This is a genomic window from Algoriella sp. (assembly GCF_036647415.1).
In the GTDB taxonomy this organism is placed as follows: domain Bacteria; phylum Bacteroidota; class Bacteroidia; order Flavobacteriales; family Weeksellaceae; genus Empedobacter.
Genome location: NZ_JAVXKG010000007.1, coordinates 2,569 through 57,456, shown reverse-complemented (window position 1 = coordinate 57,456; position 54,888 = coordinate 2,569). Strand labels below are relative to the sequence as shown.

Annotated in this window: 53 protein-coding genes, 1 tRNA gene and 1 pseudogene; 26 read left to right on the top strand and 29 right to left on the bottom strand. The window is 30.7% G+C overall.

Annotation, left to right across the window (positions count from 1 at the left end; genetic code table 11):
- The 5 genes and pseudogenes from RSC72_RS04630 to RSC72_RS04610 form a co-directional block, all read right to left on the bottom strand.
- A pseudogene (locus RSC72_RS04630) lies at positions 1-179 on the bottom strand (TolC family protein); the annotation flags it as partial.
- A gap of 2 nt (positions 180-181) precedes the next feature.
- Positions 182-3,337, bottom strand: a complete 3,156-nt coding sequence (locus RSC72_RS04625; protein WP_332544924.1) for an efflux RND transporter permease subunit — start codon at positions 3,335-3,337, stop codon at positions 182-184.
- Positions 3,338-3,349: 12 nt separating this feature from the next.
- The gene (locus RSC72_RS04620) at positions 3,350-4,588 is read right to left on the bottom strand and encodes an efflux RND transporter periplasmic adaptor subunit (protein ID WP_332544923.1); all 1,239 of its coding nucleotides are present in this window, start codon (positions 4,586-4,588) and stop codon (positions 3,350-3,352) included.
- 1 nt (position 4,589) lies between these two features.
- The gene (locus tag RSC72_RS04615; protein WP_332544922.1) at positions 4,590-5,084 is read right to left on the bottom strand and encodes a hypothetical protein; all 495 of its coding nucleotides are present in this window, start codon (positions 5,082-5,084) and stop codon (positions 4,590-4,592) included.
- 243 nt (positions 5,085-5,327) lie between these two features.
- Positions 5,328-5,897: a hypothetical protein gene (locus tag RSC72_RS04610; RefSeq protein ID WP_332544920.1), complete on the bottom strand. Its 570-nt coding sequence runs from the start codon at positions 5,895-5,897 to the stop codon at positions 5,328-5,330.
- A 118-nt stretch (positions 5,898-6,015) separates the two neighbouring features.
- Here RSC72_RS04610 and RSC72_RS04605 point away from each other — a divergent pair, with 118 nt between their 5' ends.
- Complete coding sequence (locus RSC72_RS04605) at positions 6,016-6,621, top strand: hypothetical protein (protein ID WP_332544918.1); 606 nt, start codon at positions 6,016-6,018, stop codon at positions 6,619-6,621.
- 82 nt (positions 6,622-6,703) lie between these two features.
- Positions 6,704-7,150: a KTSC domain-containing protein gene (locus RSC72_RS04600; RefSeq protein ID WP_332544916.1), complete on the top strand. Its 447-nt coding sequence runs from the start codon at positions 6,704-6,706 to the stop codon at positions 7,148-7,150.
- 51 nt (positions 7,151-7,201) lie between these two features.
- Here the strand turns inward: RSC72_RS04600 and RSC72_RS04595 are convergent, their stop codons facing one another.
- The 3 genes from RSC72_RS04595 to RSC72_RS04585 form a co-directional block, all read right to left on the bottom strand.
- Positions 7,202-8,626, bottom strand: coding sequence for a hypothetical protein (locus tag RSC72_RS04595; RefSeq protein WP_332578424.1), 1,425 nt, complete (start codon positions 8,624-8,626; stop codon positions 7,202-7,204).
- A 101-nt stretch (positions 8,627-8,727) separates the two neighbouring features.
- A complete protein-coding gene (locus RSC72_RS04590) occupies positions 8,728-9,702 on the bottom strand; it encodes a deoxyhypusine synthase family protein (RefSeq protein WP_332578423.1) in 975 nt (324 codons plus the stop codon).
- A gap of 27 nt (positions 9,703-9,729) precedes the next feature.
- Complete coding sequence (locus RSC72_RS04585) at positions 9,730-11,115, bottom strand: arginine decarboxylase (RefSeq protein WP_332546591.1); 1,386 nt, start codon at positions 11,113-11,115, stop codon at positions 9,730-9,732.
- Positions 11,116-11,524: 409 nt separating this feature from the next.
- On the opposite strand from RSC72_RS04585, the gene RSC72_RS04580 reads away from it, so the two are divergent.
- Both RSC72_RS04580 and RSC72_RS04575 read left to right on the top strand, forming a co-directional pair.
- Positions 11,525-12,544 carry an LLM class flavin-dependent oxidoreductase gene (locus RSC72_RS04580; protein WP_332546590.1) on the top strand — a complete coding sequence of 340 codons (1,020 nt, stop codon included), beginning with the start codon at positions 11,525-11,527 and terminating at the stop codon, positions 12,542-12,544.
- An 11-nt stretch (positions 12,545-12,555) separates the two neighbouring features.
- Positions 12,556-13,647, top strand: coding sequence for an NAD(P)-binding domain-containing protein (locus RSC72_RS04575; protein WP_332546588.1), 1,092 nt, complete (start codon positions 12,556-12,558; stop codon positions 13,645-13,647).
- A gap of 61 nt (positions 13,648-13,708) precedes the next feature.
- Here the strand turns inward: RSC72_RS04575 and RSC72_RS04570 are convergent, their stop codons facing one another.
- Entirely contained in the window at positions 13,709-14,752 is a 1,044-nt protein-coding gene (locus RSC72_RS04570) for an LLM class flavin-dependent oxidoreductase (RefSeq protein WP_332546586.1), read from the bottom strand.
- Between the two features lie 438 nt (positions 14,753-15,190).
- Here RSC72_RS04570 and RSC72_RS04565 point away from each other — a divergent pair, with 438 nt between their 5' ends.
- The 8 genes from RSC72_RS04565 (at position 15,191) to RSC72_RS04530 (ending at position 23,744) form a co-directional block, all read left to right on the top strand.
- The gene (locus tag RSC72_RS04565) at positions 15,191-15,964 is read left to right on the top strand and encodes a ParA family protein (RefSeq protein ID WP_332546584.1); all 774 of its coding nucleotides are present in this window, start codon (positions 15,191-15,193) and stop codon (positions 15,962-15,964) included.
- 4 nt (positions 15,965-15,968) lie between these two features.
- Positions 15,969-16,865, top strand: coding sequence for a ParB/RepB/Spo0J family partition protein (locus RSC72_RS04560; protein ID WP_332566089.1), 897 nt, complete (start codon positions 15,969-15,971; stop codon positions 16,863-16,865).
- Entirely contained in the window at positions 16,855-17,421 is a 567-nt protein-coding gene (locus RSC72_RS04555) for a DUF5683 domain-containing protein (protein ID WP_332566088.1), read from the top strand. The genes RSC72_RS04560 and RSC72_RS04555 overlap by 11 nt, the downstream gene beginning before the upstream one ends.
- A gap of 8 nt (positions 17,422-17,429) precedes the next feature.
- Positions 17,430-18,134, top strand: coding sequence for a 4-hydroxy-tetrahydrodipicolinate reductase (gene dapB / locus RSC72_RS04550; RefSeq protein WP_332545824.1), 705 nt, complete (start codon positions 17,430-17,432; stop codon positions 18,132-18,134).
- Positions 18,135-18,160: 26 nt separating this feature from the next.
- Positions 18,161-19,723, top strand: a complete 1,563-nt coding sequence (gene lepB / locus RSC72_RS04545; RefSeq protein WP_332545826.1) for a signal peptidase I — start codon at positions 18,161-18,163, stop codon at positions 19,721-19,723.
- A gap of 67 nt (positions 19,724-19,790) precedes the next feature.
- Entirely contained in the window at positions 19,791-20,396 is a 606-nt protein-coding gene (locus RSC72_RS04540) for a WbqC family protein (protein ID WP_332545827.1), read from the top strand.
- 4 nt (positions 20,397-20,400) lie between these two features.
- Positions 20,401-22,002: a S8 family serine peptidase gene (locus RSC72_RS04535; protein WP_332545829.1), complete on the top strand. Its 1,602-nt coding sequence runs from the start codon at positions 20,401-20,403 to the stop codon at positions 22,000-22,002.
- A 110-nt stretch (positions 22,003-22,112) separates the two neighbouring features.
- Positions 22,113-23,744, top strand: a complete 1,632-nt coding sequence (locus RSC72_RS04530; protein ID WP_332545831.1) for a S8 family serine peptidase — start codon at positions 22,113-22,115, stop codon at positions 23,742-23,744.
- A 53-nt stretch (positions 23,745-23,797) separates the two neighbouring features.
- Here the strand turns inward: RSC72_RS04530 and pepE are convergent, their stop codons facing one another.
- From pepE to RSC72_RS04510, 4 genes are all read right to left on the bottom strand, one after another.
- Positions 23,798-24,517 carry a dipeptidase PepE gene (gene pepE, locus RSC72_RS04525; RefSeq protein ID WP_332545832.1) on the bottom strand — a complete coding sequence of 240 codons (720 nt, stop codon included), beginning with the start codon at positions 24,515-24,517 and terminating at the stop codon, positions 23,798-23,800.
- Positions 24,518-24,589: 72 nt separating this feature from the next.
- The gene (locus RSC72_RS04520; RefSeq protein WP_332545833.1) at positions 24,590-25,909 is read right to left on the bottom strand and encodes an ABC transporter permease; all 1,320 of its coding nucleotides are present in this window, start codon (positions 25,907-25,909) and stop codon (positions 24,590-24,592) included.
- 11 nt (positions 25,910-25,920) lie between these two features.
- Entirely contained in the window at positions 25,921-26,853 is a 933-nt protein-coding gene (locus RSC72_RS04515) for an ABC transporter ATP-binding protein (protein WP_332545834.1), read from the bottom strand.
- 63 nt (positions 26,854-26,916) lie between these two features.
- Positions 26,917-27,249: an MGMT family protein gene (locus RSC72_RS04510; RefSeq protein ID WP_332545836.1), complete on the bottom strand. Its 333-nt coding sequence runs from the start codon at positions 27,247-27,249 to the stop codon at positions 26,917-26,919.
- Positions 27,250-27,290: 41 nt separating this feature from the next.
- On the opposite strand from RSC72_RS04510, the gene RSC72_RS04505 reads away from it, so the two are divergent.
- Positions 27,291-27,833 carry a hypothetical protein gene (locus RSC72_RS04505; protein ID WP_332545838.1) on the top strand — a complete coding sequence of 181 codons (543 nt, stop codon included), beginning with the start codon at positions 27,291-27,293 and terminating at the stop codon, positions 27,831-27,833.
- A gap of 57 nt (positions 27,834-27,890) precedes the next feature.
- On the opposite strand, the gene RSC72_RS04500 is transcribed toward RSC72_RS04505, so the two are convergent.
- A complete protein-coding gene (locus tag RSC72_RS04500; RefSeq protein WP_332545839.1) occupies positions 27,891-28,082 on the bottom strand; it encodes a cold-shock protein in 192 nt (63 codons plus the stop codon).
- Positions 28,083-28,204: 122 nt separating this feature from the next.
- Here RSC72_RS04500 and hemW point away from each other — a divergent pair, with 122 nt between their 5' ends.
- From hemW to RSC72_RS04480, 4 genes are all read left to right on the top strand, one after another.
- A complete protein-coding gene (gene hemW / locus RSC72_RS04495) occupies positions 28,205-29,353 on the top strand; it encodes a radical SAM family heme chaperone HemW (RefSeq protein WP_332545840.1) in 1,149 nt (382 codons plus the stop codon).
- Positions 29,354-29,370: 17 nt separating this feature from the next.
- Positions 29,371-30,174, top strand: coding sequence for a glutamate racemase (murI, locus tag RSC72_RS04490; protein ID WP_332545841.1), 804 nt, complete (start codon positions 29,371-29,373; stop codon positions 30,172-30,174).
- 75 nt (positions 30,175-30,249) lie between these two features.
- The gene (gene rocD / locus RSC72_RS04485; RefSeq protein WP_332545843.1) at positions 30,250-31,482 is read left to right on the top strand and encodes an ornithine--oxo-acid transaminase; all 1,233 of its coding nucleotides are present in this window, start codon (positions 30,250-30,252) and stop codon (positions 31,480-31,482) included.
- Positions 31,483-31,560: 78 nt separating this feature from the next.
- Positions 31,561-33,621, top strand: a complete 2,061-nt coding sequence (locus RSC72_RS04480) for a M48 family metallopeptidase (RefSeq protein ID WP_332578422.1) — start codon at positions 31,561-31,563, stop codon at positions 33,619-33,621.
- 15 nt (positions 33,622-33,636) lie between these two features.
- Here the strand turns inward: RSC72_RS04480 and pdxH are convergent, their stop codons facing one another.
- Complete coding sequence (pdxH, locus tag RSC72_RS04475; protein ID WP_332546921.1) at positions 33,637-34,284, bottom strand: pyridoxamine 5'-phosphate oxidase; 648 nt, start codon at positions 34,282-34,284, stop codon at positions 33,637-33,639.
- Positions 34,285-34,338: 54 nt separating this feature from the next.
- Here pdxH and RSC72_RS04470 point away from each other — a divergent pair, with 54 nt between their 5' ends.
- On the top strand, positions 34,339-34,890 hold the full coding sequence (locus RSC72_RS04470) for a YqgE/AlgH family protein (protein WP_332546919.1): 552 nt from the start codon (positions 34,339-34,341) through the stop codon (positions 34,888-34,890).
- Here the strand turns inward: RSC72_RS04470 and RSC72_RS04465 are convergent.
- On the bottom strand, positions 34,887-35,702 hold the full coding sequence (locus RSC72_RS04465; protein WP_332546918.1) for an aminotransferase class IV: 816 nt from the start codon (positions 35,700-35,702) through the stop codon (positions 34,887-34,889). The genes RSC72_RS04470 and RSC72_RS04465 overlap by 4 nt on opposite strands.
- A gap of 13 nt (positions 35,703-35,715) precedes the next feature.
- A complete protein-coding gene (locus RSC72_RS04460; protein ID WP_332546917.1) occupies positions 35,716-36,099 on the bottom strand; it encodes an START-like domain-containing protein in 384 nt (127 codons plus the stop codon).
- 114 nt (positions 36,100-36,213) lie between these two features.
- Between RSC72_RS04460 and RSC72_RS04455 the strand changes: the two genes are divergently transcribed.
- Positions 36,214-36,287 (top strand) — tRNA-Met (locus RSC72_RS04455).
- A gap of 64 nt (positions 36,288-36,351) precedes the next feature.
- Here RSC72_RS04455 and RSC72_RS04450 read toward each other — a convergent pair.
- Complete coding sequence (locus RSC72_RS04450; RefSeq protein ID WP_332546915.1) at positions 36,352-37,170, bottom strand: DUF6515 family protein; 819 nt, start codon at positions 37,168-37,170, stop codon at positions 36,352-36,354.
- A 221-nt stretch (positions 37,171-37,391) separates the two neighbouring features.
- Here RSC72_RS04450 and RSC72_RS04445 point away from each other — a divergent pair, with 221 nt between their 5' ends.
- Positions 37,392-38,441: a nucleoid-associated protein gene (locus tag RSC72_RS04445; protein WP_332546913.1), complete on the top strand. Its 1,050-nt coding sequence runs from the start codon at positions 37,392-37,394 to the stop codon at positions 38,439-38,441.
- 25 nt (positions 38,442-38,466) lie between these two features.
- On the opposite strand, the gene RSC72_RS04440 is transcribed toward RSC72_RS04445, so the two are convergent.
- From RSC72_RS04440 to RSC72_RS04425, 4 genes are all read right to left on the bottom strand, one after another.
- Positions 38,467-38,925, bottom strand: coding sequence for a GNAT family N-acetyltransferase (locus RSC72_RS04440; RefSeq protein ID WP_332566229.1), 459 nt, complete (start codon positions 38,923-38,925; stop codon positions 38,467-38,469).
- A 63-nt stretch (positions 38,926-38,988) separates the two neighbouring features.
- Complete coding sequence (locus RSC72_RS04435) at positions 38,989-39,501, bottom strand: hypothetical protein (protein WP_332544873.1); 513 nt, start codon at positions 39,499-39,501, stop codon at positions 38,989-38,991.
- Complete coding sequence (locus RSC72_RS04430) at positions 39,498-39,923, bottom strand: hypothetical protein (protein ID WP_332544872.1); 426 nt, start codon at positions 39,921-39,923, stop codon at positions 39,498-39,500. Before RSC72_RS04430 ends, RSC72_RS04435 begins: the two co-directional genes overlap by 4 nt.
- Before the next feature lie 8 nt (positions 39,924-39,931).
- Positions 39,932-41,101 carry a sigma-54-dependent transcriptional regulator gene (locus tag RSC72_RS04425; RefSeq protein WP_332544871.1) on the bottom strand — a complete coding sequence of 390 codons (1,170 nt, stop codon included), beginning with the start codon at positions 41,099-41,101 and terminating at the stop codon, positions 39,932-39,934.
- Positions 41,102-41,398: 297 nt separating this feature from the next.
- Here RSC72_RS04425 and RSC72_RS04420 point away from each other — a divergent pair, with 297 nt between their 5' ends.
- The 5 genes from RSC72_RS04420 to RSC72_RS04400 all read left to right on the top strand — a co-directional run bounded on the left by RSC72_RS04420 (position 41,399) and on the right by RSC72_RS04400 (position 45,007).
- On the top strand, positions 41,399-41,890 hold the full coding sequence (locus RSC72_RS04420) for a DinB family protein (RefSeq protein ID WP_332544870.1): 492 nt from the start codon (positions 41,399-41,401) through the stop codon (positions 41,888-41,890).
- A 182-nt stretch (positions 41,891-42,072) separates the two neighbouring features.
- On the top strand, positions 42,073-42,636 hold the full coding sequence (locus RSC72_RS04415) for an RNA polymerase sigma factor (RefSeq protein WP_332544869.1): 564 nt from the start codon (positions 42,073-42,075) through the stop codon (positions 42,634-42,636).
- Positions 42,629-43,453, top strand: coding sequence for a HEAT repeat domain-containing protein (locus RSC72_RS04410; RefSeq protein ID WP_332544868.1), 825 nt, complete (start codon positions 42,629-42,631; stop codon positions 43,451-43,453). Before RSC72_RS04415 ends, RSC72_RS04410 begins: the two co-directional genes overlap by 8 nt.
- A 25-nt stretch (positions 43,454-43,478) precedes the next feature.
- Complete coding sequence (locus tag RSC72_RS04405; protein ID WP_332544867.1) at positions 43,479-44,285, top strand: DUF4097 family beta strand repeat-containing protein; 807 nt, start codon at positions 43,479-43,481, stop codon at positions 44,283-44,285.
- Positions 44,282-45,007 (top strand): hypothetical protein, encoded by a 726-nt coding sequence (locus tag RSC72_RS04400; RefSeq protein ID WP_332566256.1) that lies wholly within the window; start codon positions 44,282-44,284, stop codon positions 45,005-45,007. The genes RSC72_RS04405 and RSC72_RS04400 overlap by 4 nt, the downstream gene beginning before the upstream one ends.
- Before the next feature lie 165 nt (positions 45,008-45,172).
- On the opposite strand, the gene RSC72_RS04395 is transcribed toward RSC72_RS04400, so the two are convergent.
- From RSC72_RS04395 to uvrA, 4 genes are read right to left on the bottom strand one after another with little or no spacing between them, the layout of a single operon-like run.
- On the bottom strand, positions 45,173-45,865 hold the full coding sequence (locus RSC72_RS04395; RefSeq protein WP_332544865.1) for a DUF4328 domain-containing protein: 693 nt from the start codon (positions 45,863-45,865) through the stop codon (positions 45,173-45,175).
- Positions 45,866-45,889: 24 nt separating this feature from the next.
- Positions 45,890-47,419, bottom strand: a complete 1,530-nt coding sequence (locus tag RSC72_RS04390; protein ID WP_332544864.1) for a SulP family inorganic anion transporter — start codon at positions 47,417-47,419, stop codon at positions 45,890-45,892.
- 59 nt (positions 47,420-47,478) lie between these two features.
- The gene (locus RSC72_RS04385; protein WP_332566257.1) at positions 47,479-48,069 is read right to left on the bottom strand and encodes a hypothetical protein; all 591 of its coding nucleotides are present in this window, start codon (positions 48,067-48,069) and stop codon (positions 47,479-47,481) included.
- A 33-nt stretch (positions 48,070-48,102) separates the two neighbouring features.
- The gene (gene uvrA / locus RSC72_RS04380; protein ID WP_332544862.1) at positions 48,103-50,904 is read right to left on the bottom strand and encodes an excinuclease ABC subunit UvrA; all 2,802 of its coding nucleotides are present in this window, start codon (positions 50,902-50,904) and stop codon (positions 48,103-48,105) included.
- A gap of 125 nt (positions 50,905-51,029) precedes the next feature.
- Between uvrA and RSC72_RS04375 the strand changes: the two genes are divergently transcribed.
- Entirely contained in the window at positions 51,030-52,067 is a 1,038-nt protein-coding gene (locus RSC72_RS04375) for a serine hydrolase domain-containing protein (protein WP_332544861.1), read from the top strand.
- 77 nt (positions 52,068-52,144) lie between these two features.
- Here the strand turns inward: RSC72_RS04375 and RSC72_RS04370 are convergent, their stop codons facing one another.
- From RSC72_RS04370 to RSC72_RS04360, 3 genes are read right to left on the bottom strand one after another with little or no spacing between them, the layout of a single operon-like run.
- Positions 52,145-52,927: a hypothetical protein gene (locus RSC72_RS04370; protein WP_332544860.1), complete on the bottom strand. Its 783-nt coding sequence runs from the start codon at positions 52,925-52,927 to the stop codon at positions 52,145-52,147.
- A gap of 2 nt (positions 52,928-52,929) precedes the next feature.
- Positions 52,930-53,739 carry a hypothetical protein gene (locus RSC72_RS04365; RefSeq protein WP_332578421.1) on the bottom strand — a complete coding sequence of 270 codons (810 nt, stop codon included), beginning with the start codon at positions 53,737-53,739 and terminating at the stop codon, positions 52,930-52,932.
- Positions 53,739-54,515: a hypothetical protein gene (locus RSC72_RS04360; protein ID WP_332544858.1), complete on the bottom strand. Its 777-nt coding sequence runs from the start codon at positions 54,513-54,515 to the stop codon at positions 53,739-53,741. Before RSC72_RS04360 ends, RSC72_RS04365 begins: the two co-directional genes overlap by 1 nt.
- Positions 54,516-54,888: the final 373 nt, after the last annotated feature.

Here is a 54,888-nt window from a genome sequence, read left to right as displayed (position 1 = left end):
ATTTGTTTGTAAGATACCGTTGCTACAGAAGTATTATCTTTTGAAATAACATCTGTTCTGAAATTTGCTTCATTTACAACAGCATCAGGACGTGTATAGTCTTTTGCTACAAAACAAGATTGAACAGCGATCAATCCAGCCGCAACTAAAGTAATGTTTAAAATTCTGTACTTTTTCATGATTAGATTGATTTATTATGTTCAATTTCTCCCTCTGGACGCTCAAACTTCATTGGTTTGATTTTTTCTTGAATTGTTTGGAAAACAACAAACAATACTGGAATAACAAATATTCCTAAAATAGTTCCGATTAATAATCCAAACGCTGCTCCTGTTGCAACTGAACGGTTACCTAAAGAAGAAACTCCTGTTGCGAATACCAATGGCATTAAACCTAAAATAAAAGCAAAAGATGTCATTAAGATAGGACGTAAACGTGCTTTTGCTCCATCAATAGCTGCTTGTACAATTGTCATTCCATGCATACGTCTTTGTAAAGCGAACTCTACAATCAGAATGGCATTCTTGGCCAATAAACCAACTAACATGACTAGGGCAATTTGGAAATAAATATTATTTTCTAACCCAGCTAACCATTGTGCTAAATAAGCTCCCATCATACCACAAGGAACTGAGAACAATACTGATAATGGTAATACATATGATTCGTATTGTGCTGATAAAATAAAATACACGAAAACGATACATAATGCAAAAATCATTGCTGTTTGTGATCCTGAGTTAATCTCTTCACGTGTTAAACCTGTAAAGTCTATTCCGTAAGAACTTGATAATGTTTGCTCAGAAACTTGGTTAATTGCAGTAATAGCATCTCCCGTAGAAAAACCTGGTTTTACTGCTCCTGTAATATTAGCCGATGTAAATAAATTGAAACGGTTTACAGAGTTAGGACCATAAACACGGTTTAATGTTACAAACTGAGAAACTGGTGTCATTGCTCCTGTAGAAGTCTTCACAAACATTTTGTTTAAACTCATTTCATTGATACGATCTTCTGGAGAAGATTGAATATATACACGGTATTGCTTACCAAAACGTGTAAAATCTGCCGCATATAAACCTCCAATATAACCTTGTAAAGTTGAGAAGATAGAACTTACAGAAACTCCTGCTTGTTTTGCTCTTTCTATATTTACATCAATTTCGTATTGAGGGAAATTTGTATTTAATGATGTTTGTGCATATTGTATTTCTGGACGTTGCATTAAAGCTCCAATGTATTCTTTTGCAACTTTATCAAAATCTGTAACATCTCCACCTGTTTTATCTAATAATTTCAATTCGAAACCAGAAGACATCCCGAAACCAGGAATTGATGGTGGTTGAAAGAAAATCATTTGAGCATCTGTAATTTGAGCTGCTGCACCAAATAATTGACCTGTAATAGATTGTACAGATAATTCTGGAGTTGTACGCTCTTCGAATGGTTTCAACTTAATGAACATCATTCCATAGTTAGAACCAGCACCAGAAATAATTGAGTTACCAGAAATAATTGTTGCTTTATCCAATCCTGGAATTTTTTCAATTTTTTTCTGAAACTCTCTTTCTACCTCGTAAACACGATCCATAGAAGCACCAGCAGGTAATTCGATATTTCCGATGATAAAACCATTATCTTCAGTAGGTACAAATCCTGTAGGCATCATTTTTCCGATACCCCAAATACCAAGACCACTAACAATAATTAATATAAATGAAACCCATTTGTGTTTGAATAAAAACTTGAATGAATTACCATATTTGTGTGTCATACGATCAAACGTAGCATTGAAAGCATCAAAGAAACGTTGTACAAAATTACGCTTGTGTTCTCCCTCTTGATGTGGTTTTAAGAATAAAGCACATAAAGCTGGTGATAATGTTAAGGCATTTAAAGCCGAAATTAAGATGGCAACAATTAAGGTAATACCAAATTGTTTATAGAATACTCCTGTTGGACCTGAGATAAATGTTACGGGAACGAATACCGCACACATCACTAATGTAATCGAAATAATGGCTCCAGAAATTTCATCCATCGCATTTTTCGTCGCATCCATAGGAGCTTCATGGTGTGATTCCATTCGGGCATGCACAGCTTCCACAACCACAATGGCATCATCCACCACAATACCAATGGCGAGCACTAAGGCAAATAACGTTAATAAGTTTAACGAGAAACCTGCTAAATTTAAGAAGAAAAATGTACCAATAATAGAAACCGGTACAGCAATTAACGGTACTAATGTAGATCGGAAATCTTGTAAGAAGATATACACTACGATAAATACTAAGATAAATGCTTCTATCATTGTATGAACTACTTTCTCGATAGATGCATCTAAGAAAGTATTCGTATCCATCAAGATTGTGTAAGATACACCCTCTGGTAATAGTTCTGAAGATTTTTTAAGCTCAGCTCTCAAATTATCAATAATCTCTTGAGCATTAGAACCTGGAGTTTGGTAAACCGCAAATACAGCTGATGGATCTCCATTCATTGCAGAACGACCTGCATAAGATTGTGCTCCAAACTCAACTTTTGCAATATCTTGTAATCTTAATACTTGTCCATTTGGCAAAGATTTGATGACGATATTACGATACTGATCTTCCGTTTTATAACGTCCTGAATAAGTAATTGAATATTGGAAAGATTGTCCTGAATTTTCTCCTAATGCTCCTGCTGCTGCTTCAAGTGATTCTTGAGATAATGCCGCAGATACATCTGAAGGAACTAAACCATAACTCGCCATACGAGAAGGATCTAACCAAATACGCATAGAGTAAGTCATTGCTCCAAATACAGAAGCATCTCCTACACCACTTACACGTTTCAAGGCAGGTATAATATTTATATTCAGATAATTCTGTAAATAAATCTCATCATATTTTGGATTCGTAGAACTATAAGACCCAAACATCAAAGCTGATGTTTGTTGCTTTTGAGTTACAACTCCAGAACGTGTTACCTCTGATGGTAATAATGGTGTTGCACGAGCTACACGGTTTTGTACGTTTACTTGCGCAATATCCCCATCTACACCTGGTTTAAAAATAACATCGATAGATGCAGAACCATTGTTAGAAGCTGTAGAAGAAATGTAATCCATTCCCTCAACTCCATTCACTTGTTCCTCTATCGGAATAATAACAGACTCCATCACTGTCTTTGCATTCGCACCTGGATATGAGGCAGAAATTTTAACAGTTGCCGGAGCAATGTCTGGATATTGGGTTACTGGCAGCGAAATAAGCCCCAATATACCTAATATCAATATGATAATAGAAATAACCGTTGATAAAACGGGTCTTTCAATAAACTTTTTTAACATAATTTATTTCAATTAGAATACTTTTTTAGTAGAGCTTACGATCGAATCAAAGTTTGCTGGCATTGGTTTAATTGCCGTTTTATCACGTAATTTACCTACACCTAATGCGACAACTTTATCACCTTTCTTAACTCCTTCTTTTACAACAGCCATGTTACCTGCTCTTTCTACAACTGCAATTGGTGTTGCGTATGCTGTATCTTTTGTTACTTTGTAAACATAAGTCATACCTTGTTGTTCAAAAGTTGATGCTTCTGGAACTACCAATACATCTACAAATGTTTTTGGAATACGAATACGTCCTGAGTTTCCGTTTGCTAAAATCTTAGCTGCATTGTTAAATGATACTCGGAAATCAATTGTACCAGTTGTTGGATTAATTTGTCCTGTTACTGTTTGGATTTTCCCTTTTTCTGGATAAATATCTCCATTTGCTAATACTAGATCAACTGGAGGAATTTTATTTAATTTATCTTTAAGAGTAGCTCCTTCAGATTTCGAAATGAAGTTTAAATACTCTTTCTCATTCATAGAGAAATACGCGTAAACTTTACTTGTATTAGAAACAACTGTAATTGGTGTTTGATCTGTTGGACCAACTAAAGTACCTTGACGGAAATTAATTGCACCTACAACTCCACTTATCGGACTACGAACCACAGAATAATCTACATTAGCTTGCGCTCCTTTGTAACTTGCTTGTGCTTGAGAAACACCTGCTTGTGCTTGACTTAATGCTGCCTGTGCTTGATTATAACCAGCTTGTGCTTTGGCTAAATTAGCTTTTGCAGTTTCTAATTGCACATTACTAATAATATTTTTTTGTACTAACGGAGTCAATTTATTTACTTCAACTTGTGCCGCATTTACAGATGCTTTTGCTGCACTCACATTAGCTTGTGCCGCTTGTACATTAGCTTGAGCTGCACCAACACCTGATTTTAACGCATCTGCGTTTTGAGTTAATACATTCGTTTCTAATTTAAACAAAGGTTGTCCTGCACTTACGTACTGACCTTCATCAACATAAACTTCTGTAATGTAACCTTGTATCTTAGCACGAACATCATTATTTACAACACCTTCTATATTAGTTGGGTATTCATCATAACTTGTTACCACTTTAGTTGGTACATCAACCACCGGATATGGTGTTGGACCTTGTGCTTGCTGTGCTGCATCGTTCTTCTTACCACAAGAACTTAGCGCAACTGCTAAAGCACCAACCATCATAACGTTAACGTTTTTCATATTACTTATTTTCTAGTTGAATTTTATTAATTTTTTGTATTGTTTCGTCTAATAACGTTTTTGTTTGCGTTAGGTGATCTAAATAAATATCAATCACTCTATTATCATGTTTTTTGGACAATGTATTATTTCCTAACTTATGTTGTTTAATACGATTTGTAAAAACAATATCTTGAGAAATCATATCAAATAAAAAATCTAATTTCTCTGTCAAATAGCTAAGATTTAATCTAAAATATCGCTTACGAGAATCAATTCTATTGATATATTCGATTTGATTCATCGATAATAAATAGTTAATAGAATTTGACAATGAGCTTTTACTTACATTAAAAACCTCTAATAATTCTTCAAACGTAAAACCAACATCATTTGACTCTAAAACCATATATGCCTGAAGTTTAGCCGTTAAAGGAGGGTACTTATATGTTTTCTCCAAAAAAGCGCTAAAACTACAAAAAAGATCTAAATCACATAGCGGATTTTCTTTACTCATAATATATAAATCTGTGCAAATATAGATAAGTTAGTTCGGTTAAAACAGAACTAATTGTATTTTTTTGTGAAATTTAACTATAATTTAATTTAGTAATATCTGTAAAACGTCTTTATTATATGTTAAAATTATTAAGATAATACAATTAATTCCTATCAAAAAATAGACCGTTTTTAACAATTACAATACTGTTTAACAAACAAATACAATAAAAAAAAGCCACTCAAATTGAGTAGCTTTCATCTATACGTTTATAATTAATTCATCTTTTAGTGGAGTATCTTTCAAAAAAGCATCAATTTTTCGAAGCTCATCTACATAGTCATATTGTAAATCTTCATGAAATTTATCAAACATTGTTCGCAATAATTTTAATCGTCCTGCTTGATATTTATATAATTTCTCTGCATTTTCCCCTACTGTATTTTTTTCAAATAAATACGGATAACGATTGAATGATTCTTGTAAGATATACTTTCTTAATTCGAATTCTGAAGTTTTATCTTTTGTAATTTGAACATGATAATTTACCAAACCACTCAACGATTTTAAACACAAAAGTAATTGACGATGACTTCTATTTATGTTAATCTGATTAATTAAATGATGTGCTTTATTAAATTGATTATCAATTTTTTCGTAAATTATATTTACCCGATCAATCAAATCATTTTCATCTTCTAACAACTGAAAATGAAGATGCTCTACAAGTGTTTCATCTTTATTTATTAAGCGTAAAAGTAGTTTATCTTTCTCTTTAGAAGGCAAATCTAAAATTGCATTTTTCAATTCCGGAACTTGCTTTAGATTCATAATATTATTTATTTGCTGTTTTTGATGCTCTAAAGTACAAATAATTAAAGAACTCTACAGTTCAATAATTCTGTTGAATTACAAAAATAATGTATATTCGAACATAAAACTAACCTAAATGACCAAATTAATCAAAACCTATATCATATTTTCTATTGTATTATTTGCTATTTTGCTATGTCTAAATCTTATTGGTTTGAATATTAAAGGTAAGTATACTTACATAATTCTTGCTTGGACTTGGATTCTATTTACCATTTTTATCATCATAAAAGCTTGGAAAATAATTTACATTAAGATTTATGCTTTAATTCTTAGTTTTTTAATTGTTTTAAGTATTCTGCCAATGGGAATTCCATTTTTTGCAATTCTTAGCTTTTTATTCAATTCAAATACGATTCAAACCATAAAATTAAATGATGATTACAAAATAGTTATAACAAAAAAAATTATGGCAATGAAAAGAGCTTATATTTATCAATGTGATTCTAAATTTCTTATTCTTGAGAAATCAAACAACCTTGCACGCCCAGTTTACAGCGATATTCTCTCAGAAACATTAGAAATAAATTCTGATAATCCAAAATTATATGAATACGAAAATTCTCTTATTCAACATGCGAAATTAGTTTCTATAAACAAGGATAGTATTGGGATTGAATATCAAATTCTTGATAAGAAAAAAATTGTTTATCACAACTTAAAAGAAACTTACGGATATTAAATAATTGATATGAATAAATAATTAATCTTAATTCGTCATTTTTAATTCATACTTTTGCACTCCGAAATAAGGATTAAAAATTATGAAAAGAGTTGTTGAGCACAGAAAATTACTTGGAGTTGATAAAACTGCTACATTAAAGGAGTTAAAAACAATTTATAGAAATACGATGAAAGATGCTCATCCTGATAAATTTATTAATGATGAAGCAGGAAAATTAGAAGCAGAAGAAAAAAGCAAAACTGTGATTGAAGCTTACCACTTTTTAGTAAGTATTAACCCAGAAACGCACGAAAAATATAAAGAAGAATATATCGAGACTACAACAAAATCTAATATTCACGACTTTTATATGGACAAACAAATCCTAAAAGTTGAGCATTTAGATGGTAATATTTACGAATATCTTGGTGTTCCTAAAAATACTTACGTAAAAATGGTAAATGCAGATTCGCCAAGTCGTTTTGCAAGAAGACATATTTACGGAAAATTTATCTATAGAAAATCAGGTGAAGCAATGCAAGCTTAATTATCGGAACGATATAAAACTAAAACACCACTTCTCGCGAAGTGGTGTTTTTTATACTTTTTCAAATAAATCTTCATGTACTACAATATCTAAATTCTTTTCATTATGTTTTAAATGATTCACAACATATCCAGTAAACCCAATATGTTTCAACATAAGTTTATTAATTAATTTATTTAATCGAAAAGAGATTTGATTTATTTCTTTATAATCCTCTGTTCCTTCCTTAATATTTCTTCCATGAAGAAAATTATTTCTATGATTAATTGCATCGATTTCATCTGAATTTAACTCTATACCATTTAAATTAAAAGGCTCCAAAAGTTTATTCCTATTTGTAGGTTTATTAATATTTTCAATATTCTTTCGTAAAATTTCAACTGAATTATCTCCTCCAAGTTTTACTATATCTTGAGAAAAAGCATCTAAGATTTCTTTAAGTTTAGCAATAAAATTTTTAGATATCTTTTTATCAGTAATAGGCATTAAACCTTTATTTTCTTTAATTAGAATATTGGTTAATCTTTCTAAAGCAACTGAATAACAAGCTGGTTTTAGTATTAAGCTTGATACATTTGCTTCTAAAATTAGCAAAATTACAATTGCATAATTTTCATTAAAATGAACCAAATCGCAAAGCTTAGAGAATAAAAAAGATTCAAACACCTTTAACTCAACTCCAACAACTTTAATAACTTTGTCATCATTAGTATAACCATATGGATTGGAAAAAATTGGATTATATATTCCTTTCGAATAAATTGATTGTCGTAATTGTAAATAAGAAAAACTATCAATAATATTGAAATCATTGCTATTGGAAGTAAAATAATACGCTTCATCTTGAATAAAATCTCCAGAAAGAAAACCATATGAAATCATAATTGAATGACATAAATCCGCAAATTCATCAACACTAATCTGTTCGTTTGAATCAATAATAAAATAATGTTTACCTTCTCTATTTGTTTCATAAAGATTAAAATTTAAGTGAGCAATTTTAAATGATAAAAAACTTCTAGAATAAAACATATTTTCATCACAATATGACTTTGCTTCTATAAAATTGAAAAGTTGAAAATTTTTATTATTAACAGGAATTACAAAACGGCAAACAGCTTTATTTTCTAAATTAACATCTCTTTGTAATTCATGTATTTCTCCATAGAAATAATCTACATTATCAATATTATTTGTTTTTGTAAGATAAAAATTTGAAATATTACATGTATATTTTCCTACAAACAACATAATATCAAAAGATTTATTATTCAATAGACATTCAAAAAGCTTTTCATTAAATTCAATATTCAAATCAAATCCACCTAATTTATTTTTATTTATTAGTGCATTTAGGTTTTCTATATTAAACATTGGAATATTAATATGAACATTCTTTTTTTCAACTAAATCAAAAATTAAGTTGAATACTGCATTAAAATAAACATTATTATTACTTTGTTCTTCGTGATCCATATTTAAAATAAGATTAACGCCTAAATTACGAAAAGAAGTAAAATTAACCCAAAAAACCACTTCTCGCGAAGTGGTTTTTTTATATTCTATATTTTCTACGATTAGTTTCCTAAAATGTAAGCAAAAATCAATGGTGCTACGATTGTTGCATCAGACTCGATCATATATTTTGGTGTATCGATATCTAATTTACCCCACGTAATTTTTTCGTTTGGAACTGCTCCCGAATAAGATCCGTAAGATGTTGTAGAGTCAGAAATCTGACAGAAATAAGACCAAAAAGGAACATCTGTCCATTCTAAATCTTGGTACATCATCGGAACTACACAGATTGGGAAATCTCCAGAAATTCCACCAGCAATTTGGAAGAATCCTACTCCTTTTCCTTCAGAATTTGCACGGTACCATTCTGTTAAATAAATCATGTATTCAATACCAGATTTCACAGTAGATGCTTGTAAATTTCCTTTGATTACGTTAGATGCAAAGATATTTCCTGTTGTAGAATCTTCCCAACCTGGACAAACAATTGGTAAATTTTTCTCTGCCGCAGCAACAATCCAAGAATCTTTAGGATCGATTTCATAATATTGCTCTAAAACGCCAGAATTTACAACTTGATACAAAAATTCGTGTGGTAAATAACGTTCTCCTTTTGCTTCTGCAGCATGCCAAACATCTTCTAAATGTTGTTGTAAACGACGAAATGCTTCTTCTTCTGGAATACATGTATCTGTAACACGGTTAAAGTGTTGGTCTAACAATTCGCGTTCTTGCTCTGGTGTTAAATCTCTATAATTAGGAATTCTTTTGTAGTGAGAATGTGCAACCAAATTCATTACATCTTCTTCTAAATTAGCTCCTGTACAAGAAATAATGTGTACTTTATCTTGACGAATCATTTCTGCAAGAGAAATTCCTAATTCGGCAGTAGACATTGCTCCTCCTAAAGAAATTAACATTTTTCCACCTTCTAACAAGTGTTGCTCGTACCCTTTTGCAGCATCTACTAATGCAGCAGAATTAAAATGTCTGTAATGATGTTCGATAAACTGACTAATTGGTCCTTTGCTCATTTTATTTATTTTTTATTTTATTAAATTTTATTTATTGTAACCCAATGTTTCTAAAACATTTTGATGTGTTTGCTCTTCCGAATACACTTTAGTGTTGTAATTTTCGTCAATCAAAATATATTTTGGTTGCGGAATCAAACAGTGATTAATTCCTCCAAATCCACTAATATTATCTTGATACGCACCAGTATTGAAGAAACCGATGTACAATGGTTTTGCTTGATCATATTTTGGTAAATAGATAGCATTTACATGTTGTTCAGAATTGTAATAATCATCCGAATCACATGTTAATCCTCCCAATAAAACACGTTCATATTTATCATACCAACGATTAATTGGTAACATTACAAATCGTTTTGAAATCGCCCAAGCATCTGGTAAAGTTGTCATAAAAGATGAATCAATCATATCCCAATATTCTTTATCATTTTGTTTCTTTTGATAAAGAATTTTATAAACAACTCCTCCACTTTCTCCTACTGTGAACGAACCAAATTCAGTAAAAATATTCGGAACTGGAATTCCTTCTTCTTCACAAATTGATTTTATTTGCAACAAGATTTCTTTCGCCATGTATTCATAATCATACTCAAAACTTAATGAGTTTTTGATCGGGAATCCACCACCAATATTTAAACTATCTAATTCTGGACAAACTTTTTTCAGGTTAACATAAACGCGCAAACATTTTGTCAACTCATTCCAATAATACGAATTGTCTTTAATTCCTGTATTAATGAAGAAATGTAGCATCTTTAACTTAATGCGTTCATTTGGTTTAACCATTGTTTGATAAAACGGGACAATATCTTTGTATCCAATTCCCAAACGAGATGTATAAAACTCAAACTTTGGTTCTTCTTCAGAAGCAATACGAATTCCAATTTCGAAATCACCTTCTATTGCTTCCGAAAACAAATCAACTTCTTCGTAATTATCAATAACCGTGATTGTTTTTCTGTGTCCGTTGTTTATCAAACGTGCAATGTTTTCTACATATTCTTCACGCTTAAAACCGTTACAAACCACATATTGGTTTTCGTTTATCAAACCTTCTTGCATCAAATTTTCGACAATATTAATGTCAAATGCAGACGATGTTTCTATATGAATATCGTTTTTAAGAGCTTCTCCTAAAATATGACGGAAATGAGAACTTTTTGTACAATAACAATAATTGTAAGTTCCTTCATAGTTTAACTCCTCACGTGCTTTTTCAAACCAACCTTTCGCTTTTTGTATATTTTCAGAAATTTTTGGTAAATATGTAAATTTCAATGGGGTTCCGTGTTCCTCTATCAAGGCTTTCAGATCAATTCCATTAAATTTCAAGTATTCTCCATCCATTTCAAATTCATCCTGCGGAAAATCAAATGATTGCGTGATTAAATCTATGTATTTTGTTTTCATTATGCTTTTATAAATATTACGTGTGTGATTAATTTCTAAATTTTATGATGATAAAATTTAGGGTATTACAGACGTATCGCATAATATACATTGCGAAGCAACATAGGGAAAGAATAATTCTTAAATTCGTTTCTATTCATTAAAACTACAGTGTTAAAGCGCTTTTTATAACTAACGCTTTCGAATAAAAGGTTAAAACTCATCAACTTTTTTCTTAAAAAAATTATAAAAATAATAGGTACAAATATAAGTTTTTTAATTGTGTTAAAAAGATAAAATAATATTAAAATTTAATAGACATCATTCTTCTTTTTTAATTCTAAAATCAATTTTCACAAAATCTTAATAATAAAGTTAATAAGCATTCATTATATTTGAAAAAGACTAAATCAATCCCTATAAATTTAATATGAAAAAAATCGGCTTTTTATCTTTTGGACATTGGGACAATCACCCAGCGTACGAAGCAAAAACGGCAAGCGACACTTTACTACAATCTATTGATTTGGCTGTTGCGGCTGAAGAATTAGGAATAGATGGCGCATATTTTCGTGTACATCATTTTGCACAACAATTAGGCTCTCCTTTCCCCCTTTTGGCAGCGATTGGCGCTAAAACAAGTAAAATAGAAATTGGTACGGGTGTTATAGATATGCGTTACGAAAATCCATTTTACATGGCAGAAGACGCTGGTGCAGCAGACTTAATATCAGAAGGTCGATTGCAACTTGGCGTAAGTAGAGGTTCGCCAGAGCAAGTAATTGATGGATGGAAATATTTTGGATACGAACCAGAAGAAGGCGATACTGACGCTGATATGGGACGAAAAAAAGCATTGACTTTTTTGGATAATTTAAGTGGTGTAGGTTTTGCAAAACCAAGTCCAAATCCTATGTTTCCAAATCCACCAGGTTTATTAAGAATAGAACCTTATTCAGAAGGATTAAGAGAGCGTATTTGGTGGGGAGCTTCCTCTAATGCAACTGCTGTTTGGGCAGCTGAAAATGGAATGAATTTACAGAGTTCTACTTTGAAAATGGACGAAAATGGTAAACCTTTTCATGTACAACAAGCAGAACAAATTCGTTTGTACAAAGAAGCTTGGAAAGCCGCAGGTCACACACGTGAACCTCGTGTTTCTGTGAGTCGTTCTATTTTTGCATTGATTAATGATGATGATCGATATATTTTTGGACGAGAGTCAAACAGAGTAGATCAAATCGGAAATATTGATAATAGTCGTGCAATTTTCGGAAGAAGCTATGCTGATGAACCTGAACAATTAATCAAAGATTTAGTAGAAGATGAGGCGATACAAGAAGCGGATACTTTATTGCTTACAATCCCGAATACATTGGGTGTAGAATATAATGTTCATGTATTATCATCAATCTTAAAATATATCGCTCCTGAATTAGGCTGGCGTTAAGAAAATAAAAAATGGCAGGTAAAATAAGGTATAAAACAAAAATTGTTGTTATTGGCGCTGGTCAAGCAGGGCTTTCTGCATCTTATCATTTATTAAGATTAGGAATGAAACTTGGTCCAGATTTTATTGTAATAGATGAAGCTCCAAAAGCAGGCGGCGCTTGGCAATTTAGATGGGATTCTTTGACGCTTAGTACAGTGAATAAAATTCATGATTTACCAGGAATGTCTTTCGAAGAAACCTTGGAAACTGGTAAAACAGAAGTCCGAGCAAATGTTAGCGTGCCACATTATTTTGATTTGTATGAGAAAAAATATGGAATTAAAGTTTACCGACCTTCTAAAGTAGAAAGTGTAACCTTGCAACAAGATCGTTTTCATGTTGATACTTCCGAATATTCTTTTTCAAGCTTAGGAATAATCAATGCGACGGGAACTTGGGGAAATCCTTACATTCCGAAATATCCTGGAGCTGAACTTTTTCAGGGCGAACAATTGCATACAAAAAATTATAAATCGGCGGATTATTTCAAAGGAAAACACGTCATAATAGTTGGTGGAGGAATTTCTGCAATTCAATTATTAGATCAAATTTCTGAAGTTACAACCACAACTTGGGTTACACGTAGACCTCCAGAATTTAGAGAAGGACCGTTTGACGATGTTGCAGGAAGCAAAGCTGTGGCGATGGTAGAAGAACGCGTACGTCAAGGTTTAGAGCCAATGTCGGTTGTTTCGGTAACAGGATTACCACTTTCACCAGCAATCAAAAAGATGGAAGAACGTGGTGTTTTAGAACGTTTTCCGATGTTTAGTGAAATTACAGAAACTGGAATAAAATGGGAAGACGGACGCGAAGAAAAAGCAGACGTTATCCTTTGGAATACTGGTTTTAAAGGAGATTTAGAACATTTGAAAGATGTTGTTCCAAGAGAACCAGATGGTGGAATAATAATTGACGGAAGATTAGCCACCAGAGTTGCCAAAGAACCAAGAATTCACTTAGTAGGTTACGGACCGTCAGCGTCTACAATCGGTGCAAACCGTGCTGGAAGTGCTGCTACAAGAGAACTTAGTAAATTAATAGATTGGGAAAGACCTTAATCAATATTCAAAAAAAATAACCTCATTTACAGAAATGAGGTTATTTTTATATGTAATAAAATTATTTATTTTTAAGCAATTCAGCAACAAGAGGTTTTACTTTATCTCCAATCAACTGAATAGAATTTAATAATTTATCATTTTCACTTGATAAATTTGCCACATCCATTTGGAAAGTAAAACGAGAAACTCCACCTAATGCTTCGCTATGACGAACTAATTTCTCTGCAACTTCTTGTGGATTTCCTAATAACAACGAGTTGAAAGGAGATAATTGTCCCATAAACTGATCTATATTCATTGGAGGCCAACCACGTTCGCGACCAATTTTATTCATCATTTTTATATGTCCTGGCGCATATTCTTCTATCGCTTGCTCAGTAGTTTCTGCAACATAACCCAAAGAGTGAACACCAACAACCAATTCTTCTGGTTTGAAACCTGCTTCCTCACCTGCTTTACGATACAAATCGACCAATGGTCTGAAACGATGTGTATCTCCACCAATAATTGCAACCATCAAAGGAAGTCCTAATTTACCAGCTCTTACAAAAGATTCTGGTGAACCACCAACTCCTCTCCAAACAGGAATTTTTTCTTGTTTTGGACGTGGATAAACAGGTAAATTATTAATAGGTGCACGGAATTTTCCTTTCCAAGTTATAAATTCGTTATCGCGAACTTTCAATAATAAGTCTAATTTTTCTTCAAAAAGAGCGTCATAATCATTCAGATTATATCCAAAAAGTGGATAAGCTTCTATAGACGAACCACGTCCCGCAACAATTTCTGCACGTCCATTAGAAATTAAATCTAACGTTGAAAATTGTTGAAAAACACGAACAGGATCATCTGCACTCAATACTGTAACAGCACTAGAAAGACGAATATTTTTTGTTAAAGCGGCTGCTGCAGAAAGAATATTTGAAGGAACAGAGTCTAACTGATACGATTTGTGATGCTCTCCTACACCAAAATAATCTAAGCCAACTTTGTCTGCTAATACGATTCTATTTATCAAATCTTGCATCGCTTTTACACGATCTTCGCCTGTTGCGACATCTTTTGTTTCGATAGATGCGAAACTATCAATTCCAATTTCCATAATATGTTTTTATTTATGATTGATTATTTTTTTTTATATAATTCCAAAAAGAATTATTAAGTGTATTTTTAAATATAGGTAGTGAGTATTTCATATTTACTTGAATTGAATTATATAAATATATGTATTTTATTTGATTTTAAAATCATGTATTTAGTTTAAATAAGAAGTCATTAGAATTGTAATTTTACTTTAAAATTTTCTTTTGTTTTCTTGATATTTCAAAAGGTTTTAACCTCGTATTTTGTTATAAAAATTAAAGAAACAAGTTCATATACATATTCTTGTTAAAAACAAAAATCTAGTTTTATTTAAATAAGAATACTTTTTTAGGAACCAAATAATAAAATTATTCAGTAATTGTTCAAAAATTTATTTTTTCTTTAAGGTTTCACTAATCTAAATATTGTATTTTTGAAATCGTTTTGAACGTAAATTATGGGTAAAATAATTGCAATTGCTAATCAAAAAGGTGGCGTAGGAAAAACAACAACATCGTTAAATCTTGCTGCATCTTTAGGAGTATTAGAGAAGAAAGTTTTATTAATTGATGCCGATCCACAAGCAAATGCAACATCTGGTTTAGGTTTTGATTTGGATGAAATAGAAGCCGGAACCTATGAAGTTCTAGAGCACCAAGTGCTTGCAAGTGCTGCAATTTTACAGTCAGAATCGCCGAACTTAGATGTAATGCCTGCTCACTTAGATTTGGTTGCTGCAGAAATAGAGATTGTAGATTACGAGAACCGCGAATATATGCTGAAAACCGCGTTGAATGAAATCAAAGATCAATACGACTATATCATTATAGATTGTGCGCCATCTTTGGGTTTGATTACTTTAAACGCATTAACAGCCGCAGATTCTGTTATTATTCCTATACAATGTGAGTATTTTGCATTAGAAGGTTTAGGAAAATTATTGAATACAATAAAAGGAATTCAGCAACATCATAACAAAGAATTAGACATAGAAGGTTTATTGTTAACGATGTACGATTCGCGCTTACGTCTTTCTAATCAAGTATTAGACGAGGTGAATAATCATTTTCCGCAAATGGTTTTCAAAACAATCATTACACGAAATGTACGTTTGTCCGAAGCACCAAGTTTTGGAGAAACCATTATTCAATATGATGCAGCTAGTAAAGGTGCCGAAAATTATTTAAATTTAGCCCGAGAGTTTTTAATTAACAACAACGATACAGTTTAATAAAATGGCAAAGCCAAATAAAAATAATCGCTTAGGACGCGGATTATCAGCTTTATTGAAAGATGAACCAACCGTAAAAACAGCACAAGATGAAGGTGCTAAAAAATTGGTGGGTAATATTCTTGAAGTAGAGTTAGAAAAAATCACCGCTAATCCTTGGCAACCCCGAACTAATTTTGATAAAAAATCTTTAGAAGAATTAATTTCATCTATTTCTACATTAGGCGTAATACAACCCATTACGGTTCGTAAAAAAGATTCTGGTGAATACGAATTAATATCTGGTGAAAGACGCTTTAGAGCATCACAATTAGCAGGAAAAAAATCTATTCCGGCATACGTTCGTTTAGCAAATGACCAAGAAATGTTGGAAATGGCGTTGGTAGAAAACATACAACGTCAAGATTTAGATGCAATAGAAATTGCACTTTCTTACCAACAATTAATAGACGAAATAAAACTAACACAAGAAGAGTTAAGCAAACGAGTTGGTAAAGACAGAACATCTATTACAAACTATTTACGTTTATTAAAATTAGACCCAATTATCCAAACAGGTATTCGTGATGGTATGATTTCTATGGGACATGGTCGTGCATTAATGGCTATAGATGACGCAGATTTACAATTTGATATTTACGAAAAAATTGTTCGTAATAATTTATCAGTTCGCGATACAGAACGTTTAATAAAATCAATAAAAAATGGTGATGATGTTACAGCTAAAAAAGTAGTAAACGAATTACCTACACAATATAAAGAAGCGTTAAGTTCAATTTCGAATTCATTAAGAACAAAAGTCGAAATTAAACGTGCAAATAATGGAAAAGGTAAAATTATTTTAAATTTTACTTCAGATGAAGAATTTGAACGATTAAGAAAATTTTTAAATGAAAATTAAATCATTATTTGTTGGGTTAATGATAACTTCTTCAGTCTCATTTGCTCAAGTAAAAACAGATTCGTTAATTGTAGACAAAGTCATAAACGACTCAATTGCAACTAAAAATATACTGACAGAAAAAAGCCCTATCAGAGCATCTTTGTATTCTGCGATTTTGCCTGGTGCAGGACAACTTTATAACAAAAAATGGTGGAAAGCACCTATTGCCTTAGGTTTAGTTGGTACCGGAACTGGTTTTACAATTTATTATAATAATTTATACAAAAAATACCGCAAAGCTTACATTGCTGTTCGCGAAGGTACGCCAAACGAATTTAAGGGTATTTTAACTCCACAACAATTGGCTGTAATACAAGACGATTACAAACGAAAACGAGATTACAGTGTTGCTTTAACTGCATTGGTTTATTTATTAAATATTGTTGACGCAACAGTTGATGCTCATTTATTTTCTATTCGCAATGATCCTGAGATGACTTTTAAACCAACTCTTATACAAGACGAAATGACGTTAGAACCTGTGATGGGTTTTGCTTTTAATTTTAAATTTTAATACAAAAAATGAATATAGCTTTAATAGGATACGGAAGAATGGGTAAAGCCATAGAAGAAATTTTAGTACAAAGAGGTCACGATGTTGTACTTAAAATATCGCGTACTCCACTTCCCGAAGAATTAAAAAATATAGATGTAGCAATCGAATTTTCTAAACCAGAATATGCTTTTGAAAACCTTAAAGTATTACTTGAGAATAAAATCGCAACAATCTGTGGAACAACTGGATGGTTAGACAATCAAGAAGCAATAAATAAATTAGCAATTTCTAATAATACAGCTTTTTTATATGCTTCTAATTTTAGTTTAGGTGTAAATTTATTTTTCGAACTTAATCAAGTATTAGCACGAATGATGAACAAATACCGAAATGAATATCAAATTAATTTAGAAGAAATTCATCATACTCAAAAATTAGACGCTCCTTCAGGAACCGCAATTACAATAGCAGAAGGAATTATAGAAAATACAACCTATAATACATGGTCGATGGAAGAAAATTCTGAAGAGATTATTCCTATCGAAGCAAAACGAATAGAAAACGTACCAGGAACACATATCGTACAATATACTTCTGATGTAGATACTATCGAAATTTCTCATACCGCACATTCTCGCAAAGGTTTTGCTCTTGGAGCAGTAATTGCTGCTGAATGGATTTGGAACAAAGAAGGTATTTTTACAATGAAAGATGTACTTGAACTAAACTAATACAAAATACTTAATATCAAAAACTTATGCAAATATTAATTTATTGGTTAATCGGTTTTATAATCGCCAATTTAATCTTTGGAGCTGCAACTTGGAAGTTATTTAAGAACGCAGGAAAACAAGCATGGCAAGCTTATGTTCCTTTCCTTAATATCTGGAAAGGATTAGAAATTATTCATCGTCCAAAATGGTGGATTATTTTATTTTATTTGCCAATCGTAGGACCTATCTTTTGGTTGGTTTTCTTTGTAGATTTAGGAGATTCATACGGAAAAATAGAAACAAAAGACAAAGTCATTATGGTTTTGACTTTAGGTTTATACATTTTCGCGGTTAATTATTCTGATAATCCAAAATATTTAGGCCCAGAAAATCGTAAACCAACATTTGTTTCTTCACTTATTTTTGCTTTAGTTTTAGCTACCATCGTACACAATTGGTTTATACAACCTATGATTGTACCAACGGGATCTATGGAAAATACAATCAAAATTGGTGATGCTTTATTTGTAGAAAAAATTAGTCATGGAGCACGTGTACCAATGACGCCAATTGGTATTCCTTTCTCTGAATTTATTTACCGTGATGGTTTTATTGACAAAGCACGTTTACCTTATATGCGAATTCCAGGATGGAGAGAATTAAAATCAAATGACATTGTTGTTTTCAACTACCCTACAGATTCTGTTTACACAGCAATCGATCGTAAAGATGCTTATGTAAAGCGTTTGGTAGGTTTACCTGGAGAAACAATTCAAATTCGTAACGGAATTTTATATGTAAATGACAAAAAATTTATTCCGAAAAAAGATGCGCAAGTTCAACATTCTTATATGGTTGTAACAAAAGCACCATTTAGCGATAAATTATTGTATGATAATTTCGGAATTATTAGCACAGATTACAATGCAGGAAAAAAAGAAGATGGTACATTTATTTATCAATTTGCTGCATTAACAGATACTCACGTTACTGCAATGAAATCGAATGCAAATGTAGTTTCAGTTGAACCTATTTTACAACCAGTTGGTGAAAAAACAGAACATATTGTAAATGGTAAAATTGATAGTACAAACACTATTTTCCCTGTAAATAAAGATTGGAATACGGACCAATATGGACCTTTATATATTCCGAAAAAAGGAGATATTGTAGACGTTAACAAAGAAACTTTAGCTCAATACATCAATATTATTCGTAGATACGAGCACAATAGCTTACGTGTAGATTCTGCAAATGGTAAGTTTGATGTATTTATTAATGATCAAAAAACCAATAAATACGAAATCAAACAAAACTATTATTTTATGATGGGTGACAATAGAAACCAATCATTAGATGCACGTTTCTTTGGTTATGTTGGAGAAGATCACGTTATTGGTCGTCCTATTATGATTTGGGCAAATATGAATGGAATGTTTGAAAAAGCTGCTCCGAAAAAATTCATTTGGAATCGTTTCTTTACTTCTATCAACAATGATAATCCTGATAAAACATCATACGGAATTTATGTTTTAATTGCTTTAATAGGTTGGATTGGTTACGATATTGTAAAAGCTCGTAAAGAGAAAAAGAAGAATAAATATTAAAATTTATAATAATAAAAAATGTGCATTATAAGCTAATTGTAATGCACATTTCATATAAAACAATAGAATGAAAAATACGTTTGCCGCATTTTATTTTGGTCCGATAGATTATTATGCAGAAATGGTGAAAAGCCAAAATTTGAACATCGAAGTTTGCGAAAATTTTCAAAAACAAACCTACCGAAATAGATGTAATATTTTAGCTGCAAATGGTAAATTGATGCTTAATATTCCTACGCTTCATAACGGTAATAAAGCATTTGCAGATTTGCAACCATCTTATGAACACGATTGGCAAAAAGAACATTTTCGATCAATAAAATCGGCTTATCACGGTTCTCCATACTTCGAGTATTACGAACATGAACTTGCTCCTTTTTACGAAAAAAAAGAAAAATATTTGTTAGATTTTAATCTTAAAACAATAAATTTTATCAATCAAAAATTAAGATTAGATTTAGCTATTTCAACAACCGAAACTTATGAAATAATTGATCCTGAAAATGACTTCAGAAATCAATTCTCAGCTAAAAAACCAGCTCAATATACTTTACCAGAATACATTCAAGTTTTTGATAATAAATTTGGATTTACTTCTGACTTAAGTATTATCGATTTACTTTTTAGCGAAGGTCCAAGTGCCGCTATTTATTTAAAAAACTTAATAAAATAACAACATGAGAAAATTATTGATTGCAGTAGGATTTGCCTTTACATTAGGATTTGCTCACGCACAAACGACAGAAGTACCAAAAGAAAAATGGTACCATGCAGGTATTGAACAAACAAGTATTTATGGTGTAAATACAGATCAAGCTTTACAATTTCTAAAAGAACACAAAAGAAAAGCTAACACAATTGTAGTTGGTGTTTTAGATAGTGGTGTTGAGAATTTCCACGAAGATTTGAAAGCAAATATGTGGAATAATCCAAAAGAAATTCCAGGAAACGGTATTGATGACGACAAAAATGGATACATTGATGATGTACATGGTTGGTCATTTTTGGGAACAGCAAAAGGTATCAATTATAATGATGATACAACAGAATTAACACGTGTTTACAAGCATTTAGCAGATAAATACGATACATATAACCAACAAGCAAACCACGATGCGATGATGAAAAATCCATCTGAATTTGTAGAGTTTCAAGCCATTCAAAAAGAATATTTAAGCGCTGTAGGTAAAGCTAAATATAACCAACAAGTTGCACAATCTAAACTAAATGCAGTAGAAGGTGGAATCAATAAAATGGTTTTAGAATTTGGAGATACTAAACTTTCTAAAGATATTTTAAAAAATTATCAACCAACAGATTCTCAAGTTTTAGAAGCAATGTGGATTTTTGGTGAATTAAAAGAAGAGCAATGGGTTGGAAAAACAATGAAAGAAGTTTCTAATACTTATTTAGGAGCTGCTCGTCGCGCTGCAAAAGGTGAAACTTTATCTTCTCATTTAAATTTAAATTTAGTTGATCGTAAAGATGTTGATAATCCAAACGATAAAACAGAACGTTTTTACGGAAACGGTGATTCTAACGGACCAGAATCTTCGCACGGAACACATGTTGCAGGAATTATTGGTGCTGTAAGAGGAAATAAAATTGGTACAGAAGGTACAGTTGGAGGAAATAATGTAAAAATCTTATCTGTTCGTACAGTTCCTAATGGAGATGAGCGCGATAAAGATGTTGCAAATGCAATTCGCTACGCTGTAGATAATGGTGCAAAAATATTGAACATGTCTTTCGGTAAAACATATTCTCCAGACAAACAAATCGTGTGGGATGCTTTCAAATATGCATCTGATAAAAATGTTTTGATTGTAAAAGCTGCGGGAAACAGTAACGAAGATATTGATATCCACATTCATTATCCTACTAATTTTAAAGACAATAATCCTGTTTCTAAATCTGTATTAACAGTTGGTGCTTCTACAAAAGATCCGAATGCACTAAAAGCTAGATTCTCTAACTTTGGTAAAAAATCTGTTGATGTTTTTGGACCTGGACAAGAAATTTATGCAACATATCCTGGTGTAGATCAATACCGTTTCTTAAACGGAACTTCTATGGCTTCACCTGCTGTAGCTGGTGTTGCGGCATTAGTTTGGTCACATTATCCAAAATTAACAGCAGAAGATATTCGTAATATTTTGATGGAAACAGTAAATAAAAATGATCAATTAAAAGATATTTCTGTTACTGGAGGTGTTGTAGATTCTTACAAAGCTGTACAAAAAGCGGAAGAAATTTACAAACAACGTAAATTAAAATAATTTTAACACAACATTATTAAAGGCTCCAAATTTTTGGAGCCTTTTTTGTATCTTTCCTATCCATAAAAATTTTAGTTCTACTAAAATTTAAATACTATTAAAAAACAATTATGAAGAAATTCTTATTAAGTATAGGAGTTGCAATGTTTATCGGTGTAGCTTCATTCGCACAAGAAACAACTACCCTACCATTACCAAAAGTTGATCAAAAATTTTGGCAACATGAATCTTTAGAAGAATCTGGTGTTTATGGTGTAAATACACAAAAAGCAATTCAATTTCTAGAATCAAAAAAACGTAAACCATCCGCACTAATTGTAGGTGTTTTAGATAGCGGTGTAGAAATTACTCATCCTGACTTGAAAGATAATATTTGGATCAATAAAAAAGAAGTTGCTGGTAACGGAAAAGATGACGATAAAAACGGTTACGTAGACGATGTCAACGGTTGGAATTTTATTGGAGGAAAAGATGGTAAAAATGTTTCGGGTGATACATTAGAGCTAACTCGTCTTTTTGTTAAATACAAAGATTTATTCGAAACAAGCAAAGATGCAACAACCAATAAAACTAAATTTGCATCCGAATATGCTGAATATCAAAAAATAAAAGATCAATACGAAAATAAATTAGCCGAAGCAAAACAAGGTGCTGCTCAATATGGTCAATTAAAAGAAATTTTTTCTGTTGCCTTTCCTGCAATAGAAAAAGAATGGGGAGATAGAGCTTTGATAGAAAGTAATTTGATGTCATTTCAACCAAAATCAAAAGAAGCACAACAAGGAATGATGCTTTTTGGAATGGTTCCGAAAGAAGAATGGGAAGGAAAATCGATGAAAGATTTCTTGAAAGAAAACCTCGACCAAGTTAATGAAGGTGATAAATATTACAAGGAGCAAGTTGAAATCAATTTGAATACCGAATTAGATCCTCGTCCTATTGTTGGTGATAATTACGCTGATAAAACAGAACGTTTTTATGGAAATAATGACGTTGATGGACCAGACGCTTTACATGGCACACACGTTTCGGGAATTATTGCGGCAAAAGCTGGAAATGGTATCGGAATGGATGGAATTGCGGGCAACGGTTACGTAAAAATTATGTCAGTTCGTACAGTTCCAAATGGTGACGAACGCGATAAAGATGTTGCAAATGCAATAAAGTATGCGGCTGATAATGGTGCAAAAATATTAAATATGTCTTTCGGAAAAGCGTATTCTCCAGATAAGCAAATCGTTTGGGATGCTTTCAAATATGCAGAGAAAAAAGGTTTATTGTTAATAAAAGCAGCAGGAAACGATAACGAAAACGTAGATACCGAAAATAATTTTCCTACAATTTTTAACGAAAAAGGAGACGCAATTGTAAACAATGTAATTACAGTTGGTGCAAATACAATGGATGTAAATGTATTAAAGTCTGGATTTTCTAATTTTGGTAAAAAATCTGTAGATGTTTTTGCTCCTGGTTCAGATATTTATTCAACTGTTCCTAAAAAAGACGGAGAATACAAAAATTTAGATGGAACATCAATGGCTTCACCAGTCGTTGCTGGAGTTGCAGCTTTAGTTTGGGCACATTATCCAAAATTATCTGCTTTAGATATCAAGAAAATATTGATGGAATCTGTAAATACAAATCCTCAATTAGCAGATATTTCTGTTACAGGTGGAGTTGTAGATGCATACAAAGCTGTACAGTTAGCAGAAAAAATGTATGTTACACGAAAATTAAAATAATCATTACCTATAATAATAGTAAAAGCCACTCAATTTCGGAGTGGCTTTTGTTTTTATAAATAAATTTCTTCTGAAATTATACCAGATTCTATTTCGATTGGTGTTTGATTTTGTTTAAAAATACGAGTAGATAAAGTTCCTTTCAGCTCCACCACTCCATTCTCTACACGTAACCAACTTCCTTCTCTTAGTCCTACAACAACCTGATGATTAAATTTATGAAACTCATTAATACGTGTTTCTCTTGTTTCACCTTTGTGTTTTGAATCTGGATCTGGATCCAAATAATGAGGATTAAGATTGAAAGGTAAAAACTGTAAAGCATCAAAACTTGGAGGATAAACTATCGGCATATCATTTGTTGTGCCTATTGTTAAACCTGTCAAATTACTTCCCGCACTAGTCCCAATATATGGTGTACCAGAATGAACAGTATTTCTTAATTCTTCTACCAAACCTTGCTCATACAATGTTTTAAGTAATAAAAAAGTATTTCCTCCTCCTATGAAAATTGCTTTTGCATGTTGAATTGCTTCTTTTCTATTTTCAAAAGTATGCAAGCCTTTTACAGAAATTCCGATAGGCTCTAAAGCATCTTTTACATTTTGTGTATAATCATCATACGAAACTCCAGAAGGACGCGCGTATGGTACAAATATTATTTCATCTGACTTTATGAATTCTTTAATTTCATCTTTAATATATTCTAAAAAACTATAACCGTAAATGGTACTCGTGCTAATTACCAATAGTCGATCGTTAGAGTTAATCATATTTTTTAAATTTTCATCAAATTTAGTTTTAAATCACAAAAAAACCGAATGAAATTTCATTCGGTTTATATTTTAATTTTTATAAGAAATCCACTTAATAATTTCCCTTACAGTTGGTTTTTTACCATAAATCAAAATTCCAATTCGATAGATTTTTCCTGCAATATATATCATAAATATTGTGCTAATCAATAAAATACTTAATGATAAAGCCAATTGCCACATCGGAACGTCAAACGGAATTCGGGTTATCATAGATATTGGAGATGTCAACGGAACCATCGACAACCAGAATGCTACAGGTCCATCAGGATTTTCGAAAGTTGTCATACTTCCATATAAACCAACCATCATTGGTACTAATGGAAAATAAGTAAATTGCTGTGTGTCAGTGTCATTATCAACAGCAGAACCAATTGCCGCAAAAATTGAGCTATAAAATAAATAACCCAAAATAAAATAAGCAATAAAAGCAAAAATGATTAATGGATAATTAAAAGACATTAAAACTTCGCTAACCTCTGTCATTTTTTGCATCATATCAGGATTTGCTTCCGCAACTTGTGCTTGATTCATCATTTGTTGTGTCATATCCATTCGCGATGCTGCAATAGCTGGAAAAGCCAATAAAAGAACCAATGTCATACCAATCCAGATTCCGAATTGTGTTAACGCAACCATTGTTGTTCCAACAATTTTTCCCATCATCAATTCAAACGGTTTTACAGAAGATATGATAATTTCGACAACACGATTATTTTTTTCCTCGACAATAGAACGCATTACTTTTACACCATAAATCATCACAAACATAAAAATAATATAGGTCAAAAACATTGATAAACCAATCTTCAACTCCATTCCTTTATCTTCTTTTCCGTCCGAAACATTGAAAACATTAAGATTTACATTTGCTTTAGAATTATTGAGTGCAGCACTATCTATTCCAAATTTTACTTGTTTATCTTTTTCTATTTTAGAACTAATTACGCGAGATAACTTCTCACGATCCATAATTCCTAAATTTCCATTGGTAATTAGTTGCGTATTTTTTTCGATATTATCATAGTTTCCATCTGTATTTTTAGGAATATGTAAAATCGCATTCAGATATTTACTATCCTTCAAAGTATCTTTTATTCCTTTCAATTCTTCTGGTGTGTAAATACTAAACATCATTTGTTTAGACGATTTGAAAGAAGTTACAAACTCTGCACTTTCATCTACAATCGCAATATTTTTAACCTCCGAATTATTTGCAGAACTTAATAAAAATATAACAGCTCCTGCTCCAACAATCAAAAGTGGAGAAAGAAAAGTCATGATAATAAATGCTTTATTTTTTACTTGAGAAAAGAATTCTCTTTGTGCTATTAAAAATATATTTTTCATTCGGAATTGGCTTAAATATTAGATGATGAACTTTGTTTTACCGCTTCTAGAAAAACATCATTCATTGATGGAATAATTTCTTTAAATTGATGAACTTGTCCTAAATTCATTAATTTCATTAAAATTTCATTCGTCGGAATAGTTTTGTTGTATAACAAATTAAATTCAGTTCGTTGATTCAGCTCTCTTACATCTGAAATATCAAACTCGTTGGCTAAATTTTGTAAATTATCAGGTGAAACATTTCCTAATTCTATAGAAAATTTTCCTGTTTTAAATTGATTACGAACATCTTCTATCGTTCCATCTAACACTTTATTTGCTTGATTAATTAAAGCAACATGGTCACACATTTCTTCTACAGATTCCATACGATGTGTCGAAAAAATAATGGTTGTTCCTTTGTCACGAAGTTCTAAAATTTCATTGGCAATAATTTGAGCATTTACAGGATCAAAACCACTAAATGGCTCATCAAAAATTAACAAAGATGGATTGTGAATTACCGTAATAACAAATTGAACTTTTTGTCCCATTCCTTTAGAAAGTTCACTCAATTTTTTATTCCACCAAGACATCATATCCAATTTCTCAAACCAATATTCGGTTCTCTTTCTAGCCTCAGCAGAAGAAAGTCCTTTCAGTCTTGCAAAATAAAGCGCTTGTTCGCCAACTTTCATGTTTTTGTACAAACCTCTTTCTTCTGGCATATAACCTACTTGCCCTATTGTTTTATTTGTTAATGGTTCTCCATTCAATAAAATTGTACCACTATCTGGTGCAGTAATTTGATTAACAATTCTAATAAAAGTTGTTTTTCCAGCACCATTTGGACCTAAAAGCCCATAAATAGACCCTTTTGGAATATTGATACTAAAATTATTAAGTGCAACTTTATCTTTATATTTTCTTGTTAAACCTTCGGCTTGCAATAAAAAATCCATTTATCTTTTCAATTTAATATGTAAAGTTAGTAAGAACAAAGTTAAAAATGTTACAAATAAAGATCAGTTTCTTTCAGAAGGATTCCAAAGATAATTTTTAAAATCAACAACTTTATCGTTCTCAATTTCAATTCCTTCATTTTCTAATAATTTTTGCATCAAAGTGGATGGATTAAAATGGTGTTTACCAGTAAGTAATCCATTTCGATTGACAACTCGATGAGCTGGTATATCTTCTATATGATGTGAATTATTTAGCGCATAGCCTACAACTCGAGCAGAAAATTTTTCTCCAATTTTTTGAGCAATCAAACCATAGGTACAAACTTTTCCTTCTGGAATTTGACGTACTATCTCAAATATTTTTTCGTAGGTATCAGAAATGATTTTCGTCATATTAAAACATTTGTTGTAAATTTAAGAAAACCATAAGTATTATGAGCCAAAAAGTGCCAATTAAATCTCTACTAAGCCGACCTCGTTTCAAAGTTTTCACGCAATTATCAAAGCAAGAATTTATTGATTTAATCAAAAAGCATCTCGAAAAAAATTCAGTAGAATATGGTGGTTACGCCAATAATGAGATTGCGATGGTACGTGTACGAAAAGATAAAGACAAATATTGGCATCCACAATTACAAATTCGTATAGAAGAAGATGAAGATCATTTAGATTATTTAGTTGTTCGTGGAATTATTGGTCCAAAACCTAATGTTTGGACTTTTTTCGCGTTTTTATATGGTTTAAGTGGTGCAGTTTTTATAACACTTGGCTCCTATGCCCTTTCAGAATACATTGTACAAGGTACTAGTGTTTGGGTTTGGGCTATTCCAGTTGCTTTATTGATTGCTTTAGGAACTTATGCAGCAAGTTTATATGGTCATTATATTGCCAAATTCCAATTAGGAAGATTGTTTCATTTTGTAAATGATTTACTAAATGATGCAGAATTTTATGAATCAAAAGATGAGTTAAATTAAAATAAAAAAGCGACCAATATTGGTCGCTTTTACAAGAAATATGTTGAGATAATATTCTTAAATTACTTTAACATTAATGGCATTGATACCTTTTTTTCCTTGTTCTAGATCAAATGATACTTTATCATTTTGTTCTACTTTGTCTGCTAAACCAGAAACGTGTACAAAGTACTCTTTTCCTGTTTCGTCATCCTTAATAAATCCGTATCCTTTTTCGTCATTAAAGAATTTTACAGTTCCTTTATTCATAGTATTATATTTTCGTGATAAAGATATAAGTTTAATTTTAATAATCATTATGAATTAAAAAAAATATTAAAAAAAAATAAAACTGTCATATTATTCCGTTTCAGATTTTTAAAAACCTAATTTTGCAATTAAATATAATAACCTTGGCAGGAATCTACATTCACATCCCATATTGTAAGCAAAAATGCAGTTATTGTGACTTTCATTTTTCTACAAATCTTCAGTCAAAATCTTTGTTAATAAAAGCAATTAATAAAGAATTAGAATTAAGAAAAAATGAAATCAATCAACCCTTAGAAACAATTTATTTTGGTGGTGGAACACCTTCTATCCTATCTGAAAATGAATTAGAAAGTATTTTCGAAACTATTTATAAAAATTATTCTACTTCATCGATTAAGGAAATTACATTAGAGGCAAATCCAGATGATTTAACAAAAGAAAAATTAGCATTCTTAAAATCGACGCCAATCAATCGTTTTTCAATTGGTGTTCAATCTTTTTTTGAAGAAGATTTACGCTTAATGAATCGCGCACATAATGCACAAGAAGCAGAAAAATCTATAAAACTTACACAAGATTTTGGTTTTGAAAACATTACTATTGATTTGATTTATGGTTCTACAACAACTACAGACGAAATGTGGCGTAAAAATCTGCAAAAAGCAATAGAATTAGACGTTCCTCATATTTCTTCTTATGCGTTGACTGTAGAAGAAAAAACGGTTTTGGATCATCAAATCAAAAAAGGAGAAACTAAACCAATAGATGATAATCGTCAAAATGATCAATTTCAAATTTTAGTTGATACTTTGACTACAAACGATTTTATACAGTACGAAATTTCTAATTTTGGAAAAGAAAATTACTTTTCTCATCACAATTCAAACTACTGGAAAGGTGTGCCTTATATCGGAATTGGACCTTCTGCACATTCCTATAACAGAAAACAGCGCGCTTGGAATATTGCAAATAATGCGAAATATATGCAATCTATCAATCAAAATATTCTTCCAGATGAAATAGAAATTCTGAATGAATCTGATCAATTTAATGAAATGATTATGATAGGATTAAGAACAATTTATGGAATTGATTTAAATCGAATTAATTCAGAATTTTCTCAACAATTAATTGATTCTTTTTATCAAGAAATCAATCAATTATTGGAAGAAAATCTTATTGAAAAACAAGGAAATAAGATTATTTTGAAACCAGAAGCAAAATTTTTCGCAGATGGAATTGCTTCAAGACTGTTTTACGTCGATTAATTTGTTAAATTTGCTTTATGAATGATAACAGACCAATTGGTGTTTTCGACTCTGGTGTTGGTGGTTTGACGTTTGCAAAAGAAATAAAACGTCTTTTGCCACACGAAAGTATGATTTACTTTGGCGATACGCAACATTTACCTTACGGTGAAAAATCTAGAGAAGCGATAACACGTTTTTCAGTTGATATTACAAATTTTTTAAAAGAAAATAATTGCAAAGCAATTCTAGTTGCCTGTAATTCTGCAACTTCTAATTCGATTGATGCGATAAAAGAAGCGGCTGGAAAAGAAATTCCTGTAATTGATGTAATTTCTCCAGTTGCAGAAAAAATTGCATTTGAATTGAGGGAAAAAATTGGCGTTATTGCAACCAAAGCGACCATAAATTCTGGTGCATATAAAAAATCTATTCGAAAATTTAACAAACATCTAAAAGTTGTCGAAATGGCAACACCTTTATTGGTTCCTGTTATAGAAGAAGGTTTTGCGAATACATCTATCTCTAAAGCAGTTTTAGAAACGTATTTAACCAACAAAAAATTAGAAGGAATAGACTCTGTTATATTAGGATGTACACATTATCCTTTACTCGAAAAAGAAATCAATCAAGTATTTGAAGGTAAAGTTGCTATTGTTAATTCACCTCTAATTGTTGTAAATCAAATTATTTATCAATTGGGAAGAGAAGGAAAATTAGCCTCAGAAGATAATATTCCACAGTACGATTTTTACTTATCCGATTATACAGATAATTTCTTGAAAGTTTCGAAAAAATTCTTCGGAAAAGATATTTCATTAACAGAAAAAAGATTAAATTGATAACATAAACCGACTTTATAATTGTCGGTTTTTTTGTGAATAAATTATACAAACAAGCAAAAAACAAATATTAAAATGGAAAAATCAGCAGAATTAATTGCATTAGAAGAGAAACATGGAGCACATAATTATCATCCACTTCCAGTTGTTTTAGAAAAAGGAGAAGGCGTTTATGTTTGGGATGTAGATGGGAAAAGATATTTTGACTTTTTATCAGCTTATTCGGCTGTTAACCAAGGGCATTGTCATCCTCGAATTATCAATAAACTAAAAGAACAAGCAGAAAAATTAACGTTAACTTCTCGTGCTTTTTATAATGCTGAATTAGGAGTTTACGAAAAATTTATGACAGAACTTTTCGGTTTCGATAAAATTTTACCAATGAATACGGGCGCGGAAGCAGTAGAAACTGCTTTGAAGATTGCACGTAAATGGGGTTACGAAAAGAAAGGAATTCCTGCCGGAGAAGCTATTTTAGTTGTTTGTAAAGATAATTTCCATGGTCGTACAACAACCATTATTTCTTTCTCTAATGACGAAGATGCGCGTAAAAATTTCAATCCATATACAAGTGGATTTATTGCTGTAGAATACAACGATGCTGAAGCTTTGAAACAACTTTTTGAAGAAAAAGCAGACAAAATTTGTGGATTTTTAGTAGAACCAATTCAAGGAGAAGCTGGTGTTAATGTACCTTCTGAAGGATATTTAAAAGCTTGCGAAAAATTATGTAAACAATATAATGTTTTGTTTATTGCAGATGAAATTCAAACAGGAATTGCACGTACAGGAAAAATGTTAGCAATTGATCATGAAAATATTGAAGCTGATGTTTTAATTTTAGGAAAAGCTGTTTCTGGAGGTGTTTATCCTGTTTCGGCAGTTTTAGCAAACGATGAAATAATGAATGTTATACAACCTGGTCAACACGGTTCTACTTACGGTGGAAATCCTTTGGCTGCGGCTGTTGCAATGGAAGCAATGAAAGTTGTTTTAGATGAAAAATTAGCAGATAATGCAGAAAAATTAGGTCAACTATTTCGTTCAGAAATTAATAAATTGATTCAAGATTTTTCTTTATTCAAATCTGTTCGTGGAAAAGGATTGTTAAATGCAATTTTAATCAACGATACACCAGATTCTGAAACTGCTTGGAATTTCTGTGTAAAAATGATGGAAAACGGATTATTAGCAAAACCAACTCACGGAAATATTATTCGTTTCGCTCCACCATTGGTTATGAACGAAGAACAATTACACGAATGTATCGCTGTTATTCGTAAAACTGCAGAAGAATTTAATAAATAATACACAATAGACTTTAAATAGAAAAACCTGATGAAATTTCATCAGGTTTTTTTTATTTTTGACGAATTAATTAATACTATGAATAAAACATTTACAATTTCTGAAAATTACAAGAAAGCACAAAAGAAATCTATTTTTTGGATTTTTATTTTTCTATTAACCCTTATTTTATCCGTATTAATAAGTCTTGCAATTTTTGTAGCTTGTGTAGTTGGAGGATTTACAATATTTTTTGCTAAACCAATGTTAGCAACAGGAGTTTTGGGTGCTGGACTTCTAGTTTTAGGTAGTTTAATTGTTTATTATAATTTCAAATTTATAGTTGGAATTTTTAAAAAATATGATAAAAATGGAGTTGAAATAGTTGAAGAAGATTATCCAGAATTATTTCAATTAATTAAAGAAACTGCTGATAATGTTGGCGTTAAATATCCTAAGAAAGTTTTTATTAATGGTCAAATTAATGCATCTGTAACCTACTCTAATCAAATACAAAGTTTAATCTTTCCTACAAGAAAAAACCTTACCATAGGATTAGGCTTATTGCATGCTGTTTCTAAGAATGAGTTAAAAGGAATCATAGCGCACGAATTCGGGCATTTTTCTCAGAAATCGATGATCATTGGAAGTCATGCCGGTAACGCTTCGAGAGTTATGTATGATATCATTTACAGTAATGACGCTGTTCGTAACGATGTTGACTCTATAAGCCAAATGAATGCATTCATCGGAATAATTTCTGGTGGTGCTATTTTTTACACAAAAATAATTGGAAAAGTATTAAGTGTCATTTACACACAATTGGATCACCATAACATGGCTTTGAGTAGAGAAATGGAATTTCATGCTGATCAAATTGCAACAAATATTGTTGGAATTGAGACAATGAGCATGCCATTATTACGTATAGATTTATATGATTTTGCTTATAATGAAATGTTACAATTCTATTTTCGTCAATCAGATGAGCGTATTTTTTCAGATAATGTATTCCAAAATGTTAATCAATTAGTAAAATTCTATAGTAATAAACATCAATTAAAAATAGAAAATGGTCTTGAAGTTGTAGAATTATATCAATTCGGAAATAACTTTTCACGTATTCAATTAGAGGATTTAGGCGCCTCTCATCCTAATATTGAAGATCGTTTACATAATATTGAATCGACTAATGTTCATTCTGAAAAAGATACAACAGAGAAAGCTATTACGTTAATTAAAAATTATAACGAGTTAGAAGAAAATTTCTCATTTGACTTCTTCTTTAATCAAAATTTATACAGAACAAATAAAATTGATCAAGACAAGTTCATAGCATTATATAAAGAAGATTTTGATAAACGCAATTATCCAGAAGTTTATAACGATTTCTTCAATAATTATGATTTCGAATTTAGTTCTATTCAAAATTTAGATTATTCTTTAGAAGTTGAAGATGCTTCAACGTTATTTTCTGATGAGAATATGAATATAATTAAACAAGTACAAGCTTGGAAAAATGACGCGTTGATTTTAGAAGAATTAGGTCAACAAAAAGACATCAAACAATTCAAATACAATGGAATTAGATATGATGTAAAAGGAAATACTTCAAAATTTATTGATGAAGTTAAAAATGATATTAGTGAAAAAGAATCAGAATTTTATAACATTGTCAATCAGATTATTTTATTTTTCAAACTAAATTTAGATGAAACTAAAACTGAATTATTACATAATTGTATCGAAATAGAAAGTAAACTTTCAAGCAATTTAGAGTTAGTAAACGAAATTAGAAAACATGTTCAATTTATCACTAAACCTTTACATGAAAAATTACGTCAAGAAGCATTAATCAAATTAAATCATCAATCAGATCAACTAAAAAAAGTTACAAAACAACTTCTTACATTTACTAATCTTAAAGATTATTGTATGAATGATGAATTAGAGCGAGCACAAAGTTTTGTACGCAATGATTTGTATTATTTCTTCAAAGAAGAAGGATATAATGAAAGTGCTTTTAATGATTTGTTTAATGCATTAGCATTTGTTCAAAATATTTCTTACTCGATGCAATTCGATAGCAAATATAAATTTCTAAAAGAATATGAAAGTTTATTAAAAGAAACTATACAAATAAAAGAAGCCTCTGTATAAGAGGCTTTTATTTTTTTAAGGCGCTAATCGTTCTTTTTTCCAATCAAAATCTTCTTGTAAAACATAACGAACTCTGTCGTGTAAACGACTTGGACGTCCTTGCCAAAATTCTATTTCTGTTGGGCGAATCAAAAAACCACCCCAATGTGCTGGGCGAGGAATTTCTTTGCCTTCGTATTGTTTTTCTAATTCTATTTCCTCTGCGGCTAAATCTTCATTTTCATCTATTACAGAGCTTTGGTCAGACAACCAAGCGCCTAATTGACTACTGCGTGGGCGAGTTTCAAAATACCCATCAGATGTATTGTCAGACGTTTTTTCTGCAACTCCTTTTATAATTATTTGACGTTCTAGAAATGGCCAGAAAAAAGAAATACAAACCTTAGGATTTGCTAATAAAGCTTCTCCTTTTTGACTGTTGTAATTGGTATAGAAAATAAAACCTTCGTCCGTATAACGTTTCAATAAAACAACACGTGTTCTTGGAAAACCATCGTTGCCAATAGTCGCTACCGACATTGCGTTCGCTTCGTCTACTCCATCAGATTCTTCTGCTTGTATAAACCAATCTCTAAATTGTTCGATCGGATTATCTCTCAACGAATCAAAATTCATCGCTTGTTTTTCGTAGACCTTTCTTTTATAACTTAAATCTTGTTTCATTAACTTTTTATTTCTATTTTTAAACAGTATGTATTATCCAACAAATGTTTTATAATGTCTATCAAAAGTATTAAAAAAGGAGCTATTTTAATTGCAAAACCTGCATTAACTAACGATATTTTTCAGCGAAGTGTCATTTTGATTACAGAACATGTCGAATCTGGAAGTATTGGTTTTATTTTAAACCGATCTTCTCATTTGCCGATTAGTATTTTTGTTTCTGAAATGGAGGCGAATTCTATTGTTTTTGAAGGTGGACCTGTGGATACAGAAAATATTTATTATATACACAAACGTCCAGATTTGATTAGAAATAGTGAATGGATTTCAGGTGACGTTTATTGGTCTGGTGTTTACGAAGATGTTCGCGATGCGATAAATAATGAGATGATAAAAGATGATGAAATCAAGTTTTTTATTGGATATTGTGGTTGGTCGCCGAAACAAATTGTCAACGAATTAGACGAAAATTCTTGGGAAATTACAGATTTAGATTTTGACCTTTTCGAGAATTGGAATTCTGATTTGTGGAAAAAATTAATGAAAGAGCTTGGAGGTGAAAACTTAATTTGGCTAAACACCCCCGCTGATCCTTCTATGAATTAATCAATTAGATAATTGAAAATTGATTTTGTTTTAGTTGAAGTGTATATTTTCTTTCGATTTTGTGTAATTGGTAAAATTCCAACTCCGTCAATCAAAATAAAAACTTCTTCAGCTTTCTGAATTTCAAATGGAAAAATATCTGCTTCTTCCACTGTAAATTCTTCAGCTTTGTTTATTTTTTTGATAAAATTAGTTCGTAATACGCTTGTAATTACGCCTTCTTCTTTTTTTGGCGTTCTGATTGTTTGATCATTTATCACGAAAATATTTCCTTTTAAAGATCTTGCCATTCTTTTATTTGCATTCAACAAGATAATATCAGCGTAATCATTCTCTAATCGATATATTTCTGCGATATTTTCTTCTGGACGATATTTGTTTACTAACGAATAAAAAGCTGTATTTACAGTAAAATCTTTGTAAACATCAATCTCGTTTTCATTCTCCAAAAACATCCAATCTTCGTCATTATTTTCAATAGAAACAATATAATTGATTGTCGCTTTTAAATAATCTTCTTCATCATTACGGAAAGTTAAAAACTCAACTTTTCCAGATTTTGTTTGATTTGCTTCTGCAAGAATATTTATTTGTTCTTGAAAAAATTCTGGTGTAAAATCTAACGGAATATTCATACGATAAATACGCATAGATGCCATCAAATTAAAATAATGATCTTCCCAATCTACAATTTCACCATTTACAAATCGTAAAACTTCTTTTACAGCGTCACCATTACGAAAAGCTCTGTTCTTTGTGCTTACAACTGCATTTGCTTGTTCGGTAATAACGCCACCTAAATTAATTTTCAAAATAATAGATTTTTTAAACTGATCCTAAGATTTTTTTAAGATCTTCAATTTGAGTTTCCCATAATTGTTTTGACTCCTCTACTTCATCTTCTTCTGCAAAATCTGTAATTACAATTGATACATCATTTGTTAAATCGTCTTCTACAATTGTTAATTCGAAGAAATATTTTGTGTCTTCATCATATTCCCATTGAAAACGAACATAGCTATCTTGCTTTGATTTCATCAAAAACGCAGATTCTTCGTGACCATCCCAAATAAAAGTATACTTTTCTCCACGAGAGTTTACATTGTCTGCAAACCATTCTGACAAACCAGAAGGATTTGATATATAGTTATATAACAATGATGGAGATGACTTAATTGAAAATTCTACTTGATATTTCTTTTTCGGCATAATTCTATTTTATTGAAGTCGCAAGATATAAAATGAATTGTATCTACCAAAGAAAATCAAAATAAGTTTTGTTATGATTATTGAAAAAAATTATCTTTGCAAAAATAAAACTTTGGCGAGGTAGCTCAGATGGTTAGAGCACAGGATTCATAACCCTGAGGTCGGCAGTTCGATTCTGCTCTTCGCTACAAAAAATCCCACAACAAGTAAACTTGTTGTGGGATTTTTATTAACCTAAAACTAAACTATATATTAACTTAAATAACCTACGACTTGATAAGCTCTTGTACCTCTATTATAAATTTTTTGGTACAATGTTCCTCCAAATTCATATAAATTTTCTCCATCATAATTCACTCTTTCATAACCAGCAGGCAATGCGTATACAATTGCTCCAATTGGTGCTTCGATTACTTCAAAGTAATTTCTATTTGACTGATAATAAACACCTTCATAAAAATAATATGGGTTTCTATTTCCTGTATTTATTGTTACAAAACCTACAGGTAAAATATTAATTCTGAAACCTATACTAGGCATATAACGCACATATCCATTATTGTAAGGTCTGTAATACATCCCATTATTCCCGTAGAAATTATAATTATTGTATGAATATTTATTGTAACGATTCACATCAAAATTAGATACTGGACGATAATTTCTGTTATAAGAGCTATTGCTCATACGAATTGGATTATTGTGATAATCACGGTCCGATCTTCTATTATCATTATTCTTATTTCCGTTATTCCAATCTCTATTGCTTGTTGGTCTACTACCTACTACAGCGGTATTATCTCTCGAAATACGATCATTATTCGTACTAGGTCGTGTTGTTCTATTTACATCACTTCTATTTGTATCTCTCGAAATTCTATCTGTTCTGTTATTATCAACTCTATTATCGTTTCTTGAAACTTCTGATCGTCCATTATTTGTTTGTACTCTAGTTGTTTCGCGCGAATTCCCTTCGCTTCCTCTCCTATTTCCTCTCTCTTGTGCATTTACTCCCACAGCCATCATTGCTGTAAACGCAACTCCTAAAAGTGTAAATCTAATCTTTCTCATTTTCTATTCTTTTAAATAAATTAAGACATCTAACATATTACTATTTCCGTGCCACAAATCTTCAAATTATCGTTATTAATTCAAGTTTTAAGTAATAATAATTTTAATTCATTAATTATCAATAACTTATATTTACAATTTTGTTTGACAATTTTGTTAATATTTTTATTTCGGACATCAACTGATTTTTCATTATTTTTGCTTCATATAGTATACTAATAATGATTGACGTAAAAAATGCATATATCGCACATATAAGTTTGCAAAAAGTTGGACATAAAGTTCGAGAAGAAGCAAATATATTTGCCGATAAAACACTTGAATATGATGAAAGTAAAGAGGAACAATTGATTCCTTTTTTATTAAATCCGTTCAAAAAATCGCTAGAAATTAATCATTTTACTCATTATACCGAAAAATTAGAGTTTAATGTTTTGTACAATCAATGTGCACAAATGTTTGAAGAACAAGTAGATTTTATCGACTTTTCTCAAGAAGTACTTAGTCATTTGTACGAAAAATCATTACATCCTCAAATAAAAACAGGTGAAGTATTTGTTACTTTATTTGAAAACATGATGTTCGAGGGAATTTCTTGTCGTGGAATTGGTATTTATAAGTTAGAAAATAAAAAGAAATTTTTACGTTTTGATGAATCGAAAGGCTTAGATTATAATATCTGGAAAGGATATAAACTAGAAGGAATTGATAAAGCTTGTATGATTTTGGATGTTCATAAAGAAGAAGGTTTCCGTGTTTTTTCTATAGATGATAAAAACGTTGAATCTGAATATTGGAAGAAAAGCTTTTTAGAAATTGATTTGATAAAAGACAACAATTACCATACAAAAAAGTACATGGAATTGATTACAGATTTTTCAAACGATTTTCTTTTGGATAAAACAGATAAAAAACAACAAGCAGAGTTTATATCTAATTCTATTAACGTATTAAATTCGAATGAATTTGTTACAAATGAAATAATTGAAGATCAAGTCTTAAAACCATTTGAACTAATTGATCAGTTTAAGGATTATAAAAAAGATTATAGTGAAAATAATCGCGTAGAATTTGTTGAATCTTTTGAAGTTTCTGTTCCTACTTTGATGAAAGAAAGTAAGAAAATTAAGAGTGAAATAAAATTGGATACAAAAATTAATATTAAGTTAGATTTGACTAATCCTGACGCTGCCGAAGAATATTTGGAACGTGGCTTTGACGAAGAAAAGAAAATGTTTTATTACAAAGTATTTTTTAATACAGAACAATAACAGGAAAGCCTCAATATTGAGGCTTTTATTTTTGTCTTAAAATACATTGATGATTTAGGATTTCAAAACCTTTATTAATCCAAAAATCATTTGCTAACTGATTTTTAGCCGTAAATTCTAATTCAATATAGGTTTCATCTTTCAAATATTCTAACGCTTTTTTCAAAAGCTTTGAAGCTAAATTCTGATTTCTAAATTTTGAATCAATATACAATGAATCAATCCTTCCTTTCGACTTTATTTCAAAATAATTTGGTCTAATTTGTCTTGAACAAATAATAAATCCAGCCAATTCATTTTCAATTTCTTCAACATAAACATGAACGTTTTGCTCAAAAATAATATCCGAAAAGAATCGTTCAATGTCATTTTGATGTGTAAAATCAATTTGATAAAGCACATTAAATTCTTGATGATGATTCAATAATTTAATCATTAAATCTTTCAATTCTGAAATATCATTTAATGTTGCTTCTCTAATCATAGTATTATTTAAAAATAGTAAAACCCACTTAAACAATTATTTAAATGAGTTTATATAAAGTTATTATTGATCTAATTTTATCTTTTGTTGACTTTGTTGTAATTGATAAAGTTCTATAATATCTTCTATCGGATAATTAAACCAATCGACTTGTTTTTTGATTTTAGAATTCTTGTCTAAATACAAATACGTTGTAAATTTCATCGCTGGAAATTTCATTCCATTATAAGAATATCCAGAAAATTCTCCGTTTGCAATAATCATCGTATCATTTGTGAATATTTCTTTTACATTCAACAATTTATTCCCATCATATTGCATTGTTTGATCATTCCAACGAATAATTTCATCTAACAAATATTGTGGTTTTAGCGTAGATTCTCCAGAATATTGAGCTACATTTTCATACACAACACTATCGTTATAATATGATAACATTTTACTGTAATCCTTTCTAGATGAATAATTTTCAAAAAATCGTTTACCTAATTCATCATTTTTAGACGTTGTAGAATCTGATTGACAACTTATCAAAAAAGTTAAAATTAATACACTTAAAACTTTTGCTATTTTCATTTTTCTGTTACTCTTTTTAAATAATTTTCGCCATTATCGTCTGCCAAACCATCTTCGTTCAGAATCATAATTTCCGAATTATCTGACCAACGTAAAAATTGAAAAGGAAGTTTATTTTTCTTTGTTTCGATTTCCATTAAAGAACCATCATCCTTTTTTACCCATTCACCTCCGTAAGTTTTTCCTTTGTATTCTACATAAAAATCATTGTCGGTAAGCTTCAAAACGACTTTATCACCAAAATATTTTCCTTCGAAAGTACCTTTATAAATTAACGTTTCGTTCGTAAAAACAGAATTTTTTTCTAATGACAAAACATCTTCATGTGATAATCCTTCCGAACCTTTATCTACAACAATATCTTTTTTACAAGAAAATGTAAAAAAGCATATAGAAAGGCTTATAAAGTAAATCGATTTCATTGGAAATCTTATTTTTTTACAAATTGCTCCACATCTTTGCGTGTAACAGGATTTTCGCCTAAAATTAACAAACGTTCTACAACATTTCTTAATTCTCTAATATTTCCTGTCCAGTCAATTTCTTTTAAAGATTCGTAAGCAGATTCATCAAAATCTTTTGGATTTGTTGCAACAGAAACAAAATATTCTACTAATGCAGGAATATCATCTTTACGATCATTAAGACCAGGAACATTGATGATAATTACTGCCAAACGATGGTATAAATCTTCGCGAAAACGACCTTCGCTAATCTCTTTACGTAAATCTTTGTTGGTTGCTGCAATAACACGCACATTAACATCAATCTCTTTCTCAGAACCAACTGGAGAAACTTTACCTTCTTGTAATGCACGCAAAACTTTTGCTTGCGCAGAAAGACTCATATCACCTATTTCATCTAAGAAAATTGTTCCATTATTGGCTAATTCAAATTTACCTTGTTTATCCTTAACCGCTCCTGTAAAAGAACCTTTTACGTGACCAAACAATTCACTTTCAATTAATTCTGCAGGAATCGCCGCACAGTTAACTTCTACTAAAGGCTTGTTGTTACGCTCGCTCTTTTCGTGTAAATGATGAGCTACCAACTCTTTACCAGTTCCGTTTGGACCAAGAATTAAAACACGAGCATCAGTTGCAGCAACTTTATCAATGATTTGCTTCACCTCCAAAATAGCAGGAGCTTCACCAATCATTTCATATTTTTTGGCAACTTTTTTCTTTAATGCTTTATTTTCTTTCTTCAATTCTTTGTTAGAAGACAATAAGGATTTTCGATCTAAAGCATTACGAACTGTCGTTAATAATTTATTTAAATCTGGTGGTTTCGATATAAAATCATACGCACCTTTTTTGATGGCATCTACCGCCAAATCAACATCGCCATGACCAGTAATCATCACCATTGTCAATTCAGGATTATATTGCATTGCCTCAGACAAAACTTCCATTCCATCTTTCAAAGGCATTTTTATATCACTAATGATTAGGTCGTATTCCTTTTCTTTTATTTTTTCTAGACCAACCGCACCGTTTTCAGCTTCATCTACATTCCATTTCGGATTTTCATCCATTAAAATGCTTTTCAGAACGTTACGAATCGCCTGTTCATCTTCTATTAATAAGATATTTGACATCTTTATGATCTTTATTTTAAAAAATTAAATAGATTCAAAGATAATCGAAATTATTCTTTTACGACTATTATAAAAGTAACATATTAGGAAGTTTTTATTTTTTTAGCATTTTCTAAACCTTATTCTTTTATTGAAACCTCTCGCATTTCTATTTTTCTTATTTTACCTGAAACTGTCATTGGAAATTCGGTTACAAATTTTCAATATTTTGGACGTTTTAAATGAACTATAATTTTAACAACTACTTAAAATAATCATTCTTGAAATATTTATTAAATTGTAAAAAAAATAAAAACTATGAGCGCTATAAACCACGATAACTATATTTCAATTTATGATGGAATTGAAGTTGAAGATGCTTTGTTTAATAGAATTTCTGATATTAAGAAAACTTTGACGATTGTTACAGAATTAGATAAATGGAATTATCGTTACGCAGACGAAAAATGGACGATAAAAGAAGTTATACAACATTGTATTGATTGTGAAAGAATTTTCTCTTACAGAGCGCAACATATTGCACGAGAAGATAAGCAATCGCTCAATTTTTTTGATGAAAATGAATATGCAAAAACATCAAATGCAAACAATAGAAAACCTAAAGAGTTGATAAAAGAATGGACAAATTTAATGAAAGCTACTTATTATCAATTTTTAGCGTTTGATGATGAAGTTCTTAATCGAGTTGGAAACATTGGTGATAAAGAATTTTCTGTCGAAAAAATAGGATACGTAATGGCTGGTCATTCTATTCATCATATTAATATTATTAATCAGAGATATTTATAAATAATTATTAAAGCACTTCAAACCGAAGTGCTTTTTTGTTTATTCTATAATCATATTTTACCTTCTGCAACTACCTAAAATAGAGATGTTTTCAAAATAATTTAATTTTTATTAAAATAATTGTGCAACATCTCATAACTTATTGCGTCTATTCTATAGAAACAACAGAAACACAGAGAATCTTGAAAACAGAAAATAACTCTCTTAGCGATAAAGAATTACTGAACCTTTGCGAAAAAGGTGCTGAGATGGGTTATGCACAACTTTATCACAGGTATGCAAAGTCAGTTTTCAACTCGGTTTATAGATTGGTTACAGATCTTTCTGAAGCCGAAGATTTAACACAAGATATTTTTGTTTCGATATTTTCTGACATCAAAAAACTAAAAGAGATTGAGCAGTTGGGCGCATGGTTAACCCGAATAGCAATCAATAAATCAATTTCTCATTTGCGCAAAAAGAAAGTTTATTTTACTGATATAGAAAGTGCAAATGTGATAGATGATGGAGAGCAACAATTGATAGAAAAATATGAATTAGAGGATAAAATAGAAGAAATTCAGAATGCTATCGAAGCTCTACCTGCTGATATTAGAACAATTGTAAATTTATTTCTTTTCGAAAATATTCCGCATGAAGAAATAGCTAATATGCTCGGAATAAGCAACACAACGGTGCGAAGCAAATATCATCGTGCCAAAAAGAAAATAGCGCAAAGCTTACAACAAACTATGTATTATGAATGATCCGTTAAAAAAATATATTGACAACAACCGCGAAGCCTTTGATAATAAAATGCCTTCTGGAGAATTGTGGTCAAAAATACAAGCAAATATTCCGCAAGAAAACAAGATGGAGGAAGCTCCAAAAAGATCAATTACACGTTATTGGTCAATCGCTGCAAGTGCATTGGTTGTTGTGAGTGCTGGTTTATATTTTATGTTAAATCAACCTACAGATGATGTAAAAAACGGAACAATTAATCAAGAAATTGTTCAGCAATCAGTTTTACCAAAAACAAAAGAATTAAAAACAGAAAAAATTGTTCCGACAAAATCTGAAGAAGAAGTTTCTACGCCAAAAATGATTGTTTCTACAAAAAATAATCAAGTAGAGAAAAAAGCTCAAAACAATGTAACAATTGAAGAATCAAACATAAAAGATTCTAAATCTATATTTCTAAATGCGTTGAATGATGAGGAATCTACAAGTAATAGAATTGATGCGATTGCAAAATTGAGCGAATATGAAACTTTAGATCGAAACGATTTGGAATTATTAAAACAAAAAGCTTTGCATGACAATAACACTATTGTGCGACTAAATGCAATTGAAGTTTTAGCGAAAAAAACGCCTAAAGAAACAGTTTCAGAAGAATTAACACAGGTTTTTCTTCAACAAGATGATCCGATGATACAAATGGAATTGATTGCAATTATTGGTAAAATGGACAACAATAAAATGGTTCCTCAATTAACAAAAAAATTACAAGAAATGGTCTTAGATCCACAAACAAAACCATTTGTAAAAGACGAAGCTTACGCAGTATTACTAAAAAAATAATGTTTCACAATAAATACGATTAATTATGATAAAGAAAACAATGTTTATCGCGACGATGTTATTAACGATGTCGCTGAACGCACAAGAACAGCCAGAAAAAACAAACCAAACAACTTCTGTAGAAGACAACGCGACTTACAAATTAGCCGTAAACAAAGGAAAATTACAGATAAATCTTGGTAAAGCAACCATAGAAGGTTATGACGGAAAAGAAATTGTATTTTCTGCTAAAAAAACCAAAGAAAGTACAGACGAACGTGCCAAAGGATTACGTGCTATAAATGCAATGGGATTAACAGACAATACAGGTTTGGGAATAAATGTTGAAGAAAAAAATGGAGTAATAGATGTAAAACAATTGAGCAGAATAAATCCGCCAAATATTAAAATTTTAGTTCCAAGAGGAGTTACAATTGTGTATGAACATCAATCTCAATTTGGAAGTACTGTAACCTTCAAAAATATAGAAAACGAGCTTGAAGCGTCTGTAAGTTACAACAGTATTGTCTTAGAAAACATAACAGGTCCAGCAACAATCAACAGTATTTACGGTAGTATAGATGCACGTTTTAGTCAAAATGTAAAAGGGCCACTTTCTGTTGTTTCTATTTATGGCGCTGTAGACGTTAGTATTCCCAAAAAAGCAAATGCGAATATAAAAGTGACGACTTCTTATGGTGATATTTTGGTTGCACCAGAATTACCTATCAAGATGCAAACCAACTCGGATATGATAAAATATAACGATCAATTATCGGCAACGCTAAACGCTGGTGGTAGCAACTTTAACTTTAGATCAGATTATGGTAAAATTTATTTGAGAGCTTTATGAGAACAACATTAACTTTAGCATTAGGATTGTTTGCAGCAACATTATTTGCACAAACATCTATTCAGAAAAAATACCAGATACAAAAAGGGCAAGAATTAACCTTAAAGTTTGATTATCCTCAACTTGTAAAAATAACAACTTGGGATAAAAATGAAATAGAAATTTCTGGTAAAGTAAATATCAATGATGGAAAAAATGATTCAGATTTCGAAATTACAGAGCAATCTACAAACGGAAATTCAAAATTGATTGAAGGTAAAATTAACAATTACAAAAATTTACCTCAACAAATAGTAGCGTATAAAGGAAAAGAAAAATTTACATTCAAATCTAAAGAAGATTTTAAAGAGTACGAAAAATCGAACAATACAAAGTTTGATATTACAAGTAGTAACGTACAAATTGATATTGTGTTAGAAATAAAAGTTCCGCGCAATATGAAAACGCAAATAGAATCTACTTACGGAACTGTAGAAGTGAAAACTTTTGATGGACCACTTGTTGCAAAATCTACTTACGGAAGCGTAGATGCAACAATAGACGAGAAAAAAATTGGCGAACTAAATGCAGAATGTTTTTACGGAAAGATTTTGACTAATTTAGATTTACCTACAAAACCTATAAAATCTGAGGATTTCCACACCGTAATTACAGCGCACAATGGAAAAGAACCTCGTCAAGAATTTTCATCAAAATACGGAAACGTATATTTGAGAAAATAAGACTTATTCCGAACGAATTTCATCGTTCTTCCCTATTCATTTTTTACGTAAAACTTACCTTATTTACATCGTATTATAAATGTAGATCAGCCCTTGTTTTGCCTTTTTTATAACAAATATTTATAATCAAAGCTTTTCCGATTAAAGAAAAGCTTTGGTTTTATTTTATTGATTTGGAGCTGATAATTCTTCTAATTTTAGATATTGTTCTAAATCTGTTTCCGATTTAGATATCGTTCTAATCATTAATATCGTTAAACCTATTGATAATAATGTAATTGTATAACTACCCAACATATAACCATGATATTCAACCATTTGATCCATCGAAATAAATTGTGTTTTGTTTGCTAATCTGGAAACAATAATATCAATCCAATAAACCGAAAACCAAGCTGTTATAATAGAATAATTATTCAAATTTTGTTTATGTTCTTTATTTATTTTTTGGAGAATAAAATCATATTTCAAATCTATCTCTTTAGCGATTTTTAAAGGTTTAACAAGGTTCATAAAAGGAATTACGAAACCCCAAAAAGCCATACTGTCATTGTTCTCAATATCAATACCAACTCTTCTCAAATTTGCATAAGCTCTTCTAAACCATAAAGTGAAAAATATAATTGTAGCTATAATAGACAGACTAAAAAGAATTGTACTCACATAATAAACCGTTTCTAATGTAGAAATATCTTCTATCTCTAAATCTGCATACTTTTTTAATTCAAAATAATAATAAATACCAATTATTATAGAAATTGCGCATAATAAAAATGCAGCATAAAAACTGTATAAAGCATTATTTTTCCTTTGTTCATTAGGCAAATAATTTTCAAAATTTAATTCATTTTCATTCATATTGTGTTAATTTAATTAGCTTAATTATTTCGGCATCACATTATAAATCGGATCTTCTTCGATATTTATTTCTATCACACTTTTTGCATTATTCAATAAACGAATAGAATCTTGACTAAGATGACGTAATATTACGGTTTTATTTTGTTGTGCATATTTATGTGTTATCAAATTCAATGAGTCAATTGCACTCATATCCACTACTCGACTCTCTTTCAGGTCAATAATAATTTCTTTTGGATCAGAATTAATTTCAAATTTGTCTAAAAAAGTAGATGTAGAACCAAAGAAAAGTGGACCATAAATTTCATATACTTTTCGTCCTTTTTCGTCTATAGATTTTCTTGCACGAATACGTTTCGCATTATCCCACGCAAAAACCAATGCCGACACAATAACACCTACAAAAACCGCCAAAGCCAAATTATGTAAAATAATGGTAATTGCAGCAACCAAAATACTAACAAAAACATCTGATTTGGGCATTTTTGTAATGAGCTTGAAAAATCCCCATTTGAAAGTAGAAATTGCAACCATCATCATAACGCCAACCAAAGCAGCCATAGGAATTTTTTCGATAACTGGCGCTCCAACCAAAATAATCAGTAATATTGCAATTGCACCAATTGCTGGTCCAATTCGCGATCGTGAACCTGCATCAAGATTCACAAATGTTTGTGCAATCATGGCGCAACCTCCCATTCCTCCAAAAAATCCATTTGTAATATTTGCCGCTCCTTGTGCCAAACATTCTTTGTTCGACGATCCTTTTGTTTCGGTAACCTCATCTACCAAAGTCAGTGTTAATAAGGTTTCTATCAATCCGACTGATCCCATAATGATGGAATAAGGAAGAATAATTTTCAAGGTTTCAAGATTAAATGGAACTGACGGAATATGAAAACTTGGCAATTCTCCTTTGATACTCGCAATATCGCCAACAGTTTTTGTATCAATATTAAATCCTAAAACGATTAAAAACACCACTAAAATTGCGACCAAAGAAGATGGAATAAGTTTGGTGATTTTTGGAAAAAAATAGACAACTAAACCTGTTATCAAAGTCAAAATTATCATTGTATAAAATGGCGTACCACTTAACCATGTTGTAATTCCGTTCGCTGTTGATTTGAATTGTTCTATTTGTGACATAAAAATAACGACTGCCAAACCGTTCAGAAATCCATACATCACAGGTTGTGGAATAAGTCGGATAAATCTTCCTAATTTGAAAACGCCAACCAAAATTTGAAAAATACCTGCTAATAGTACAGCTGCAAAAATATATTGTTCGCCATAAGTGGTATTTAAAGCAATTAAAGTAATAACTGTAGCGCCTGCACCACCCGAAACCATGGCTGGTCTACCACCAAAAATTGCTGTTACAATTCCCATGATGAATGCACCGTATAAACCGACCAAAGGCGATAAACCTGCTAAAATTGCAAATGATAACGATTCTGGAATCATAGTCATAGCGACCGTTAATCCAGCAAGAATTTCACTTTTAAAATTAATTTTATTATTGGGACTTAAATAGTCAGAAATCGTCATTGAATGGGATATTTGTTGCAAAATTAAGCAATCTGTTCTAACTAAAAACTAAACTTCCTTTATTCAATTTTTATATTCCCAAATATTCCTGAGAAATTATTAATGAAATAATTTTCTTCGTAAGATGTAATAAAGTTTGGAGATTTCGTTAAGGAACTACTATACAATTCAAAGTTTTTTGCCTGAGAAAATAATAATTTTTTATTTTTCAAATTAAGAACTTGTAAAACTATTTTATAGATACTTTTTCCTTCTTGAGGTAATTTTGCATCAGTTAGACTCTGATATATTGCAGTTTGAATAAATGGATCTACTTTTAATTCTACTATAAATGCGTAATCATAGGAATTATTATGATTTATAAAATTAATAAATTCATTCGTTTTGTAATATTCGTCGTAAAATTCTAATGAATTAACAATCGTATTCTCATCATGAAATAATCCATTTACAGATTGCTCAATTTTTTGATGAAGATTATCTGATCCTTCTGGAAAATTATTTTTTATAATAACATATTTTTTTTGTTCCTCTAAATTAAGTTGAACAATATTATTTTCGCTTTCTGTACCATATTTTTCAAGACGATTTACATTATACGAATTACAAGATGCGAAAATAATTATTAAAAGTAAAAAGCTATATTTCATAAACATAAATATAGCTTTTTTTTACAAAATCTATTACAGTTTATCTTTCAGAAATTTACCTGTGTAAGATTCTTTATTTTTAACAATATCTTCTGGCGTTCCTTCTGCAACCAAGTAACCTCCTTTTTTTCCTCCTTCGGGACCAAGATCAATTACCCAATCTGCTACTTTTATAATATCCAAATTATGTTCTATCACAAAAACAGAATGTCCCAAATCTATCAATGCGCGTAAGGCTTTAATTAATTTCTGAATATCATGAAAATGTAGACCAGTAGAAGGTTCATCAAAAATAAACAACGTTTTGTTTTTCGTTTCTCCTTTCGTCAAAAAGAAAGCTAATTTGATACGTTGTGCCTCTCCACCAGACAATGTATTAGAGGATTGACCTAATTTCACGTAACCCAAACCAACATCTTGCAAAGGTTTTAATTTTTCTACAATTTTGGTTTGATTATGCGTTGCAAAAAAGTCTATTGCATCATCAATCGTAAGATTTAAAATATCAGAAATTGATTTCCCTTCGAATTTTACTTCTAAAATTTCTTTCTTGAAACGTTCGCCATGACAGTCTTCACAAACCAAATCGACATCTGCCATAAATTGCATCTCAATAGTAATTGTTCCCTCTCCTTTACACGTATCACAACGTCCACCATCTACGTTAAACGAAAAATGTTTTGGCTGAAATCCCATTACTTTACTCGCTTTTTGATTGGCAAATAAATTTCGGATATCGTCATACGCTTTCACATACGTCACAGGATTTGAACGAGAAGATTTCCCAATCGGATTTTGATCGATTAATTCTATTCCTTCTAACTGCTGAATATCACCAACCAAATCATCAAAATCACCAATTTTATTTCCAAAAATCTCAAAATTACGTTGAATTGCAGGCGTTAAAATATCTTTCATTAACGTTGATTTTCCCGAACCCGAAACTCCCGTAATTACAGTTAATTCGTTCAAAGGAAATTTAACATCAATATTTTTTAAATTATTTTCTCGTGCTCCAATTATTTTTAGATAATTAGATGATTTTAAACGTTTTTTAGGAACTTCAATTTCCATCTTTCCGTTCAGATATTTTGCTGTCAACGTATCCGCTTTCATCAATTCGTCGTACGTACCTTCAAAAACTACATTACCTCCATTTGTACCAGCTTCTGGTCCAATATCAATAATATAATCCGCAGCTTTCATAATATCTTCATCATGTTCTACCACAATTACTGTATTGCCTAAATCTCGTAAACGATGCAAAATTGTGATAAATTTTTCTGTATCACGCGAATGTAAACCAATCGAAGGTTCATCTAAAACATACATAGAACCAACCAAACTACTTCCTAATGAAGTTGCTAAATTGATACGTTGTGATTCTCCACCAGAAAGTGTATTTGAAGCACGATTTAAACTTAAATATTCTAAACCAACATCTAACAAAAATGTTAATCGAGAATTGATTTCATATATAATTCGACCCGCAATTTGTTGATCGTATTCGTTGAATTTTATATTCGAAAAGAAATCATTCAGTTCATTAAGAGGTAAATCGACCAAATCATTAATCGATTTATCCGAAATTTTAACATAATTGGTCTCTTTTCGTAAACGTTTTCCTTTACACGTTGGGCAAATTGTTTTGCCACGATAACGAGAAAGCATGACACGAAATTGAATTTTATAGGTATTTTCTTCTACCATTTTGAAAAAACCATCCAAACCTTCCCAATCGTTATCACCACGCCATAAATAATCTTTTTGTTCTTCCGATAATTCAAAATATGGTTTATGAATAGGAAAATCTACTTTCTGAGAAAGTTTGATAAAATGATTTTTCCATTCGCTCATTTTCTCTCCTTTCCAAGCTACAACAGCGTCTTCGTAGATAGAAAGTGATTTATTAGGAACAACAAGATTTTCTTCAACTCCAATTACTTTTCCGTAACCTTCACAAGTTGGACATGCTCCATACGGATTATTGAAACTGAAAAAATGAATAGTTGGCTCATTAAAAATCAAGCCATTTGCTTCAAATTTATTTGAAAAATATTTGATTGAATTATCTTCTGTATTGACAAGTGAAATATCTCCTTTTCCTTCGAAAAAAGCAGTCTCAATAGAATCTGCCAAACGATGATAAAACGATTCTTCATCTTCGGAAGGAATTGCAATACGGTCTATAATAAGATGAACATCATTTTCTGGTTGAGGCTCGAAATTAAACGAAATTAGATCTTCTATCTTCACTTGATTTCCATCAACACTAAGTCTTGTAAACCCTTGTTGTTGAAGAATATTAAGATGTTCTGAAAACGTACGTTCTTCTGGAATAATTAATTTTATTTGTAAGATAAATTTAGTATCCGCAGCAAAGGTTTTTAGATAATCTATCGCATCTGTAACCGAGTCTTTTTGCACTAATTCACCCGTAATTGGTGAATAAGTTTTCCCAATACGTGCGTATAACAACTTTAAATAATCGTAAATTTCTGTTGTTGTACCAACCGTAGAACGCGGATTTGTAGAGTTCACCTTTTGCTGAATGGCAATAGCAGGCGCAATTCCTTTGATATAATCGACTTGTGGTTTGTCTAATTTTCCTAAAAACTGACGTGCATACGACGATAAACTTTCTACATAACGACGCTGCCCTTCGGCATACAACGTATCGAAAGCCAAAGTAGATTTTCCAGAACCAGACATCCCAGTAATTACCACCAATTTATTTTTCGGAATGGCTAAATCAATGTTTTTTAAGTTGTGCAATTTTGCACCTTTTATCAGAATAAATTCTTTTGGATCAAGTTGATTGATATCTTTTTTCATCGGATAACAAAGGTAAGTTTTTTTGTGAAATATAAATTTCTTGAATTTTAAATAATTTATAAAAATCACATCTAAATTTTACTACTTTTGAACAAATCATATCATCTTAATAATCAATCTATAAAATGAAATTTCAACACAGAATTCTTTCCTTATTTGCATTTATTTTCACAATTCAAATCAGTTTTTCTCAGACAAAACAAAATTATCAATCTACAATTGATTCTATCATTTCACAAAATGAACCAAGACCTTTTAATGGCGTTATTTTGATTACAAAAAATGGTAAAACTATTTATAAAAAAGCACATGGATTTTCTAATTTTGAGACTAAAACTCCTCTGAAATTGGATGATAGATTCGAAATTATGTCTAATACAAAGCAAATGACAAGTGTTTTGGTTTTGAAGGAAGTTGAAAAAGGTAAAATAGATTTGCAGTCTTCAATCAAAAAATATCTTCCAAATTTGACGCAATCATGGGCAGATTCTGTAACTGTTCATCAATTATTGAATCATACTCATGGAATTATTGATACAGAAAAACCTCTTCTTTTTCGTCCTGGAACAGATTTTAAATATGGTAATTTATCCTCTATTTTATTAGGAAAAATTGTAGAAAATGTAACGCATAAAACTTATCGGGAAGTTGCAACAGCTCTTTTCAAATCTCTTGGAATGAAAAATACGAGTTTGTATGAAGAAAACAATAATCCTAAATTAGTAAAAGGTTATATCAACAATGAAAATCAATTTTCTTTACCAAAAAATGGCATGATTACGGAAGAAAATTTGCCAGCAGATGGAGTTATAACGACTGTTGAAGATTTAGTAATTTGGAATAATAAACTTCACAAAGGCAAAATATTATCTCAAAAAATGTATGATTTGATGACAAAAAGCTCTGTTTTATCACAACATAATGTTTTTGGAAAAGAGAAACAAGGTTATGGATACAACATTAGAAATGTGTCTGAATTTAATGTGAATTATTTAGGACATACTGGTTTGGGAGACGGTTTTGCTTCACTGAATGTTTATATTCCGAAAAGTGATGTAAGCATCATTATCTTTGAAAATCAGATGAATGAAAATCCTGATTTGTATTATTACTATGAAACTTTTATCAAAAATAGTGTCTTGAAAATTGATTTGGTTAAATAAAAACTCTTAGAAATAAAAATAACATTATCGCTCTTATAAGGAAACTAAAAGCGATAATGTTGTATGAAAATATAATTTTAATATGGATGTAATACTGTTGTTGTCATCGTAGTATTAGCCATAGCTTGGTTTAGTTTACCTGTATCTGTAGGAACACCAATTCCTAAATTAACCAAAGAATTTCCAGTTCCTAAATTTCTATTTCTACATGCTGCTTGTACTTCATAACTACCTTGTTCTAGTTTATCTAATGTAACATTTAGATTAAAAATTTTATATGAACCTCTCAATCCTTTTACAACATCAGAACGAACAGCTTTTAATTTGTATGCTTCAGTTCCTTTTTTAAGGAAAATACCACATGCAAAACTTGCCGAATAATTACTTGTACCATTTGCTCTATTTATTTGAACCGTTGTTTGTAGACTTAATGTAACTTTACTAGAATTTGTATTGTCTGTAACAACAAAGTTATCTTTATTTTTTGTTAAAAACATCCAATCTGATTCATTAGAATCCAGAGTATAAGCCCCTGTACCACCACTCGCTGTAAATAAAATTCCTACATCGTCTTTTGTTGTATTCAAATAATATAATGATAAACTACCTGTACCATTGGCTATTTGGTAAGTCTTCCAATTATTACTTGCATCAGTATCTGCTTTAATTTGTAACAATTGATCTTTTGTCCCAACTTGACCTTCAGCTATATCTGTTCCACCTGTTTTTAGTTCTTTTCTTAAATTAAGATCACCATTAATATCTAATATTTTTGTTGGATTTTTAGTGTTAATTCCTACTTGAGATTTTACAAATGTAGTGGTAGAGATTATAACGAATATATATATAATTAACTTCATGATTAATTAACAATTGAATTAAAATTTTGAGGAATTTCGTAAACATCTACTTTTAGAGAAGATTGAGCCATAAACTCGTTTATGTTAGCAATATTATCATCTGCTTTTTTACCAATACCTAAAGAACGAGTTCCTGTAGTATATCTTGCACAGGCTACTTTTACTGTATGCTCAGCTACTGTTAAATTAGTAGCTCCTCCAATCTGTGTATGTGTAAGAAAAGTACTTCCTCCAGTAGTACTATTAAATAATGTATTAATCCGAACACTTTTTAATAAATCATCAACAAAAATACCACAAGCATATTTTATATCTTCTCCATTGCTTGTTGAGTTATTTTGCTGAACAACTGTCTCAAACTGAAAATAAACTTTACTTGATGTACTATTTACCGTAAAGTTTTTTGACAAACCCGCAATTTCAAAAAAACCTCTTGTTTTTAAAGTTTCTAAAGATGTACCTTCCACCAAATCAGTTGATAAATTTGAAGTAACAGCTTGTCCAGATGTTATCCTTAATCCTGTTTGATCTGAGAATGAATCGTTAAAAATCAAATAAAACTTATTTGGCTCATATATCGGAATTCGCAAAGTTTTCCACGTTGGCGCAAGACCTTCTCCTTGAGAAACCAATACCTGCTCTGATAAACCTTGTGATTCTTTGTTATCATTATTTAAAAATAATCGTTTTCTCAAACCTAAATCTCCATTAATATCTAGACTAGCTTGTGGGCTTTTTGTATCTATACCTACTTGCGAAAATGCATTAATAGAAAGACTTCCTACTATAATTAATAAAAAAAACTTCATCATTATTGTGATTTAAAAGTTACTAATTCTGCTAAATCAATTTTCATAAAAGATTTTAGCGCAAAACTATTCGAATTTGTAGAACCTGCTGTATTTGTACCTATAGAAAATGTGTGACCTGCTCCTTCTATTCTACGACAAGCTACCTCTACTGTATAAGTTCCTTTCTTTACATTTTCTTCTGTATAATTTAATGTATAGATATATTGAATAGGTGTATTAACAGTAAGTGTTGTAATTTTATCTGGTCTTAGAGCAACTAATGAATTATCTTTAAAAATACCACAAAGAAATTTTAGATCTCCTATAGTTGTTCCAGTTGGAGTATTGGCTTCTATACCTGCTTGTAATTGATAAGTTATTTTATTTTCGTCAGATTTAATCTCCATACTTGTTTTTAGACCAGCTATTTTAGCCCAACTTGTTGTGTATGCTTCGCCGATATTACTTAACGCAACACCATCAGCAGTTGTTAAAGTTCTAATTCCAATAGCATCGTCAGCAACATACGTATTAATCAATTTATATTGACCAGTCTCCATAAACGGAACGTTTACATATTTCCAAGTAGGTGAATTACCAACTCCTTGCGATACCAAAACTTGATCCTTTTGTCCTGCATTTCCTTTTACCTGATCAGTTCCTCCTACTCTAAGTGAACCTCTCAAAACTACTTCTCCATTAACGTCAAGTTTACTAATTGGCTTAGAAGTATTAATACCTACCTGAGCAAAACTTAAACTACAAGTTACTAAGAATAGTAAATGTAAATTCTTCATATATCTCTTCATTTATTGGTTATTCTTTTATAGATTATTGTTTAAAAAAATAATAAATTTTGTAGGTAATTTATGAGAGTTACTTTTTAATAAAAAGCAATAACGTATAAGAAATCAATTATAATAAAAAGATAAACACAATATTAGATATATGCACAATCTGTTTATTTATAATTGTTTAGATGACTTATATGGGACAAATTTATAATTGTTTTTTATAAAACAATAAATGATAAAACTTGGCTGATTAACAAAACATAACCTTGTTTTGTCCTTTATTCAAAAAATCACGAATTAATTTATGAATATTTATACATTCGTGGCTGGGGTGTAGTCGAGCGATAGTTTCAGGCCGGCGGGGAGCTGGTGTTGT

Excerpts from the sequence above, each read along its gene's own strand:
- RSC72_RS04625 (WP_332544924.1), bottom strand. The coding sequence starts at position 3,337 with ATGTTAAAAAAGTTTATTGAAAGACCCGTTTTATCAACGGTTATTTCT.
- RSC72_RS04620 (WP_332544923.1), bottom strand. The coding sequence starts at position 4,588 with ATGAAAAACGTTAACGTTATGATGGTTGGTGCTTTAGCAGTTGCGCTA.
- RSC72_RS04615 (WP_332544922.1), bottom strand. The coding sequence starts at position 5,084 with ATGAGTAAAGAAAATCCGCTATGTGATTTAGATCTTTTTTGTAGTTTT.
- RSC72_RS04610 (WP_332544920.1), bottom strand. The coding sequence starts at position 5,897 with ATGAATCTAAAGCAAGTTCCGGAATTGAAAAATGCAATTTTAGATTTG.
- RSC72_RS04605 (WP_332544918.1), top strand. The coding sequence starts at position 6,016 with ATGACCAAATTAATCAAAACCTATATCATATTTTCTATTGTATTATTT.
- RSC72_RS04600 (WP_332544916.1), top strand. The coding sequence starts at position 6,704 with ATGAAAAGAGTTGTTGAGCACAGAAAATTACTTGGAGTTGATAAAACT.
- RSC72_RS04595 (WP_332578424.1), bottom strand. The coding sequence starts at position 8,626 with ATGGATCACGAAGAACAAAGTAATAATAATGTTTATTTTAATGCAGTA.
- RSC72_RS04590 (WP_332578423.1), bottom strand. The coding sequence starts at position 9,702 with ATGAGCAAAGGACCAATTAGTCAGTTTATCGAACATCATTACAGACAT.
- RSC72_RS04585 (WP_332546591.1), bottom strand. The coding sequence starts at position 11,115 with ATGAAAACAAAATACATAGATTTAATCACGCAATCATTTGATTTTCCG.
- RSC72_RS04580 (WP_332546590.1), top strand. The coding sequence starts at position 11,525 with ATGAAAAAAATCGGCTTTTTATCTTTTGGACATTGGGACAATCACCCA.
- RSC72_RS04575 (WP_332546588.1), top strand. The coding sequence starts at position 12,556 with ATGGCAGGTAAAATAAGGTATAAAACAAAAATTGTTGTTATTGGCGCT.
- RSC72_RS04570 (WP_332546586.1), bottom strand. The coding sequence starts at position 14,752 with ATGGAAATTGGAATTGATAGTTTCGCATCTATCGAAACAAAAGATGTC.
- RSC72_RS04565 (WP_332546584.1), top strand. The coding sequence starts at position 15,191 with ATGGGTAAAATAATTGCAATTGCTAATCAAAAAGGTGGCGTAGGAAAA.
- RSC72_RS04560 (WP_332566089.1), top strand. The coding sequence starts at position 15,969 with ATGGCAAAGCCAAATAAAAATAATCGCTTAGGACGCGGATTATCAGCT.
- RSC72_RS04555 (WP_332566088.1), top strand. The coding sequence starts at position 16,855 with ATGAAAATTAAATCATTATTTGTTGGGTTAATGATAACTTCTTCAGTC.
- dapB (WP_332545824.1), top strand. The coding sequence starts at position 17,430 with ATGAATATAGCTTTAATAGGATACGGAAGAATGGGTAAAGCCATAGAA.
- lepB (WP_332545826.1), top strand. The coding sequence starts at position 18,161 with ATGCAAATATTAATTTATTGGTTAATCGGTTTTATAATCGCCAATTTA.
- RSC72_RS04540 (WP_332545827.1), top strand. The coding sequence starts at position 19,791 with ATGAAAAATACGTTTGCCGCATTTTATTTTGGTCCGATAGATTATTAT.
- RSC72_RS04535 (WP_332545829.1), top strand. The coding sequence starts at position 20,401 with ATGAGAAAATTATTGATTGCAGTAGGATTTGCCTTTACATTAGGATTT.
- RSC72_RS04530 (WP_332545831.1), top strand. The coding sequence starts at position 22,113 with ATGAAGAAATTCTTATTAAGTATAGGAGTTGCAATGTTTATCGGTGTA.
- pepE (WP_332545832.1), bottom strand. The coding sequence starts at position 24,517 with ATGATTAACTCTAACGATCGACTATTGGTAATTAGCACGAGTACCATT.
- RSC72_RS04520 (WP_332545833.1), bottom strand. The coding sequence starts at position 25,909 with ATGAAAAATATATTTTTAATAGCACAAAGAGAATTCTTTTCTCAAGTA.
- RSC72_RS04515 (WP_332545834.1), bottom strand. The coding sequence starts at position 26,853 with ATGGATTTTTTATTGCAAGCCGAAGGTTTAACAAGAAAATATAAAGAT.
- RSC72_RS04510 (WP_332545836.1), bottom strand. The coding sequence starts at position 27,249 with ATGACGAAAATCATTTCTGATACCTACGAAAAAATATTTGAGATAGTA.
- RSC72_RS04505 (WP_332545838.1), top strand. The coding sequence starts at position 27,291 with ATGAGCCAAAAAGTGCCAATTAAATCTCTACTAAGCCGACCTCGTTTC.
- RSC72_RS04500 (WP_332545839.1), bottom strand. The coding sequence starts at position 28,082 with ATGAATAAAGGAACTGTAAAATTCTTTAATGACGAAAAAGGATACGGA.
- murI (WP_332545841.1), top strand. The coding sequence starts at position 29,371 with ATGAATGATAACAGACCAATTGGTGTTTTCGACTCTGGTGTTGGTGGT.
- rocD (WP_332545843.1), top strand. The coding sequence starts at position 30,250 with ATGGAAAAATCAGCAGAATTAATTGCATTAGAAGAGAAACATGGAGCA.
- RSC72_RS04480 (WP_332578422.1), top strand. The coding sequence starts at position 31,561 with ATGAATAAAACATTTACAATTTCTGAAAATTACAAGAAAGCACAAAAG.
- pdxH (WP_332546921.1), bottom strand. The coding sequence starts at position 34,284 with ATGAAACAAGATTTAAGTTATAAAAGAAAGGTCTACGAAAAACAAGCG.
- RSC72_RS04470 (WP_332546919.1), top strand. The coding sequence starts at position 34,339 with ATGTCTATCAAAAGTATTAAAAAAGGAGCTATTTTAATTGCAAAACCT.
- RSC72_RS04460 (WP_332546917.1), bottom strand. The coding sequence starts at position 36,099 with ATGCCGAAAAAGAAATATCAAGTAGAATTTTCAATTAAGTCATCTCCA.
- RSC72_RS04450 (WP_332546915.1), bottom strand. The coding sequence starts at position 37,170 with ATGAGAAAGATTAGATTTACACTTTTAGGAGTTGCGTTTACAGCAATG.
- RSC72_RS04445 (WP_332546913.1), top strand. The coding sequence starts at position 37,392 with ATGATTGACGTAAAAAATGCATATATCGCACATATAAGTTTGCAAAAA.
- RSC72_RS04440 (WP_332566229.1), bottom strand. The coding sequence starts at position 38,925 with ATGATTAGAGAAGCAACATTAAATGATATTTCAGAATTGAAAGATTTA.
- RSC72_RS04435 (WP_332544873.1), bottom strand. The coding sequence starts at position 39,501 with ATGAAAATAGCAAAAGTTTTAAGTGTATTAATTTTAACTTTTTTGATA.
- RSC72_RS04430 (WP_332544872.1), bottom strand. The coding sequence starts at position 39,923 with ATGAAATCGATTTACTTTATAAGCCTTTCTATATGCTTTTTTACATTT.
- RSC72_RS04425 (WP_332544871.1), bottom strand. The coding sequence starts at position 41,101 with ATGTCAAATATCTTATTAATAGAAGATGAACAGGCGATTCGTAACGTT.
- RSC72_RS04420 (WP_332544870.1), top strand. The coding sequence starts at position 41,399 with ATGAGCGCTATAAACCACGATAACTATATTTCAATTTATGATGGAATT.
- RSC72_RS04410 (WP_332544868.1), top strand. The coding sequence starts at position 42,629 with ATGAATGATCCGTTAAAAAAATATATTGACAACAACCGCGAAGCCTTT.
- RSC72_RS04405 (WP_332544867.1), top strand. The coding sequence starts at position 43,479 with ATGATAAAGAAAACAATGTTTATCGCGACGATGTTATTAACGATGTCG.
- RSC72_RS04400 (WP_332566256.1), top strand. The coding sequence starts at position 44,282 with ATGAGAACAACATTAACTTTAGCATTAGGATTGTTTGCAGCAACATTA.
- RSC72_RS04395 (WP_332544865.1), bottom strand. The coding sequence starts at position 45,865 with ATGAATGAAAATGAATTAAATTTTGAAAATTATTTGCCTAATGAACAA.
- RSC72_RS04390 (WP_332544864.1), bottom strand. The coding sequence starts at position 47,419 with ATGACGATTTCTGACTATTTAAGTCCCAATAATAAAATTAATTTTAAA.
- RSC72_RS04385 (WP_332566257.1), bottom strand. The coding sequence starts at position 48,069 with ATGAAATATAGCTTTTTACTTTTAATAATTATTTTCGCATCTTGTAAT.
- uvrA (WP_332544862.1), bottom strand. The coding sequence starts at position 50,904 with ATGAAAAAAGATATCAATCAACTTGATCCAAAAGAATTTATTCTGATA.
- RSC72_RS04375 (WP_332544861.1), top strand. The coding sequence starts at position 51,030 with ATGAAATTTCAACACAGAATTCTTTCCTTATTTGCATTTATTTTCACA.
- RSC72_RS04370 (WP_332544860.1), bottom strand. The coding sequence starts at position 52,927 with ATGAAGTTAATTATATATATATTCGTTATAATCTCTACCACTACATTT.
- RSC72_RS04365 (WP_332578421.1), bottom strand. The coding sequence starts at position 53,739 with ATGATGAAGTTTTTTTTATTAATTATAGTAGGAAGTCTTTCTATTAAT.
- RSC72_RS04360 (WP_332544858.1), bottom strand. The coding sequence starts at position 54,515 with ATGAAGAATTTACATTTACTATTCTTAGTAACTTGTAGTTTAAGTTTT.